This window comes from Dyadobacter sp. 676, assembly GCF_040448675.1.
Lineage (GTDB): Bacteria > Bacteroidota > Bacteroidia > Cytophagales > Spirosomataceae > Dyadobacter.
Genome location: NZ_CP159289.1, coordinates 2,303,745 through 2,361,415, shown reverse-complemented (window position 1 = coordinate 2,361,415; position 57,671 = coordinate 2,303,745). Strand labels below are relative to the sequence as shown.

54 protein-coding genes and 1 pseudogene (1 of these 55 only partly in view) are annotated in these 57,671 nt (G+C 50.6%); 35 read left to right on the top strand and 20 right to left on the bottom strand.

Features of this window, described 5'->3' with window-relative positions:
• Positions 1-102: 102 nt before the first annotated feature.
• From ABV298_RS10525 to ABV298_RS10455, 15 genes are all read left to right on the top strand, one after another.
• Positions 103-438 (top strand): YkvA family protein, encoded by a 336-nt coding sequence (locus ABV298_RS10525; protein ID WP_353722077.1) that lies wholly within the window; start codon positions 103-105, stop codon positions 436-438.
• Between the two features lie 70 nt (positions 439-508).
• On the top strand, positions 509-709 hold the full coding sequence (locus tag ABV298_RS10520; protein ID WP_015813903.1) for a twin-arginine translocase TatA/TatE family subunit: 201 nt from the start codon (positions 509-511) through the stop codon (positions 707-709).
• A 92-nt stretch (positions 710-801) separates the two neighbouring features.
• Entirely contained in the window at positions 802-2,259 is a 1,458-nt protein-coding gene (gatA, locus tag ABV298_RS10515; protein ID WP_353722076.1) for an Asp-tRNA(Asn)/Glu-tRNA(Gln) amidotransferase subunit GatA, read from the top strand.
• A 272-nt stretch (positions 2,260-2,531) separates the two neighbouring features.
• Positions 2,532-4,094: a LysM peptidoglycan-binding domain-containing protein gene (locus tag ABV298_RS10510; RefSeq protein ID WP_353722075.1), complete on the top strand. Its 1,563-nt coding sequence runs from the start codon at positions 2,532-2,534 to the stop codon at positions 4,092-4,094.
• 33 nt (positions 4,095-4,127) lie between these two features.
• Entirely contained in the window at positions 4,128-4,718 is a 591-nt protein-coding gene (gene ruvA / locus ABV298_RS10505; protein WP_353722074.1) for a Holliday junction branch migration protein RuvA, read from the top strand.
• A 99-nt stretch (positions 4,719-4,817) separates the two neighbouring features.
• Entirely contained in the window at positions 4,818-6,443 is a 1,626-nt protein-coding gene (sprA, locus tag ABV298_RS10500) for a cell surface protein SprA (RefSeq protein ID WP_353722073.1), read from the top strand.
• Positions 6,424-12,048 (top strand): cell surface protein SprA, encoded by a 5,625-nt coding sequence (gene sprA, locus ABV298_RS10495; protein WP_353723169.1) that lies wholly within the window; start codon positions 6,424-6,426, stop codon positions 12,046-12,048. The genes sprA (ABV298_RS10500) and sprA (ABV298_RS10495) overlap by 20 nt, the downstream gene beginning before the upstream one ends.
• A gap of 76 nt (positions 12,049-12,124) precedes the next feature.
• Positions 12,125-12,505 carry a glycine cleavage system protein GcvH gene (gcvH, locus tag ABV298_RS10490; RefSeq protein ID WP_353722072.1) on the top strand — a complete coding sequence of 127 codons (381 nt, stop codon included), beginning with the start codon at positions 12,125-12,127 and terminating at the stop codon, positions 12,503-12,505.
• Positions 12,506-12,586: 81 nt separating this feature from the next.
• Complete coding sequence (locus ABV298_RS10485; RefSeq protein WP_353722071.1) at positions 12,587-13,870, top strand: dihydroorotase; 1,284 nt, start codon at positions 12,587-12,589, stop codon at positions 13,868-13,870.
• Complete coding sequence (locus ABV298_RS10480) at positions 13,867-14,430, top strand: DUF4199 domain-containing protein (RefSeq protein WP_353722070.1); 564 nt, start codon at positions 13,867-13,869, stop codon at positions 14,428-14,430. The genes ABV298_RS10485 and ABV298_RS10480 overlap by 4 nt, the downstream gene beginning before the upstream one ends.
• Positions 14,431-14,434: 4 nt before the next feature.
• Positions 14,435-14,950, top strand: coding sequence for a DUF4199 domain-containing protein (locus ABV298_RS10475; RefSeq protein ID WP_353722069.1), 516 nt, complete (start codon positions 14,435-14,437; stop codon positions 14,948-14,950).
• Between the two features lie 36 nt (positions 14,951-14,986).
• Positions 14,987-15,715, top strand: a complete 729-nt coding sequence (gene gldF, locus ABV298_RS10470; protein ID WP_353722068.1) for a gliding motility-associated ABC transporter permease subunit GldF — start codon at positions 14,987-14,989, stop codon at positions 15,713-15,715.
• A gap of 239 nt (positions 15,716-15,954) precedes the next feature.
• Positions 15,955-16,494 (top strand): sigma-70 family RNA polymerase sigma factor, encoded by a 540-nt coding sequence (locus tag ABV298_RS10465; protein ID WP_353722067.1) that lies wholly within the window; start codon positions 15,955-15,957, stop codon positions 16,492-16,494.
• On the top strand, positions 16,491-17,375 hold the full coding sequence (locus ABV298_RS10460) for an anti-sigma factor (protein WP_353722066.1): 885 nt from the start codon (positions 16,491-16,493) through the stop codon (positions 17,373-17,375). The genes ABV298_RS10465 and ABV298_RS10460 overlap by 4 nt, the downstream gene beginning before the upstream one ends.
• 94 nt (positions 17,376-17,469) lie before the next feature.
• The gene (locus ABV298_RS10455; protein WP_353722065.1) at positions 17,470-19,179 is read left to right on the top strand and encodes an FAD-dependent oxidoreductase; all 1,710 of its coding nucleotides are present in this window, start codon (positions 17,470-17,472) and stop codon (positions 19,177-19,179) included.
• Between the two features lie 432 nt (positions 19,180-19,611).
• Here the strand turns inward: ABV298_RS10455 and ABV298_RS10450 are convergent, their stop codons facing one another.
• The 3 genes and pseudogenes from ABV298_RS10450 to ABV298_RS10440 all read right to left on the bottom strand — a co-directional run bounded on the left by ABV298_RS10450 (position 19,612) and on the right by ABV298_RS10440 (position 22,428).
• Positions 19,612-21,459: an AIPR family protein gene (locus ABV298_RS10450; protein ID WP_353722064.1), complete on the bottom strand. Its 1,848-nt coding sequence runs from the start codon at positions 21,457-21,459 to the stop codon at positions 19,612-19,614.
• 239 nt (positions 21,460-21,698) lie between these two features.
• Positions 21,699-22,001 carry a nucleotidyltransferase domain-containing protein gene (locus tag ABV298_RS10445; protein WP_353722063.1) on the bottom strand — a complete coding sequence of 101 codons (303 nt, stop codon included), beginning with the start codon at positions 21,999-22,001 and terminating at the stop codon, positions 21,699-21,701.
• A gap of 9 nt (positions 22,002-22,010) precedes the next feature.
• Positions 22,011-22,428 (bottom strand): annotated as a pseudogene (locus ABV298_RS10440) (helix-turn-helix transcriptional regulator).
• Between the two features lie 177 nt (positions 22,429-22,605).
• Here ABV298_RS10440 and ABV298_RS10435 point away from each other — a divergent pair.
• Positions 22,606-22,869: a hypothetical protein gene (locus ABV298_RS10435; RefSeq protein ID WP_353722062.1), complete on the top strand. Its 264-nt coding sequence runs from the start codon at positions 22,606-22,608 to the stop codon at positions 22,867-22,869.
• Here the strand turns inward: ABV298_RS10435 and ABV298_RS10430 are convergent.
• Positions 22,856-23,008 carry a hypothetical protein gene (locus tag ABV298_RS10430; protein WP_353722061.1) on the bottom strand — a complete coding sequence of 51 codons (153 nt, stop codon included), beginning with the start codon at positions 23,006-23,008 and terminating at the stop codon, positions 22,856-22,858. The genes ABV298_RS10435 and ABV298_RS10430 overlap by 14 nt on opposite strands.
• Positions 22,995-23,579, bottom strand: coding sequence for a zeta toxin (locus ABV298_RS10425; protein WP_353722060.1), 585 nt, complete (start codon positions 23,577-23,579; stop codon positions 22,995-22,997). Before ABV298_RS10425 ends, ABV298_RS10430 begins: the two co-directional genes overlap by 14 nt.
• Before the next feature lie 98 nt (positions 23,580-23,677).
• Here ABV298_RS10425 and ABV298_RS10420 point away from each other — a divergent pair, with 98 nt between their 5' ends.
• Both ABV298_RS10420 and ABV298_RS10415 read left to right on the top strand, forming a co-directional pair.
• Positions 23,678-24,265, top strand: a complete 588-nt coding sequence (locus ABV298_RS10420; protein ID WP_353722059.1) for a 2'-5' RNA ligase family protein — start codon at positions 23,678-23,680, stop codon at positions 24,263-24,265.
• Between the two features lie 15 nt (positions 24,266-24,280).
• Positions 24,281-24,739: a hypothetical protein gene (locus tag ABV298_RS10415; protein WP_353722058.1), complete on the top strand. Its 459-nt coding sequence runs from the start codon at positions 24,281-24,283 to the stop codon at positions 24,737-24,739.
• A gap of 112 nt (positions 24,740-24,851) precedes the next feature.
• Here ABV298_RS10415 and ABV298_RS10410 read toward each other — a convergent pair whose 3' ends face one another.
• From ABV298_RS10410 to ABV298_RS10360, 11 genes are all read right to left on the bottom strand, one after another.
• Positions 24,852-26,237, bottom strand: coding sequence for a putative oxidoreductase C-terminal domain-containing protein (locus ABV298_RS10410; RefSeq protein WP_353722057.1), 1,386 nt, complete (start codon positions 26,235-26,237; stop codon positions 24,852-24,854).
• A 46-nt stretch (positions 26,238-26,283) separates the two neighbouring features.
• Positions 26,284-27,060, bottom strand: coding sequence for a glucosamine-6-phosphate deaminase (locus ABV298_RS10405; protein ID WP_353722056.1), 777 nt, complete (start codon positions 27,058-27,060; stop codon positions 26,284-26,286).
• Between the two features lie 12 nt (positions 27,061-27,072).
• A complete protein-coding gene (gene nagA, locus ABV298_RS10400) occupies positions 27,073-28,263 on the bottom strand; it encodes an N-acetylglucosamine-6-phosphate deacetylase (protein ID WP_353722055.1) in 1,191 nt (396 codons plus the stop codon).
• 161 nt (positions 28,264-28,424) lie between these two features.
• Positions 28,425-29,747, bottom strand: coding sequence for a sugar MFS transporter (locus ABV298_RS10395; RefSeq protein WP_353722054.1), 1,323 nt, complete (start codon positions 29,745-29,747; stop codon positions 28,425-28,427).
• 312 nt (positions 29,748-30,059) lie between these two features.
• Positions 30,060-31,457 carry a Gfo/Idh/MocA family oxidoreductase gene (locus ABV298_RS10390; RefSeq protein ID WP_353722053.1) on the bottom strand — a complete coding sequence of 466 codons (1,398 nt, stop codon included), beginning with the start codon at positions 31,455-31,457 and terminating at the stop codon, positions 30,060-30,062.
• Positions 31,458-31,484: 27 nt separating this feature from the next.
• The gene (locus ABV298_RS10385) at positions 31,485-32,804 is read right to left on the bottom strand and encodes a hypothetical protein (protein WP_353722052.1); all 1,320 of its coding nucleotides are present in this window, start codon (positions 32,802-32,804) and stop codon (positions 31,485-31,487) included.
• A 26-nt stretch (positions 32,805-32,830) separates the two neighbouring features.
• Complete coding sequence (locus ABV298_RS10380; protein WP_353722051.1) at positions 32,831-34,198, bottom strand: neutral/alkaline non-lysosomal ceramidase N-terminal domain-containing protein; 1,368 nt, start codon at positions 34,196-34,198, stop codon at positions 32,831-32,833.
• The gene (locus ABV298_RS10375; protein ID WP_353722050.1) at positions 34,195-35,586 is read right to left on the bottom strand and encodes a DegT/DnrJ/EryC1/StrS family aminotransferase; all 1,392 of its coding nucleotides are present in this window, start codon (positions 35,584-35,586) and stop codon (positions 34,195-34,197) included. Before ABV298_RS10375 ends, ABV298_RS10380 begins: the two co-directional genes overlap by 4 nt.
• Positions 35,587-35,619: 33 nt before the next feature.
• On the bottom strand, positions 35,620-36,624 hold the full coding sequence (locus ABV298_RS10370) for a Gfo/Idh/MocA family oxidoreductase (protein ID WP_353722049.1): 1,005 nt from the start codon (positions 36,622-36,624) through the stop codon (positions 35,620-35,622).
• A 419-nt stretch (positions 36,625-37,043) separates the two neighbouring features.
• Positions 37,044-37,592, bottom strand: coding sequence for a substrate-binding domain-containing protein (locus tag ABV298_RS10365; protein ID WP_353723168.1), 549 nt, complete (start codon positions 37,590-37,592; stop codon positions 37,044-37,046).
• The gene (locus ABV298_RS10360; protein WP_353722048.1) at positions 37,532-38,101 is read right to left on the bottom strand and encodes a LacI family DNA-binding transcriptional regulator; all 570 of its coding nucleotides are present in this window, start codon (positions 38,099-38,101) and stop codon (positions 37,532-37,534) included. The genes ABV298_RS10365 and ABV298_RS10360 overlap by 61 nt, the downstream gene beginning before the upstream one ends.
• Before the next feature lie 188 nt (positions 38,102-38,289).
• Between ABV298_RS10360 and ABV298_RS10355 the strand changes: the two genes are divergently transcribed.
• From ABV298_RS10355 to ABV298_RS10305, 11 genes are all read left to right on the top strand, one after another.
• A complete protein-coding gene (locus ABV298_RS10355; RefSeq protein ID WP_353722047.1) occupies positions 38,290-39,498 on the top strand; it encodes a sterol desaturase family protein in 1,209 nt (402 codons plus the stop codon).
• Between the two features lie 343 nt (positions 39,499-39,841).
• On the top strand, positions 39,842-41,224 hold the full coding sequence (locus ABV298_RS10350; protein ID WP_353722046.1) for a SusC/RagA family TonB-linked outer membrane protein: 1,383 nt from the start codon (positions 39,842-39,844) through the stop codon (positions 41,222-41,224).
• The gene (locus tag ABV298_RS10345; RefSeq protein ID WP_353722045.1) at positions 41,163-42,938 is read left to right on the top strand and encodes a SusC/RagA family TonB-linked outer membrane protein; all 1,776 of its coding nucleotides are present in this window, start codon (positions 41,163-41,165) and stop codon (positions 42,936-42,938) included. The genes ABV298_RS10350 and ABV298_RS10345 overlap by 62 nt, the downstream gene beginning before the upstream one ends.
• Positions 42,939-42,946: 8 nt before the next feature.
• Entirely contained in the window at positions 42,947-44,542 is a 1,596-nt protein-coding gene (locus ABV298_RS10340; RefSeq protein ID WP_353722044.1) for a RagB/SusD family nutrient uptake outer membrane protein, read from the top strand.
• Between the two features lie 139 nt (positions 44,543-44,681).
• Complete coding sequence (locus tag ABV298_RS10335; protein WP_353723167.1) at positions 44,682-46,070, top strand: sulfatase; 1,389 nt, start codon at positions 44,682-44,684, stop codon at positions 46,068-46,070.
• A gap of 79 nt (positions 46,071-46,149) precedes the next feature.
• A complete protein-coding gene (locus tag ABV298_RS10330; RefSeq protein ID WP_353722043.1) occupies positions 46,150-46,446 on the top strand; it encodes a type II toxin-antitoxin system RelE/ParE family toxin in 297 nt (98 codons plus the stop codon).
• On the top strand, positions 46,391-46,735 hold the full coding sequence (locus ABV298_RS10325) for a HigA family addiction module antitoxin (RefSeq protein WP_353723166.1): 345 nt from the start codon (positions 46,391-46,393) through the stop codon (positions 46,733-46,735). Before ABV298_RS10330 ends, ABV298_RS10325 begins: the two co-directional genes overlap by 56 nt.
• Positions 46,736-46,797: 62 nt before the next feature.
• Positions 46,798-47,046 (top strand): hypothetical protein, encoded by a 249-nt coding sequence (locus ABV298_RS10320; protein WP_353722042.1) that lies wholly within the window; start codon positions 46,798-46,800, stop codon positions 47,044-47,046.
• Entirely contained in the window at positions 47,043-47,300 is a 258-nt protein-coding gene (locus ABV298_RS10315; protein ID WP_353722041.1) for a type II toxin-antitoxin system VapC family toxin, read from the top strand. Before ABV298_RS10320 ends, ABV298_RS10315 begins: the two co-directional genes overlap by 4 nt.
• Positions 47,301-47,725: 425 nt before the next feature.
• Positions 47,726-48,157 (top strand): sulfatase-like hydrolase/transferase, encoded by a 432-nt coding sequence (locus ABV298_RS10310; RefSeq protein ID WP_353722040.1) that lies wholly within the window; start codon positions 47,726-47,728, stop codon positions 48,155-48,157.
• Entirely contained in the window at positions 48,141-49,172 is a 1,032-nt protein-coding gene (locus ABV298_RS10305) for a sulfatase-like hydrolase/transferase (RefSeq protein WP_353722039.1), read from the top strand. Before ABV298_RS10310 ends, ABV298_RS10305 begins: the two co-directional genes overlap by 17 nt.
• A 139-nt stretch (positions 49,173-49,311) precedes the next feature.
• Here the strand turns inward: ABV298_RS10305 and ABV298_RS10300 are convergent, their stop codons facing one another.
• Complete coding sequence (locus ABV298_RS10300; RefSeq protein ID WP_353722038.1) at positions 49,312-49,929, bottom strand: response regulator transcription factor; 618 nt, start codon at positions 49,927-49,929, stop codon at positions 49,312-49,314.
• A 50-nt stretch (positions 49,930-49,979) separates the two neighbouring features.
• Positions 49,980-51,899 (bottom strand): sensor histidine kinase, encoded by a 1,920-nt coding sequence (locus ABV298_RS10295; RefSeq protein ID WP_353722037.1) that lies wholly within the window; start codon positions 51,897-51,899, stop codon positions 49,980-49,982.
• Between the two features lie 214 nt (positions 51,900-52,113).
• On the opposite strand from ABV298_RS10295, the gene ABV298_RS10290 reads away from it, so the two are divergent.
• The 4 genes from ABV298_RS10290 to ABV298_RS10275 all read left to right on the top strand — a co-directional run bounded on the left by ABV298_RS10290 (position 52,114) and on the right by ABV298_RS10275 (position 55,195).
• Entirely contained in the window at positions 52,114-52,533 is a 420-nt protein-coding gene (locus ABV298_RS10290) for a hypothetical protein (protein WP_353722036.1), read from the top strand.
• A gap of 29 nt (positions 52,534-52,562) precedes the next feature.
• Positions 52,563-53,468, top strand: a complete 906-nt coding sequence (locus ABV298_RS10285) for a hypothetical protein (protein ID WP_353722035.1) — start codon at positions 52,563-52,565, stop codon at positions 53,466-53,468.
• Between the two features lie 500 nt (positions 53,469-53,968).
• Entirely contained in the window at positions 53,969-54,091 is a 123-nt protein-coding gene (locus tag ABV298_RS10280) for a hypothetical protein (RefSeq protein WP_353722034.1), read from the top strand.
• A 33-nt stretch (positions 54,092-54,124) separates the two neighbouring features.
• The gene (locus tag ABV298_RS10275) at positions 54,125-55,195 is read left to right on the top strand and encodes a sterol desaturase family protein (protein ID WP_353722033.1); all 1,071 of its coding nucleotides are present in this window, start codon (positions 54,125-54,127) and stop codon (positions 55,193-55,195) included.
• A gap of 62 nt (positions 55,196-55,257) precedes the next feature.
• Here the strand turns inward: ABV298_RS10275 and ABV298_RS10270 are convergent, their stop codons facing one another.
• Complete coding sequence (locus tag ABV298_RS10270; protein ID WP_353722032.1) at positions 55,258-56,430, bottom strand: M23 family metallopeptidase; 1,173 nt, start codon at positions 56,428-56,430, stop codon at positions 55,258-55,260.
• Positions 56,431-56,928: 498 nt separating this feature from the next.
• Between ABV298_RS10270 and ABV298_RS10265 the strand changes: the two genes are divergently transcribed.
• Together ABV298_RS10265 and ABV298_RS10260 are read left to right on the top strand one after the other, a co-directional pair.
• Positions 56,929-57,189 (top strand): DUF1016 N-terminal domain-containing protein, encoded by a 261-nt coding sequence (locus tag ABV298_RS10265; RefSeq protein ID WP_353722031.1) that lies wholly within the window; start codon positions 56,929-56,931, stop codon positions 57,187-57,189.
• Complete coding sequence (locus ABV298_RS10260; protein ID WP_353723291.1) at positions 57,122-57,268, top strand: hypothetical protein; 147 nt, start codon at positions 57,122-57,124, stop codon at positions 57,266-57,268. The genes ABV298_RS10265 and ABV298_RS10260 overlap by 68 nt, the downstream gene beginning before the upstream one ends.
• On the opposite strand, the gene ABV298_RS10255 is transcribed toward ABV298_RS10260, so the two are convergent.
• Positions 57,269-57,671, bottom strand: the 3' portion of a protein-coding gene (locus ABV298_RS10255; RefSeq protein ID WP_353722030.1) for a DUF1579 domain-containing protein. 95 nt of this gene lie beyond the right edge of the window; the window shows 403 of its 498 coding nt (coding positions 96-498); its start codon lies off the right edge, out of view; it ends in the stop codon at positions 57,269-57,271. It abuts the gene before it with no gap.

Here is a 57,671-nt window from a genome sequence, read left to right as displayed (position 1 = left end):
TGTACGATGAATGACGAGTCAATGATTTCGCGGATTTTACAGTCGATTTTTTTTAGAAATGCCAAAGGGAAAGCAGGACGTTACGCCAAAAATTCAGCCAGTTTGTTTGAGCTCCTCCGGCAGGTGGTCGGCAAGCTGCAGACCGTCGGCGTGAAGGAAAACCTCGCCGAATTTCAGACGAGCGTCCAGCTGCTGATCCGGATGGTGAAGGCCTACGCTTCCGGCGAATATAAACAGCTTCCGTGGAAAAGTCTGGTATCGATAGTCGCTGTGCTCATTTATTTCGTATCTCCCATAGACCTTATTCCTGACTTCCTGCCGGTTATCGGAATTTCCGACGACGTGGCACTGGTGGTATGGCTCATCAAGACGTTGGGCGACGATATCCGGAAGTTCGCGGATTGGGAGAAGGCTACCAGGACAATTAATATCGGATAAAAGTGGCGGGAGGTCTGGTTGTTGTAAAAAAGAATAGTTATTTTTGTAAACATTAATAAAAGAAACAGATATGGAATCAATAACCGTTTTGGGAATTATGGGGTTGGGCGGACAGGAGATCTTCCTGGTTGCTCTGTTCGTGTTGCTTTTCTTCGGAGCAAAGAAAATCCCAGAACTTATGCGCGGTTTGGGGCAAGGTATCAATGAGTTCAAGAACGCTACTAAAGACGTTAAGGAAAATATTGAAAAAAGCATGGAAGACCCCAAATAACGCTTCCATCTTATCGAAGGTTTGATCCAGAGCCATTAAGCTACCACTTAACGGCTCTGATTCTTTATTTACAACCCCACAAAAAAATTGCCTTGAAAGAGTATCTGACGCTGGCCGAAATTCAGAGAGATTTACGTGAAGAAGGTTTGACGTGCGTCAAGTTGGTTGACCACTATTTGGAAAAAATAGAGGCTAACAAGCATCTCAATGCTTTCGTTGAAGTTTATGCCGAGGAAGCGAGAAAGGCGGCCCTGGCCGTAGATGCGAAGATCGCCAATGGCACTGCCGGAAAGCTGGCAGGCATGGTGATCGGTCTTAAAGATGTGCTTTCACTGACCGGCCACGGCTTGCAGGCCGGAAGCCGGATCCTTCAAAATTATAAGGCACCATACACCGCAACCGCCGTACAGCGGCTCATCGATGAGGACGCGATCATCATCGGGCGGCAAAACTGCGACGAGTTTGCGATGGGTTCTTCGAATGAAAACTCGTCATTCGGGCCGGTGCTGAACGCGATTAACAATTCCAAAGTCCCGGGCGGGTCGTCAGGTGGTTCGGCGGTGGCCGTTCAGGCCGGGCTGTGCCATGCTTCTTTGGGAAGCGATACCGGTGGTTCGGTGCGCCAGCCGGCCGCATTCTGCGGTGTGATCGGCGTGAAGCCTTCCTATGGCCGTGTTTCGCGCTACGGGCTCATCGCCTATGCTTCGTCTTTCGACTGCATCGGACCTATTACCAAAAGTGTGGCCGATGCCGCATTGATTCTGGAAGTAATGTCGGGTGCCGACGAATTCGATAGTACCGTTTCCGAAAGGGCGGTGCCTGCTTATTCGGAGAAACTGGAGTGGAACGGTAAGGCCAAAATCGGTTATATCCGCAGCGCGGTGGAGAACGAAGCGATCGCGCCTGAAATCCGCAGGCAGACTTCGGACCTGCTCAGCCGCCTGCGTGCGGAAGGTCATGAGGTAACAGGCATAGACATGCCGCTGCTGGATTCGCTTTTGCCTACCTATTATATTCTTACGACCGCCGAAGCGAGCTCGAACCTGTCGCGTTTCGACGGTGTCCGGTACGGCTACCGCAGCCCCGAATCGGCCGATCTGGAAAGCATGTACAAGAAGACACGCACGGAAGGTTTTGGCGACGAGGTAAGGAGAAGAATACTATTGGGTACTTTCGTATTAAGCGCAAATTATTACGACGCATACTATACCAAGGCGCAACGCGTTAGAAGATTGGTGCGGGAGGAAACGAACCGGTTCTTCGAGCAGTTCGATTTCCTGATTTCCCCGGTAACACCTACCACAGCTTTTACAATTGGCGAAAAGACGGAAGATCCGTTACAAATGTATCTTGCGGATATTTTCACTGTGCAGGCGAATGTCGTAGGTAATCCTGCGGTGTCCATTCCCAACGGGCTGGACGATCAGGGAATGCCTATCGGGATCCAAATTATGGCCCCTTATTTCGGCGAGGAAAAAATGCTGGCATTTGCCAATTATCTCACCGAGTTGAGCAAGGAAGGGGCCGTAGCATACAACCAGAGTCATTAGGCGCAAAAAGAGCATTTTTCTTTTTGACCCGTTTGTAAAGACAAAGGTTGTATTTACAACCCACGTTTTGAAGAAAAATATTATGCCAGAATAACAGGCAATCAGGTTTAGTTATTCTGAATGAGGAACTTGTATGAGTATTTGAGAATGTATTAGAGATTATTCTGATTCATCAGGGCTAAAAAGGACCTTTTTATCTGTCAGTAGGGATCATCAACAGGTATAAGCCAATGAAAACCGTGAATTGATTAACCTTCAAAAAACATTTATTAATGAGGATTTCGAAAAGAGTATTGTGGCTCGGAGCCATGTGTGCAGGGTTATGGACTATGCCCGTCGGGGCAATGGTTCCACAGGAGAGTTTGACATCCGGGCAGGATACAGTTGAGAGTATTGCTCAGGAAGAAGATGATTTGATGCCGTCACTTCCGGAAGTAGAAGAAATCGGGCCGAATCCCGCGGTTCCCGAAGAACTTTTAAAAGAAAGGTTCGCGAAGCTTGAAAAGTCGATCCCGCTTACTTACCACAAATCGTCCCACGAATTTGTAGAATATTTTATCTACAAAAAGGCCAAGTTCACCCAGACGATGATGGAGCGTATGCCGCTCTATTTCCCGCTTTTCGAGAAAACCCTCGCCAAGCACGGGCTACCTACCGAACTGAAATACCTGTCCATGATCGAATCGGGGCTGAATCCGACCGTGATATCACACGCCCGTGCGGGAGGCCTCTGGCAATTCATGCCGGCTACGGGCCGGGAATTCGGTCTCTATCAGGACAAATATATCGACGAACGCTTCGAGCCGGTAAAGGCAACCGAGGCGGCCTGCCTTTATCTTAAACAGCTTTACAACATTTTCGGCGACTGGGAGCTGGCATTGGCTTCGTATAACACGGGCCCCGGCAATGTGAAACGCGCGATGCGCCGCTCGCGCGGGACTACCTTCTGGACGATATACAATGTCCTTCCCCGCGAAACCCGTTCATACGTGCCGCAATATGTGGCCATGAACTACATGATGAACTATGGTTACGACCACGGCATTTTCCCCGAAAACACAGAATTCCAGATTCCGAACGATACCATTCACGTCAACGGTTATATCGACCTGACGGCATTTTGCAACAACGCAAGCATCGATTTCGAGGTCCTCAAAAAGCTCAATCCGCATATTACCAAGACGATCCTTCCCGAACAAACGCGCGACTTCGTTTTGAAAGTGCCGAGCGTCCGGTTCACCTATCTGATGAGCAACCGCGCATCGATCATGGATTCGTGCACAAGAAGATACCTTTCTTCCGGTGTAATGGTGGCCAGAGCCGACAGCACCCAGACCGATTCACTGTCCGGAAACGGCGCATTCCCTTATGTGCTGGCATCGAATGTGTCGGACGACGAAGGTTATGATGAAGATAGCGGCGAGGAAACGGTTCAGCGTACCCGCACCAAACGCGTATCCTACACGGTCAGGCGCGGCGATAACGTAGCGGGCATCGCGCGGAAGTATGGCGTTTCGGTAGCGTCGCTCCGTAAATGGAACCGCATCCGCCGCAACAATATCCGCAGGGGGCAGCGTCTGGTGATCTACAAAGAGGTGAAGGAAATTGTACCCGCAACCCGCATTGCAGCCAAAGCAAGGCCACAGCAGGAGGAAGAAGAGCAGGTGGCGAAACAGCAGCGTCATACCCGGAAACGTTATCATACCGTACAAAAAGGAGATACATTATGGATTATTTCGCAGCGCTACGGTCTGGAAATCGGTCAGTTGAAAAAACGGAACAAGATCAGGGGCAACTCGATCAAGCCCGGCCAAAAGTTGATTATTTCTACCTAGGAATTAACGCTTCAACATACACATACTATTTTTATGATTGCCTACGTTAACGGGATTGTAACCTATAAAGACCCAGCGTACGCTATTATCGATGTCAACGGAGTGGGTTACGAGGTCAGGATTTCATTACAGACCTATACTTCGCTCCCCGACATTGGTGCCCGGTGCAAGCTGGTAACGTTTCTCAATATACGGGAAGATGCCCACGTCCTGTACGGATTTTGGGGGAATGATGAGAAAAAGCTTTTCCTGGACCTGACAAGCATTTCTGGGATCGGGCCGTCGACAGCGCTCGTGATGCTTTCCTCTCTTTCCTCCTCGGAAATCCGGCAAGGAATTATTGATGAAGACCTGCGCCTGATCCAGTCGATCAAAGGCATAGGGTCCAAGACTGCTCAGCGCGTAATCCTCGAACTAAGAGACAAAATTCGTAAGGAAGAGCTCGTTTCGACAGGCACCCGGTCGGCCGAAACGTCGTCAAGCACTCTCCGGAGTGAAGCGTTGGCTGCGCTCGTTACTTTGGGTATTCCCAAGGCCACGGCGGAGAAAAGTCTGGATGCCATCATCAAACGTGAGGGGCAGTCTATTAGCGTTGAAAATCTGATCAAACTGGCGTTACGATAACCGGAACCGCAATGATATTTGGTGAAAAATTTTACGATGTTAAAATCGTGTTGACAGATTTGTTTGTAAATACAACCTTCTCTAAATAAGTATATTACCTTGTCATCAACGATTTACTCTTATCTTTTTAAGGTACTAAGCATTTCGGCCGGAGCGGTGTTCCTCGTAAACGTTTCGGGCGGCAAGGGCGAACCATATTCGGAACAGGCGGAAGAATGGGCCATACTTGCGGATACGCTTAGAGAAGATACCGTTAAGAAAAATATCGACAGGTCGGGCTCCCAGTTGATCATGCGATGGAAAGATTATTATTCCAACCGCATCTCGGAACCCCGGCCGCGGTCGCCGTTCTACCTTCGCGAGCCGAACAATATCTCCACCAACGTCATTCTCGACAGCGCCGGTAAAATTACGGTGACCGAGAAAATTCAAACGCCGGGCGTTTCCACGCCGGGCGTCACTACGCCGGGCGTCGCCGCGCCGGGCGTTTCCACGCCGGGCGGTGGATTAAACTACCGCTTACCTGAGCGGATGGATCTCGAAACTTACGACAAGATCCAGGAAGACAGGGCATTCAGAAGCCTCCTGCGCGAGTACGCCAGCAGACAGGATGGCAACAGTGCTCTCGGTGCGCGTGGCTTGCTGCCGAAACTTGATTTGCCGCCGGGCCTGTCGAAGCTGCTGGGTGATAACTTTGTAAACTTCAAACCGACCGGTTTTGTATCGCTGGACCTGGGTTTAATGCATCAGTTCCTCGACAATCCGGCAATTCCGATCCGGCAGCGCCGGAATACGCAATTTATCTTCAACGAGCAGATCAATATCAATTTCGATGCGAAACTGGGCGACATGCTGGGCTTCCAGACGAATTTCGACACGAAGGCCAACTTCAATTTCGAGAATGCGATCAAACTGAATTACAAGAATCCCGAAGAAAGTTTTATACGGAAGATCGAAGCCGGTAACATTAACTGGGCCATTAACAGTCAGCTGATCCCGGGCGTTCAGAATCTGTTCGGTTTGAAAACAGATTTTCAGTTCGGCCGTCTGAGCGCCACTTTCGTCGCTTCCCAGCAAAAATCAAGCAAGGAACGGATCACCCTGCGCGGGGGCGCGCAAAGCCGGGACTTCGAATTGCGGGCGGATACTTATGACGAAAATCGTAACTTTTTCCTTTCCCAGTATTTCCGGAATATCTACGAAAGCTCGCTGCAAAACACGCCGACCATTACCTCGGGCGTAACCGTAACGCGGCTTGAAGTGTATGTAACCAACCGCACGACCACCACCGAGTCGCTTCGTAACGTAGTCGGTTTCGCCGATCTGGGCGAGCCTGCACCTTACCGGGCGGGGAATCCCAATTTGCAACCTGTACGTTCGACCTCGCCCGCCGGCAACGAGGCGAACGGCCTTTATCAGACCTTGTCCAAGAACAACGCTTTCCGGCAGGTCGACAATGCCAATACCGCCATTACCGGCCTGGGACTCGAGAAAACGGTTGATTACGAGTTGCTGCGTGGCGCCAAGCGTCTTATCGTAGACCGTGATTATACTTTCCATCCCCAATTAGGGTATATCTCGCTTACCAATGCGCTCCGTAACGACGAAGTCCTGGCGGTTTCCTATGAATATACATTGAACGGACGGGCTTACAAGGTAGGGGGAGTTAACGGAGGATTATCAGGCGAGACAGGACAACGAAGTTATCGCGCTGAAACTCCTTAAATCTTCAACTATCCGTAACAATACCAAGCTGCCGATGTGGGACTTGATGATGAAGAACATCTATTCTCTCGGTACCAGCCAGATCGACAAGCAAGGGTTTCAATTGAGGGTTATTTATAAGGATGACCAGACAGGTATCGACAACCCGAACTTGCAGGAAAGTAGCATTGCTAACGTGCCGTTAATCCGCCTTTCGGGCCTAGACCGTTTGAATCCGGTGAACGACCTTCAACCCGATGGTAACTTCGACTTTGTGGAAGGCATTACTGTGGACAGTAAAACCGGCCGTATTATCTTTCCCGTGCTGGAACCCTTCGGTAGTAACCTTTCCCGGAAATTTGGCCCCGGCGAGGACGCTTACCGTAACAAATACGTCTTCAACGAGCTGTATCGTACCACGATGATCGATGCGCAGCAGGTTTCAGAGCGCAATAAATTTTTCATCAAAGGAGCGTACCAGTCGAGTGGCGGTGCGGAAGTACAGCTGCCATTTGGCGTACTCGAAACTTCGGTAACCGTAACTTCCGGAGGCGTGCCGCTCGCGCCGGGCTCGGATTATATTGTGGAAGCGCAGATTGGCCGCGTGCGGATTTTGAACACCAGCGTGCTCAACTCGGGACGTGAAATCGTGATCGAATACGAGCGCCCGGATATGTTCCAGAACCAGATCAGGACATTGGTAGGAACCCGCCTCGATTATGTTGCAAACCGGAACCTGAGTGTGGGTTTAACGGCCATAAAGTACAGGGAGCGGACGGCCGGTTTCTTGTCGCGGGTATCCATCGGTAACGAGCCGGTGAACAACACGATGCTCGGATTCGACGTGAATTTCCGTAAGGATGCACCATTCCTGACCAAATGGCTGGACGCCTTGCCGCTCATCCAAACGAAGGAAATGTCGACGATCCAGTTCAAGGGCGAGTTTGCCAAGTTATTCCCCGGTGTTTCAAAGGATGTGAATAACCGCTCGCTGGTGGATGACTTTGAAGCTGCCCGTACCATTTATGATCTTTCCCGCCAGCCGCAAAAATGGCGTTTGGGCGCAGTACCCACAAAGTTCAGGGATGGTTTTGATGGCAAAGACCTTAAATACGGATATAGACGTGCCAAGATTTCAGCTTATACGGTCGATAACATTTTCGGTGGCGACCAGGGTCTTGGCGGAGGTTACCAGCCGCCGGCCAATATAACCGAGGCCGATCGCAATAACTATTACGAGCGGCTTTACCTCCCCAGCCACATTTTTCCTAACCGACCCATCGCGGGGTTGGTGACTTATCCGCAGCAGATTCTTGACATTGCGTATTTTCCGAGCGAACGGGGAATGTACAACTATAATACGGATCTGAACCCGGACGGCCGCATGAAGAACCCGAGAAACAATTTCGGGGCGTTGAGCCGGGCTATTACTTCGGATAACGATTTTGACAACGCCAATATCGAAAGCATTGAATTCTGGATGCTGGATCCGTTTATTAATGATGGCACCGAAAAAAGCAAGATCAGAGATGGGTTTTCCAATACATCTAATACCACCGGCGGAAAACTGGTGTTCAACCTCGGTGATATTTCGGAAGATGTTATTCCCGACGAGCGTTACAACTTTGAGAATGGCTTGCCGTTGGTAGCGAAACAGGTGGGTGTGAATGTGGACTCGACGGCATGGGGTTATGCTACGAAATCGCAATACCTGATTAATGCATTCAGTAATGAAAATGGTGCGCGGCAGAAGCAGGACGTCGGTCTGGATGGTTTGTCGAATGAAGAAGAACGTGTTTTCTTTAAAAATTTCCTCGACCGCCTTCCGGCAAACCTGACTCCCGACGCACGCGCGAGAATCCTGGAAGACCCTTCCGGTGATGATTTCCAGTTCTTCCTCGGGGCCTCACTCGACAGCGCAGACATAAAAGTGCTGCAACGTTACAAGAACTACCTGGGGATGGAGAACAACTCTCCTGAAAGTCAGGGAAGGTCCGTGGATGTAACGCCGGCGTCGACCAACGTTCCGGATGCCGAGGACATGAACGTCGACAATACCATCAACGACAATGAATCTTATTATGAATATGAGATTGACCTGAAACCCGGCCAGCTTGAAGTAGGGAAGGGTTATGTTGTCGATAAAACCGTGAATACAAAGGACGGTCAGAGCTGGTACCTGTTCAGGGTTCCTATTAAAGAGTTTTCGGGGGTAGTAGGAAATATGAACGGTTTTAAATCGATCCGTTTCATGCGAATGTACCTGACCGACTTCCAGCAACCGGTGGTGCTCCGTTTTGCCCAGCTGCAAATGGTGGGCCAGCAATACCGGAAATACACTTATAACCTCGATGCGCCGGGCTTGCAGGAAGTTCCCGAACCTTACGATGCGAAATTTACAGTCGGAACGGTAAGCATTGAAGAGAACAGCCAGAATAACCAGAGCGCCAACAAATATGTGTATACCATCCCTCCCGGCTGGATACGCGACCAGGACAATACCCAACGTCCGCCGTTGCAGCTGAACGAACAGTCGATGAGCCTTTGCGTTACCGACCTGCGCGACGGCGATTCACGGGCTGTGTTTAAAAACGTAAACCTCGACCTGCTTTTCCGCAAGCGCCTCCGTATGTATGTACACATGCAGAACGAGCAAAACGAGGACAACATGGTAGGGACCTTCATGCGCATCGGTACCGACCTTACCCAGAACTACTACGAGATCGACCTTTCGGCATTGAAAGCAACCCGGCCCGGTGAGAGCCAGGACATCCAGGTTTGGCCGGAAAGTAACGAGATCAATATTGCGCTTGCCGACCTGATCGAGGCGAAAGCCCAGCGGAACCGGCAGATCGATAAAAACCTGAGCGTACCTTACACCATTACCACCGCCGACGGACGCTACAAACTTACCGTCGTCGGAAACCCGGACCTGAGTGCCGTGAAAGTACTTATGATCGGTATGAGGAATCCGAAATCGGCGGATGAACGGTCGAAGTCATTCTGTATCTGGGTAGATGAAATGCATGTGGAAGGATTCGACGACACGGGCGGTGTAGCGGCTATTGCGCAGCTGAATGCGAAGTTGGCTGATTTCGCGACATTGACTGCTTCGGGACGGATCGAAACATTCGGTTTCGGTTCTGTGCAACAGCGTATCGGAGAGCGTTCCCGCAACTTTACGGCCGAATACGGGTTTTCTTCCAATATCGCGTTGGACAAACTGCTTCCGGCTAACTGGGGCTTTCAGATCCCGCTGTTTGTGAGCTACGACCGGCGGAATGTAAAACCGCATTTCGACCCCCTCGATCCCGACACGCCGTTAAGCACGTCGCTGGCGAACCTCCAGACGGACGAAGAAAGGGACGGTTACAGGCGGATGGTGGAAGAGAATGCAGTTAAACGAGGGTTTAATTTCTCGAATGTCCGAAAGGTCAAGACCAAGCCGGGAGCCAGAAACCATTTTTACGACTTTGAAAACTTCTCGTTCACCTATGCATTCAGCGACGACAAGCGACGGAATATCCTGACGCAGGAATATAACCAGCGAATGTACAAAGCCGGTATTTCCTACATGTATGCGAGCCAGCCGAAGGCGATCGAGCCATTCAAGAAATGGAAGGCGACAGGCCGTTGGGCGGAGTTTATCAAGGAATTCAATGTGACGCTCCTGCCGAATATGGTTTCGCTGCGGACAGACGTAGACCGCCGGTTCCTGAAAACCCAGCTCCGTAACGCGGACCTGACTACCGACGGCATGCAGCCCTTGTATGAGAAATATTTCTGGTTCAACCGTTACTACGACTTTGGCTGGAACCTGACGCGCAATATGACGCTGACCTATTCCGCGACGGCCAACTCGATCGTCGATGAACCGGAAGGGGATATCAATACAGGAGAGAAGAAAGATTCGCTGTGGAACAATTTCAAAAAACTGGGCCGTATCAAAAATTTCGACCAGAAAATTGACCTGACTTACCGCCTGCCGCTCGACAAGATACCGGTTCTGGACTGGATGTCGGCAGATTACAAGCATTCCATCGGCTACAACTATCAGGCCAATGCATTGGGTTTGAAAGACACGACAGGCCTGCCGTTCGGGGACATTATCCGTAACAGCCGTGAGCGGGGCGTTACCGGGAAGGTGGATTTTGTGTTGCTTTACAACAAGCTCCGCTATCTGAAATTTGCCAATACGCCGTCGGCCGCCAGGAAGAACTTTGCACGCAGCCCCGGTGACATCGAGGAGATCGATATGCGCACGACCGACATTGTAAAAAATCTCACGAGGGCCCTGATGACCGTGCGCGGTATCAATTTCAGCTATTCGGTTTTGGAAACTACCGCATTACCCGGCTATTTGAGGGCTCCCAAGTATTTCGGGCTCGATAACGCCAACGCGCCGGGGCTCGGTTTCGTGCTGGGGCAGCAGGACAGGAATTTCCAGGTGAAGGCGGCCGAAAAGGGCTGGATCACGAAGAGTCAGCAGCAGAATATGCCATTCCAGCAGACCATCGCCAAGAACTTCTCGGCCAATACCACACTGGAACCTTTCAAGGATTTCAGGCTGATTATCGAGGCGCGCATGACGCGGCAGGACGCTTATCAGGAATTCTACCGGCCGGATTCGTCGGGGAATTTCGTATCTCAAAGCCCGCTTCGGAATGGTCAGTTCAGTATGTCGTTCATGTCGTTCCGGACGGCTTTTGCCAAAATGCGGCGTGACAATTCCTCGCCGGTATTCGACAAGTTCCGCGCCTACCGGGCCATCCTGCGCGATCGCCTGAATGCAGAGAATAAGAGCGGCGGCGAGTACAACGAAACATCGCAGGACGTATTGATTGCCGCGTTCTTTGCGGCATATACCGGCAAAGACCCGAAAACCGTCCGTACCAACCCGTTCCTGAAATTCCCGATGCCTAACTGGGATCTCAGCTATTCCGGTCTTTCACAGATACCGGCGTTCAAGCGGTTGTTCAGTTCGTTTACATTGCGGCATAAGTATATGTCCAATTACAGCGTAGGTAACTTTACGTCCTCGCTCGATTACGAAGCGCTTTATGTGAACCTGGCCGTGACGGGCTATCCGTTGTCGTCGAGGCTGAATGACCTTGGCCAGTATGTGCCGGTATTTGCGATGAGCACCATTACACTTTCGGAGAAGTTCCAGCCGCTGGTGGGCGTGGAGATGCGTACGCAGAGCCGTGTGACCGCGCGCGTAGAGTACAACCGCGACCGCACCATTGCATTGAACCTTTCCAACTCGCAGGTGGCGGAGCTCTTTAACCAGGATATTACGGTTAACATTGGCTTTACCAAAAACAATGTGCCGCTGCCGTTCAAGATCAACGGGGTGAAGAAGAAGCTGAAAAACGATATGACAATGCAGCTCGCGATGACGTTCCGCGACACGCGGTCGATCCAGCGGAAGTTCGATGGCGAGAATATCCCGATCGCCGGAAATATCAACTTCCAGCTTCGTCCGACGGTCAATTACATGGTCAATAACCGTTTGAGCGTACAATTCTATTTCGACCGGACGTTCAACGACCCGCTCGTTTCGAACTCATTCTACCGCGCCAGCACCGCCGGAGGAGTACAGCTCAAGTTCAATTTGGCTGAATAACATTTTGATTTGGAAAATACAGCTTACATCGTGTAATTTGCGCTCCAAAGATGTTCACAACTTACCTGATTTTATCATGAATTTTCCATCAGAACTGAAATACACAGAAGATCACGAATGGATTCGTATTGAAGGAGATACGGCAACTATCGGCATTACCGACCATGCCCAGAATGAATTAGGTGATATTGTGTATGTGGACATTAACACGGTAGGCGAAGCACTTGGCAAAGGCGATGTTTTCGGATCGGTAGAAGCTGTGAAAACGGTTTCCGACCTTTTCCTCCCCGTAGCCGGAACGGTGCTCGAAGTAAACCCCGACCTCGACGGCGAACCCGAACTCGTCAACACCGATCCTTACGGTCGCGGATGGATGGTAAAGATCAGTCTGGCGAATCCCGGTGAGGAAGACGGCCTGCTTTCCGCAGAAAAGTACCAGGAATTAATAGGTGCCTGATATTAGGTTTGAAGCTCCATCCGGAGCTTTTTTTTGAAACCGGTTCAATGCTGCATTTCCGGTGTATAGTTTGAAATGAATATGAAATTGTTAGTTAGCTCGGTTCGGGTAATTGATAAGAAATCGCCTTTCAATGGCCAGGTGAAAGACATCCTGATCGAAGGCGGGAAAATCAGGCAAATTGGGGACAACCTCGACGCAGGCGATGCGCGGGTGATCGACGGCAACGGCTTGCACGTGTCGGCAGGCTGGGTGGACATGCGCGTGCAGGGGCGCGACCCGGGTTTCGAGCATAAGGAAGATTTGCGGTCCGTACGCGAAGCCGCCGCGCATGGCGGGTTTACGGAAATCGTATTGCTCCCGAATACCCAGCCGGTGGTGGATACCAAGGATACGCTCAATTATATTCGGCACAGCGGTTTCGGTGGTCTGGTTACATTGCATCCCGCAGCCGCGGTAACGAAGAAGGCGGAGGGTGTCGATTTTACCGAAATGATGGATTTGCACCAGGCGGGTGCCATTGCATTTACGGACGGCGAAAATCCCGTGCAGAATGCGGACCTGCTTTTGAAAACCATCCTGTACCTGCGCCCGCTGAATGCATTGCTTATCAACCGCCCGGAAGACCGCCAGCTGACGCTTTACGGGCAAATGCACGAGGGCGTCGCGAGCACGCTGGTGGGCATGAAAGGAATGCCCGCGCTGGCCGAGGAAATGATGCTTATCCGCGACCTGAAACTGCTCGAATATGCATTGGAAAAAAATACTTACGACACGTCCGCTCCGGTATTGCACGTTTCGCTGCTATCGACGGTGCGGGGCGTTGAGCTGATCCGCGAAGCGAAGGCGAAAGGGCTGCCGGTTTCGGCCGACATCGCCGCGCACCAGCTGGCATTTGAGGATAAGGATCTCATTGGTTTCGACACCAACCTGAAAGTGAACCCGCCGTTCCGGTCGGCTGAGGATAATGCGGCATTACGGGAAGGTTTGGCGGATGGCACCATCGATGCCATCGTTTCGGACCATAACCCGCACGACGAGGAGAGCAAAAACCTCGAATTCGACCACGCCGATTTTGGTATTACCGGTTTGGAAACGGCATTTGCGCTGTCGGTCATGCATAGCGGCCTGGTGCTGGAAGATGTGATCGAAAAACTGACCGTTCAACCCAGAAGGATTTTGAGATTACCGGCGGCAAGCGTGGAAGAAGGCGCGGTAGCCAACCTGACGTTCTTCGATCCGCACGCCGAATGGGTGTTTGGTAAAACCTACTCCAAATCCAGGAATACGCCGTTCCTGGGACAGACGCTGAGAGGGAAGGTAAGAGGGGTGATCAACAATGGTAAACAGGAGTGGTTCAAATGAATTCGATTTTAGCCTATTTTAATAAACCTATTCTAAAACTGTCGCTACTCTTCGGGCTGGCGTTGGGCATATTGGTCTTTGCGTTTTTTCTGGGACTGTATACGATGGACATCGTGCCGCTGGGTAACAACAAGGTGCTTGATTTTGGCATCCACATCATCCTGATCGCCGGTGCCTGCTGGTATTACCGCAAGAAAGTAGGGAAGGGACTTTTGCATTTGTGGGAAGCGCTCACAATCGGCTATGTTGTCAATACGGTCGGTGCGTTGATTGCCGGCTGGCTGATCTATTTTTTTGTAACTTACATCGATCCGTCTGTTTTTACAGCATACATTGCCCAGATGAAGGAGCTGATGATGCAAGGCAAAGCCGAGCTCGTCAAGAATATCGGGGAAGCCGAGTTTCAGAAGATGTATAAAGGTGTGGGAGAAATGGCTACCTCGGAGATCATCATGGATGAAGTAGGTAAAAAGACAGTCATGGCGATCATTCCGATCCTGGTTATCTCGCTTATTTTGAGAAAACAGGATTACAGCATTCTCCAAAACAACAAATCTTAAACCCATGGAAGAAAAAACCTCTACCGCCCGCGTCGCCCTGAAATACGGCCTCCTGGTTGCCGTTGTCACGATGGTGTATTCGACGATCCTGTACGTCGCCGGGCTCGGCGGCAATCGCATACTCGCGTCGCTCTCGTACGCTTTCCTGATCGTCGCGATTGTACTGGCGATGAAAGAGTTTCGCGAAAAGAACGGAGGGTTTATCAGCTATGGCGAAGGACTTGGACTGGGTTCCCTTACTTCGGCGGTGCTGGGACTGCTAAGTTCGGCATTTACGATTTTTTACATTCAATTTATCGACCCCAACCTGCTTACCCAGGGAATCGACCAGATGCGCGAGGAGCTGGAAAGAAAGGGCATGGACGACGCGCAGATCGAACAGGCCCTGGAAGTATCGCAAAAATTCATGTCGCCGGGCATTATGTTCGTTTCCGTGATTTTCGGGTACCTGATCATGGGCTTCATTTTTTCGCTGATTATCGCCGCAATCATGCGCAAGGAAAAGCCGGTCTTCGAATAGTGTATTCCTGAAAAGGACTTAATCATCATCCGAATAGTGTTAGCAATCTTCCGAAAAGAGGTAGCCAGTTTTTTCAACTCGTTGATCGCCTACATTGTCATGGCGGTCTTCCTGACGGCCATCGGCCTGATCGTTTGGGTTTTTCCTGATTCCAATATCCTCGATTACGGCTACGCCGACCTCGGCTCGTTTTTCGGCCTGGCGCCTTATGTGCTGATTTTCCTCATTCCGGCCATTACCATGCGTTCGCTGGCCGAAGAGTCGCGTAACGGCACGCTGGAACTGCTTCTTACGAAGCCGATACGCAATATCGACCTGGTGCTCGGCAAATTCTTCGCCAACTGGGTGCTCGTGGTGCTCACGTTGCTGCCGACGCTCATCTACTATTACAGTGTTTATCAACTCGGCAACCCGGTGGGCGATGTCGATTCGGCCGCTGTGGCCGGGTCGTACCTTGGTCTGCTGTTGCTCAGCGGTGTGCTGGTGGCAATGGGGCTATGGGCCTCCTCTTTGAACGACAACCAGATCGTCGCATTCATCGTCGGCGTGTTTCTTGCATTTATCTGGTATGTTGGCTTCAATGCGGTTTCCGGCATGTTCGGGGATGGTTTCGCAGCCAGCCTGCTGTCCGGTATAGCCCTGGACGTTCAATATCAGGCGTTGGGCAAGGGGCTTGTCGACTCCCGCAATGTGATCTACCTGCTCAGCCTGATTACCTTCTTCATCTTCCTGACACTCTGGCGCGTGGAGAGCCTTCGCAAATAACGGCCCGTCCCATAAACGCGGCGTTGCGATCCGACACGGTGTATTTGCTCGTATATGGTCAGAAACACACTGCCATGACCAGTTCGGACAGGCGGCCGGCAACGCCCTTCGCACCTTCTTCCCGGGTAATATGGCCCCCACGCGTGCCCAGGCCGATAATTTGCGACGGCCCGGCCAGGCATACGGGAAATTTTGCTAGATTGCCAGTAAGTAATTCGCAATTAAATGTTAAGCGACTCTTGGCGACCAGCAAGGTAAAATACTCGGAAGAGGAATTGGTGTCGGCTCTGAAAAGAAACGAGCGAAACGCCTTCGAATTCCTGTACGACCATTACTCGGGAGCTTTGTTTAATATCATTTCCAAAACGCTGAGGGACGAGGAGAAAGCCGCAGATGTGTTGCAGGAATGCTTTCTGAAGATATGGAAGAATATCGATTCCTATAATCCTGAGAAAGGACGATTGTTTACATGGATCATGAACATCGCGCGCAATGGCGCGATAGACGCAGTGAGAGCGGAGGGCCGGAAGCCGGTAATGGATGATATCGACAGCGCGGTGGCCCTACATGAGCAGTACGAGGATTCACAGACTGTCAGTTCGGAGATGAAGGCGATTGTAGACATGCTCCGACCGGAACGGAAAATACTCATCGACATGGCCTATTTTCAGGGGTACACGCATGAGGAGATTTCCGAGAAGCTGAGCATACCGCTGGGCACCGTGAAATCGCGGATCCGGACCGCATTACAAGAGTTAAAACAATACTTTGCAGTATGAATATCCAAGCCTATATAGAGTCCGGTATATTGGAGGAATATGTATTGGGCACTGTTACTCCCCAGGAGAAGCAGGAGGTGGAGTGTATGTCGCATATTTACCCGGAGATCAAGGAAGAGCTGTTGCGTACCGAAAGCGCGTTGGAAGAATATGCGCTGAAACACCAGGCAACGCCGCCACCTGCCTTGAAAGAGTCTATTTTTGGGCAAATGAATTTTGAAGCCCCGGCCGAAGAACCAAAAACGGAGGATGCGGCAGAACGGCATACTGTAAGCCAAACCGACGTCGCCGCGCCCGTACGTACGGGAGGGCGTGTGATCGATCAGGCATTCGACCGCGTGGAAACGCGGGTAGTGACACCGACCTGGGCCAAGCTGGCCGTGGCGGCTGCGGTATTGCTTGCGCTGTTTGCAGGATGGTCGGCCATGCAAATGACCGATATGAAGCGCGGCAACAACGAAATGACCGCGAAAGTGGAAACGATGCAGGCGGATATGGCCGCCATGAAAAGCCGGGACGAATACAACCAGGCGCTTGCCGCATTGTTCCGCAGTCCTTCGTACAGGCATGTCCGCCTGGCCGGTATGAAAAAATCGCCCGGAAGTGCGGTTTCGGCATTCTGGAACCCGCAGACGAACGAGGTGCTGATCGACGTACAGAACCTGCCGGCGCCGCCCCGGGGCAGGCAATACCAGCTGTGGAGCATCGTAAACGGCGTTCCGGTGGATATCGGCATGCTGGATAATGCATTTACCGGCAAAGTCCTTAAAATGAAAAATACCAAACCGGGCACGGCCATGTTCGCCATTACCCTTGAAAAGGAAGGCGGCAACCCGACCCCGACCATGGAGGAAATGTACGTGATGGGCAAAGTGGTTTAGCGCATTGACTGATAGCCTGATACGCGCTCATTGTGAGGCTACGGCCTGACAGTGAGCGTTCTTTTTATTACTTACCTAAATACCTTTTAACCTTATGAAACGCCGTAATTTTTTAGGAAGTGTCGCATTCGGTAGCAGCTTGCTGGCAGGAACTTCCGAAAAACCGGAAGCCGGGAACGCAATCTCCGGCAAAGAAACCCATGCAAAAGCCACATTAAACGCCGACCTCGTGATCGCCGGCGGTGGCCTCGGCGGTTGCGCGGCCGCATTGGCCGCATTGCGCAATGGCCTCTCGGTAATCCTCACCGAAGAAACCGACTGGATCGGCGGCCAGCTCTCGCAGCAAGGCGTGCCGCCCGACGAGCACCAGTGGATCGAGACACACGGCGCCACCAGGGCCTACCGGCAATTCCGCACCGCCGTGCGCGAATATTATAAGAAAAATTATCCGCTCACCGCCGAGGCCAGAAGCCGCGAAAACCTCAACCCGGGCGACGGATCGGTATCCCGGCTCTGCCACGAACCGCGTGTAGCCGTAGCCGTGCTCACCGACATGCTGAACCCATACCTCAGCTCCGGCAAGCTCACATTGCTTTTGGAACATAAAATCGTGGCCGCCGACGTAAAAGGCAACAAAGTACAATCGCTAACCGCCCTTAACCGCCGTAACAAAACGCAGCTGACCCTCACCGCGCCCTATTTCGCGGACGCTACCGAGCTCGGCGACCTGCTGCCCATGACCGGCACCGAATACGTCACCGGCGCCGAATCCAAAGCCGAAACCGGCGAACTCCACGCCCCCGAAAAAGCCGACCCGAACAATGTGCAGGCATTCACCGTCTGCTTCGCGATCGACTACCGCCCGGGCGAAAACCACGTGATCGAAAAGCCGCGGGAATACGAGTTTTGGAAGAATTATGTACCCAAAATGATCAAACCCTGGTCGGGCAGGCTGCTGGACCTCTCGTACTCCAATCCCAAAACCCTCGAACCGAAACAGCTCGGCTTCCACCCGGAAGGCATCCCGACCGGCAATAACCTCAACCTCTGGCTCTATCGCCGTATTATCAACAAGGCCAACTTCGCCCCCGGCACCTACGCCGGCGACATTACCATCGTAAACTGGCCGCAAAACGACTACACCCTCGGCAACCTCATCGGCGCCAGTGAAAAGGACTTCGACAAGCATTTCGAACGCGGCAAGCAGCTCAGCCTCTCGCTCCTGTACTGGCTCCAAACCGAGGCCCCACGCCCCGACGGCGGCAAAGGCTGGCCCGGCATCCGCCTCCGCAAAGACATCATGGGCACCGAAGACGGCCTCGCCAAATACCCCTACGTCCGCGAATCGCGGCGCATCAAAGCCCTCTTCACCATCAAAGAAGAACACGTAGGCGCCGAGCAACGGGCCTCCATCACCGGGCAATCGACGGGCGTGAAGGCCGCTGCTTTTGAAGATAGCGTCGGGATTGGTTATTACCATATTGACTTGCATCCGAGTACCGGTGGGGATAATTACATTGATTTTGGGTCACTGCCGTTTCAGATTCCCCTCGGGGCGCTGCTGCCGGTGAGGATGGAGAATATTTTGCCTGCCAATAAGAATATTGGGACTACGCATATTACGAATGGGTGTTACCGGCTGCATCCGGTGGAGTGGAGTATTGGGGAGGCTGTGGGGTTGTTGGTGAAGTATGCTGGTTCTCGGAATGTGCTTCCGCGGAAGGTTAGGGAGGATAAGGGATTGTTGGCGGGGTTTCAGGGGTTTGTTAGGGGGGAGGGGATTGAGTTGGAGTGGAAGGGGTGAGGTATTAATTGATTGATTTTTGGAAAATGCGTTGCGTGAATTCTTACGGTGCGCTGCACCTTTGAAAATCTTTGCGAACGCATTTTCTACAAATCTTACGGTGCTCAGCACCTATCTCGGAAAAGGTGCGGAGCACCGCAAGATTTGTAGAACCGGGTTATATAATCGACAATGTGAGGTGCAGCGCACCGTAAGATTGGATTTTGATAAATTTCAGAAATTGAGGCAACGGATATTGCAAATAGGTGTTATCGTCGGCTTCGTCCATTGAAGTGGAGCATTGAGGAGCCTGTGGAACTCTTGCAGGTTTCAATAGTGTTGCGAGGCTGGGATCTAAGCTGAATAGAGGTAAGACAGGCAGAATTAATGCATAACGTTTTAGCGCAGAAGTAGATCTAACGAAGATATACCTCTGCATTGTTATAGATTGAACTATACTGATAACAGCTCTTCCGGGTTTTCAGTTAGGTATTGATCGATCGCCGGGCGTAAATACTCCCTATCAAAATTTCTGTATTTAAATAAGCTGTTGGTAGACCTTCCCATGCTTTGAGTATAGGAGCTAGCGGCACTTTCAAATATTACTTTTGCCGTCTTATAGTAATTTTCGACCACTGAGTCATCTTCCAGCATTTTAAAAAGTGAATCTTTCCTTTTTGTGAAATCATTTTTTCTTGATGAGGTATCGATAAGAAAATTTGATATTTTGTTGTTTTTTACTTCTTCTCCGTCTTTAAATTTAGCATAAGACATCATAAGCGAACTCATAGTATGAAGGAAGATAAATCCTCCCTTAGAAATCAAATCTTTTTCTTGAAGATGATATACATTGGTTCGCAAGTCTGAATTCTTCAACGTCCAGATTTTTTGATAAAGAATTGTTGAAAACTTGTAGAGATCAAAATCAGCTCTGTCGCTAAATATCGTATTGTATTTTGTCTCGGTATCAAAAAGTGTTGTAGTCTCATTAACTGCAATTACAGCTTCTTTGTTAATAACTGTGTGAGCAATTTGGGCCATTTTTAACAAGCCAATTACTTTATTGCCAGTATAACCCTGTCGTTTGTAATAGTTATCTCGCCTTTCGTAAAAAATTCCCGCCTCTCTTAAATGTGTTTCTATGTTCCTTTGAATATTATCATTCGCTTTCAGACTTGCAGAACGAACAGGGTTTTGTGAATTGGTCGCACTGATAATATCGGTCTGAGTATCTGGATTTTCTGTTTTGACAATTTTGACGAATACCTTCAACGTTTGTGGTAGTTCAAATGCGTCGTCCTTGGCGAAAGCGTGGTATAGACAATGTATGGTTTGACAGCCATTTACAATTTGGGGATTTGATATGCTGTATCCCTTTGAGTCTAGTGGAGCTATGCTATCACCAATTATTGTTAATCCATTATTCATCGCCCAAAAGTTGGCAGCTTTTACTTCATCTAGTGCGGTATCAATTATCGATGAATTGATTTTTTTGTCTTCTCCTAGAAAATATCGCACATTTCCTTCGGTTAGATGGCTTTTGAATTTTTTATCAGTGTCAATCATCGACTTCAAAAGCTCATTCCCATTAACAAAACCGGCATAACCAGTTGTGTCGATATCCTTCTCTGAGATGTTTAATGGCTGAGACTCAAATTTGATTTCTATCTGCTCGTCAACCTTTTTATTTAAATCTAGTAGTTTCTGAGATCCCCAATATTCGAAATCGAACGGTATTTCCATTGAATTTTCACGGAGTTCTGATTCCAAATGTTTGATTTTTTTCGATATTCTGATTTCTGACGATGAGGTGATATAATAAACTTCAACAGAGAATTTGGCTCTCTCTACTCGGCTTCTTCTGAATATCTTACGTATTAGATCGGCTATTTCAATGATATCTTTATTGGCCCCAATCGATGTCAACTTATCCAGATCGATGTCAAGATTGAAAATTTCTTCGATTCCTTCTTTAAATTTTCTAAACCCGTCTGTCGAAAAACCCTCCTCTTTTTTTACTTGAAAAAATTTTACCTTGACATTGCTGTCTTTTGTAATTGGGTGGTTATCATCTTTTACAAGTGTCCCATTACAGTATACGTAGCACAAATCTATTCCTTCGTCACCTCCCTCGCCCATAATTCCGTCGATCAAATCGTCGAATTCGATACCATTTAGGTATTTTAGGTTTACAAACGAAGCGACAGCCACCTCAAATTGGTTCCGTGGTACCTTTGCTAGTTCAGGATTGTCTTTAAATAGTTTGTTGATTTGATCTTCTAGGAGGATTTTTAAGCTCATAGTAAATGATAGTTATTTATTTGCTAAATGTTCAAAGTGAACCACGGCAAAATATACTGTATTGGGTGCTAGCATTTTAATCCGAGTATATGGAGGGAGAGGATGGTAAAGTTATTTAATCCAAGGAGATGGCTGTCATTTGCCTCACATTGTGATTAGCTAAATGTGACTTAGTGTGTGAGAACGGACTGATTCATTAGTATGATTTCTAAGCGAGTCTGACAAGAATTTTCTAGCTCTTAGTCGCAAAAGATATACCGCCTCTGTTTATTTATTTTGTGTTGGAAGTAAGGATTTTTAGTAGCTTTTTCTTCCAGCAGATCAATCGGTCGCTTAAAAAGTTCTTGCAACGAGAATTTGAAGTCAAAATAGTTATCCGCATAATCCTCAACCTCCATACTATCGAAATCAACGATCAGATCAATATCGCTTTCCGTATTAAAATTATCGCTCAAAACAGACCCGAATGCATACAAGCTCTTCACTTTGTGGGCTTTACAAAGTTTTACAATGGCAGCATGGTATTTTTGCAGTCTGTCCATGTTTCTCACCTATTTGTTTCCAATCAACCGCTCCAACCGCCCCATCATCTCATCCTTCTCCCTCAACATCCGCTCGTACAGAGCAATCTTCTCCTCATGAAGCTGCATAAGCTTATCGATAGGATGGAAGGTCGGGTTGTTATTAAAAAACGGCTGCATTGTCGTTGAAGGTACTTGAAATCACATTCACCGCCCTTTCTTCATCAAAATTCCGAATCGCTTCCACAGGTATTTTCAGTATCGCTGCTACTTGTTCCAAAATGTCGGAATCGATCTTTTCGCGCTGTTCGAGCGTGGAGATTCTTTGCTGGTTCCAATCGCTGCCGAGCTCGAAGGCGAGCATGTCCTGTTTGATTCCGAGCATTTCGCGGAACCGTTTCACGTTGCGGCCTTCGTGGATCTTCGGGTTGGAGGTAGTATGTGTCATACGGGGGCTATTTCGTTGAAAAGGCAATTTATATAAATCCTTCGGGAAGTGTTCCGGTAATTTACAGGTATTTCGGCGTAAGTTACGGGGCGCGCGGGTTGGGTACGGGTTGGAGGAATGCGTGCTTTACGGAAAACGTAAATGCACGGTTTGTCCCACACTTCTTACACCCACAACATGAACACAGAAACACACCCTATCAAACCCACGGATGCGACGTTGCAGGCCTATGGCCGCGAGGTAGGCAAGCTCCTGAGCAGCAGCAGCGCCGAATGCTGGCGCGACGAACTCTGGACGATGTTCACCGGCTACATCATCTCCCTCAAAGAACAAGGCCACGCGCCGGACCTTTGCGATACTTACTTTTCGTTTAAGGAGCTGATTGCGTTTTTTGAGAATGTGGAGCGGGTTGGGAGAGGGGAGGCCGTTACTCAGGTTTAATGTGCGTGATTTTGCCATCTCTCATGACCACGAGTACGCTGTTTTTCTGCTTCTTGTATTCGATGAGTTTTTCGTAAGCCTTGTCCAGGCCGGCAAGAAGCTTATCTCGTAGTTCCATTTGCTCTTTAACCGTGGTCATAATAGCTCTTTAATTTATTGAATTTATGATCGTTGACAACGTTCATGCCGCCGTCCACTGTCTTCTGTGCTAGTAGCTCGCGTTTTCCCCAAGAGTTATCGAATATGAACGCACCATCAACAATCGGCAGGTAAATATCGAACAAATTTCTGATTCCTTTGAAATACCGCCGTTCAATTACCTCAGACTCGATATTATGGCCGCCTTCTGACACTCTGATTCTTACACGTTCTTTGGCTAAGTCAACATTATCCAGCCAGAAAAAGATCAATGTGGCGGTGTATCCTTTCCGCTTTGCCTCTTCAATCTTGGCTTTGTAACTCCTGGTCGCCAGCGTTGTTTCAAATGCGAAGCATTGATCGCCGGCCAGCAAGTCGTTAATCCTGTTCAGCATAATTCGCCCGGCTTCGAAGGCCACTTTTTCAGGTTGAAATGGGGATACACCTTTTGCGATCTCATCAGCATTGACGAACTCTTTACATTCAATAATTTCGGGCAAAATGGTGAAGGAGGCGGTAGTTTTACCTGCGCCATTGCAACCGGCTATGATGTAAAGGTTCTTGTTTGGCATAAGCGTTTCACGACCATCAGTGGGAGCGTAAATAATCACTTTTCACGAAAACAGTCAATAAATAATTACTTTTCACAATAAATAAGTGTTTTTAACAAATGAACCAGCCAATCCGCTATATCATCGCCATCCGCCCACCCGTAGACATCATCGCGGAGGTCAAAGAAATGAAGCAGGCCTTGAAGAAGGCCATTGGCGGATTCTACAATAGCGTCAATTCAGAAGCGCATATCACGCTTTTTGAATTTTATGCTTATGATGAGCATTATCCGGTAATGGTTAAAGAATTAACGAGGGCGGTAGGAATGCTGGATCCTTTCGAGCTGGAATTTCATGGCTTTAATCACTTCTTAGCGAGCGGAGCATTTTACGTGCATCTGACCAGCCATTCGTCAAGATCAATTATCGAGCGGTGTATCCGGTTCCGGCAGGTACTGAGTCCCGAGATTTTAAGTATCCACATAGAAGGATGGACAGAGATGTTCGATACCCCACATATGACCATCGGCAGGCGGCTGCAACCGCATTGGATCGATATAGCTTACTCGCTTTTTAAAGATTTTAACGCCAAGTTTTGGTGCGACTCACTCGCCATTCGGAAATTCAACGACGATAGAAAGCAGTTTGATGTCGTTGTTGAGCTCCCAATGCTGGGAGCGGGCTTCAAATCCGGGCCAACCTCCTAGATGAAATATACAATCATGAAGCCAGACTACTTTCTTTATGGGCGCAGGGTAATTCTCGTTGAATACGATACTGCCATGAATTGGTCGAGCAGTCTTCCCAATGCCAACTGGCTGTGCATATTAGTCAGCGACGACTGCGAGCGACGGTATCTGGACGAGGTAATCAGTAAGATCATCGGAAAGGACGTGGGCTGGGTCGCAACCATTGGAAATCAGTGTGAATTAGTACATGACCTGATTGACGAGGAGATTGCCTTTCGCCAAGTGGATATTGAGCCGTTGTATTTACCGAAGCATGATATTATGACTACTTTTCATCATGATTTCGCTGATGGAATTTGGTTTTCAATAGTAGCTGCACACGACGATGATTTTGAAATTGAAACGGTCGTCATTTTGGATTTGACGAGAGGGGCGAGGAACGACGAGATTCAAGCAGCGTTGAAGAGCATTAGCGACGAGGAAGCGCATTGACAGTGGCTTCGTAATTGCTTTCGCAGGCTAAAAAACAAAAAAGGACGAGCAGCAAAGCACCACTCGTCCCCAAAAATCTATTGCCGTCGTCTTTAAGACGACGGCAATAGATTTATTTTTTCTCCTTCGCCTGCTTCAAAGCCGACGTCGTCAACCAATACTTCGCAATCATATTCGGCACCTCCCATTCGGGCAGCTTGCCTGCTTTGAGATAGCCCATATAGGCATTAGCCACCTGCGCGAAGTGCGATTCGTGACCGGTATCGTATTTCGCCGGGATTACTACTTCCCAGCCGGCGGCGATTTTTTTCAGCTCTACGCCGGGGTATTTGTCTTGTACGGTTTTGAATGCAGTCGCCACGGCGTCTTCATAAGCCTTGCTCTTGTCCGTAGTTTCAATGTAAAGCACAGGCTTGTACTTCTGCTCTTTGCCCTGGCGGACGATCAGGTTCGATTTCGAGCCCTTCATGATCGAGTAATGCGTGTCGCCGGTGCCTTCGGGAGCCTGGAAGTTCCAGATCACGGATACTTTCGCGTGTACGCCTTTCAGGGTGTAGTTTAGTTCGCCATTGGAATACACGTTCAGCAAAGTGTCCTTAATGTCCTTTTTGAGGAAGTCAGGGTAGGTTTCGCTTTTGGTCACGAGCTTGAACTGCGACGGCGTAAGCTGGGTAGCGGTGCGCTTGGTCGAAAGGAGTTGAATGTCCTTTTGATAATCGAGGGATACATTCGGGAAACAGCTCCATTGTACGAGGTCCACGAGGTGGGTCGTCACGTCCACCATGCCTTCGCCTTGCTGGTTTACGTCGAAGAACCAGGTAGGGCGTACGAGCGGCTCGCCGGAAATGTATTTGAAGAAGTGGTGAACGCTTTCTTTCGATACCGCGGGGTTTTCAGGCGTTCCTTTTTGGAGTTCGCCGAAGATCTCGGGCAGCGATGCAAGTTCGCGTTGCAGGGTGTTGGTGATCTCGTAACGCTCCGTCATGATGTCGTAGAGCAGCACCTTGTTCTTTTCGGCGCTGGCGAATGCTTCTTTCAGCTTGTCGAAGCCCGCCGCGTCGATCGCCATCGGTTTGTCGGCGAGCACGTTCAGGCCTGCGTCGACGGATTTTTTGATGAAATCGGTCTTTTTCTGGTTATTTCCGGCCAGTACCACCACGTTACCTTTCTTTTCGGAAAGCATTTTTTCGAGGAAATCGGGGCCGGTGTAAACCTCCTCTTTCCAATGCGTCGGGTCTTCGGCGCGGGTGTTGTACTTCTCCACCTTGTCGAGGTAAGCCTTCACATCCGGGCCTTCGGACGCGTATACGTGCACGACCGAATCCACATCGTCATACATCGATTTCTGCACCAGCGCCGCATGGAAGTGGCCGGGTTCCACCACGATCAGGCTCAGCGGTTTCTTCTCCTCGTTCTTCGCCTCCTCCTTCTTCGAATTACATCCCTGATTGAATACCATTGCGCTCAATAAAGCGATTGTCAAGAGTTCTTTTCTCATTTGAATGGGTTGAGGTAATACATTGCAAGATAGCTCCGGTGCGGAACTATGCCTGCGAGTATGACGAAATTTCTTTCAGCTTCCCTGAACTCGCCCGGTCGATGAACAAGATCGCGTGCGGGTGCTTGCGGAGGATGGTCGACGGGTAGGCTTCCTGGATGTCCTCGGCCAAGGTGTGGTAAATGGCCTGCGCCTTTTTCTCACCGGGCACGATGCAGAAGGCATATTTGGCCTTCATGAGGGTCGGAATAGTGAGGGTCAATGCGGTTTGCGGCACTTCGTCGAACGTGTCGAAGCACTCGTCGTTCACCTGCTGCTGGCGACAGGCATCGTCGAGCTCCACCACTTTCACTTCCAATGGATCATCGAAAAACGCCACATGCGGGTCGTTGAACGCCAGATGCCCATTCTCGCCGATGCCGAGGCACACAATGTCGATCGGGTTCTCGCGGAGCAGCTTCGCATAGCGGTCGCATTCCTGTTGCGGATCGGTAGCGTTACCGTCGAGGTATGAGACCGAACGCACCGGCACATGATCGAACAGCCGTACTTTCAGGAAATACCCGAAACTCTGCGGCGCATCGGCGGCGATGCCGATGTATTCGTCCATATGAAATGCATTGATTTTTTCCCATTGAATGCCCGGCTCGTCTTTCAACGTCGCCAGGAACTCGTTCTGTGAAGGCGCCGAGGCGAAGATGATGTTCACAAATTCCTGGGTATCCTGAATATCGCGGATTTGAGCGGCCACGGCCCTGGCCGCACGTTCGCCCATTTGCTGGCGGTTTTCGGAGATATTGATTTCCAGTTGGTCGACTTTCATTTTTTGTGTTGGTTAAATTTGGGGTATAGCGTTATGGTAAATGGTTTTTCCCTTGATAATGGTCCTCTGAATGCGGATGTCCTCATCGAAAATGACGATATCGGCGTCCTTGCCGGCCACTAATGTGCCCTTGCGCTCGTGTACGCCCATAATGCGTGCGGGCGTGGCGGTAGCCATGCGAACGGCGTCGAGCAGCGACACGTCGGCCATATTCACCATCGTGCGCACGAGCCGGTCGGCCGTGGAAACGCTTCCGGCGAATGAAGTGCGGTCGGGCAGTTTCGCTACGCCATCCTCGACGATCACTTTCAGCCCGTTTTTCAACGAGCCGAGCGTACTTTCGCCCTCGGGCATTCCGGCGGCACGCATGGCATCGGTAATCAACGCAATGCGGTCCGGACCTTTGATTTTATAAATGAGTTTCAACAGCGGCGCGGGCAAATGCACGCCGTCGGCGATGATTTCCACATCCATATCCAGCAAAAACGCGCTTTCGATCGTGCCTGCATACCTGAACGCATTCCTGCGCGTCACGCCCGACATGGCCGAGTACAGGTGCGTCGCGAGCGTGTAGCCATTCTCGAACGCTTCCAGCACATCTTCATAAATAGCATCCGTATGCGCCACCGCGGCCAGAATGCCTTTTTGTTTTAACCTTTTACCAAAATCAATAGCCCCCGGCAGCTCCGGCGCGGCGCTCCAACGGATGATGGATTTGGAATATGCCAAAATTGACTCATACTCGGCAGGATCGGGATTGCGGATGTACCGCGGGTCCTGCGCACCCCGCTGACTCAATGCGAAATAGGGCCCTTCCAAATGCATTCCGAGGAATTGGGCGCCGTTTACATTCGCTGCATTCGCCTTTTCATAGCAATCCAACGTTTCGAGCAAATCCTCTTTTTCGGCCGTCAAGGTAGTCGGTACCATCGCCGTAGTACCATATTGCGCATGTGTTTCAGCAATTTTCAAAAACGCCTCCATGCTGCCATCCATGAAATCATACCCACCGCCGCCGTGGATATGCAGGTCGATAAAGCCCGGCGCGACGTAATGTCCTCCCGCGTCAATCACCTCCGCATCCGGAAATTCCACATCCCGCATTTCAATCCCAACAATCACCCCATTTTCAACCAAAACCGTCCCGTTACGAATGTAGCGGTAGGGGGTGATTATCGTGCCGTTTACAATTTTTAATCGCATTTCGTTACAATTATTGCGGTTAACAAATCAACAAATCTACAAGTCTTACGGTGCTCCGCACCTTACCGATGAAGGTGCAGAGCACCACAAGATTTGTAGAGTGCAGAGCACCGTAAGATTTGTAGACCATCGATTATGATTAATTAATGGATGGCGCATTTTTAAAAGCCCCATTTGCGCAGTTTGTGCCCCTTCACCGCATAAAAAACCAAATACAAATAGCAAGGGAACAATACCCAGTAAGCCTCGCGCACATTCACCGTATCCGCAAAATGCCCGTAGAAAAGCGGCATAATCGCATTCCCACAAAGGCCCATGATCATCACCGACGCGCCCAGCTTGGTGAAGCGGCCCAGATCATCCAGCGCCAGCGGCCATATGCCTGCCCACACCAGTGAGTTGGCGAGGCCGAGCAGCACGACGAACCAAATGGAAATATCGGCAGTATGCCCCAGGAAGTTGACCTCCCCCTTCGCGAAGATGATGAGCAATGTAAAAACGGTCCCCAAAATCGTGCAGATCCGCAGCGCATTTACCTGACTGATGAATTTCGGGATCAATGCAATGCCGATCAGATACCCGCAAATGGTGCAGAACAGCGTATAGGAGGGAAATACCTTCGCTTCCAGCAGGTCTATGCCCATCGAATTGGCGTAACCGATAATGGTATCGATCGCGATCACCTGCGTGCCTACGTGCAGGAAGATCGCCAGCGCACCGAGAATGAGGTGTGGAAAATCGAAAATGCTCTTTTTGCCGGCATTGGCCGACGCGATTTCCTGGCTTTCATGTTCGGTGTCGATTTCGGGTAGCGGCGATTTGAATACCAGGTAACCCAATACAAACAGGAATGTGCCGAGGCCAATATAAGGGTTGATCACCCGACGGATGAGCTCGTCCAGCGCGGCGGCGCGTTCGGCGTCACTCATCGTGCCGAGCTGGGCGAAAAGATCGGTGTCGGTGGGCTTCAATATCACCGCCGCAAAGACGATCGGCGAGAGGATGCCGGCGGCTTTGTTGCAAATGCCCATCATGCTGATCCGCTGCGCCGCACGTTCCTTGGCGCCTAGGATGGTAATGTAAGGGTTAGCGGCCGTTTGGAGAATGGCAAGACCGATTCCAATCGTGAAAAGGCCGGCGAGGAATATCTCGTAAGTCCGCGACATGGCAGCCGGCACGAATATGAATGCCCCCAAAGCCATCGCCCAGAAGCCGATCATCATACCTTTTTTGAACCCAACAGCCTTTAACAAATACGAAGAAGGCACCGACATCACGAAGTAGGCAATGTAAAACGCAAATGCAACGAGGTATGCCTGAAAGCTTGTCAGTTCGCAGGCGATTTTGAAATAGGGGATCAAAATAGAGTTGACCCACGACACAAAACCGAAAATAAAGAACATCAGGCCGATCAGGAAAATCGAGATCGTCGTTTCCCGCTTCGTCAGGTTTTCTACTTTGATGGCAATGGCTTCGCTTTTCATTGAGCTTTCAGGGTTTGGCTAAGGCCAGGGGTTTCAACCCCTGGTGGAAAGAGTTTAGTCTCTAATTAGTCTTTCCGTCAGATTTATCTGACGGTATTAGATTTTAATTGGCCGGAAACGGGTCGCGTCCAGCTACTGTAACCTATTACCGTCGACTTTAGTCGACGGAAGGCCGGGAAGTTGAAACTGGCCTGGGTCGAAGTCGCGAGAAAGTTAAGACTCACCGGGCCGGAGCTACGGAACTAGCTGTTTCTCGCTACGGTAGTCTATTCCCGTTGACGTGAGTGGACGGAAAGCCGATAATTGCTCCATTTAAACCGTCGGTTCCCAGCCCTTTTGATACTCCCGCTTCCAGAATTTTTCGGCGGCTTTGCTGCCTTTGATATGCCCGTTCGTCGGATCGATATTGAGCGTTTCGCCGGAGCGGATCGCGATATTGCCGAGTTGCGCCAGTAATGTACTCTGGTGCCCGCCTACGATCTCCGCCGCTACGGTCGTGCCTTTCTTGATGCCTTCAAAGAAATTCTGGATATGTAATGCATCCAGCCCCTGCGATGGGTTCATTTTATTGAGCGGGTCGATTTTGAAATCGTTTTTGACATCCTTCACGAGCTTGTTGTCGAGGTCGTAGATCTTGTAGGTATTGCCCTCGCCGATTTGCAAAGAGCCTTTCTCTCCGTAAAATATCACGCCTACACTGGCGCCTTCGATCGTACGGCCATTGCAGCTCCGGCCTTCCCAGGTCATGGCGGTATTGTTCGCAAATTCAAGGTTGATGACTTGCGTATCGGGTGTTTCCCAGTCGTCTTTGTAGCGGAACCGGCCGCCCGACGACGTTACGCGGGTGGGGTAGTCGACCTGCAAGCCCCAGCGCATGAGGTCGAGCATGTGCGTTCCGTTGTTGAGCGCCTCGCCCGTGCCCCAGTTCCAGAACCAGTGCCAGTTGTAATGCACCAGATTATCCTTGAATGGGCGGCGCGGCGCAGGGCCTTGCCACAATTCGTAGTCGAGCCAGGACGGCACGGCGGTTTCTTTACCTATTCCAATGGATGCGCGGTTATTGGTATACCAGCCTTTGGCAAAATATGCCCGACCGATGGCACCGTCATGCACTTCCTTGATGCCCGCGGCTACATTCGGCCAGGAACGGCGCTGGTTGCCCATCTGGATCACATTCTTATATTTTTTCGCGACAGCCACGAGCAGTTCGCCTTCGTGCGGGTTGTGGCTGCAAGGTTTTTCGAGATATACGTGCTTACCTGCTTTGGAAGCCAGAATAGCCGCCGGCGCATGCCAGTGATCTGGTGCGGCCACTACGAGGGCATCCATATCCTTGTTTTCGAGCGCCTTGCGGAAATCGGGGATGTTCGCGGGTTTGGATTTCTGGGTGTCGTTCACCACACTAATGCATTTTTCGGCAGCGCGGGTATCGACGTCGGAAATGGATACGACCTCGCAGTTCGGCTGCAAAGCATAGTTAGTCGCCAATGCAAGGCCGCGGCTGTTGACGCCCATGATGCCCACGCGCACTTTTTCGTTTGCGCCGAGGATTTTGGCGTAGCTTTTCGGACTGAAACCGGGCAATACGCCGCCAAAACCAAGCAATGCGCTTCCGGCGAGTGATTTTTTAAGGAAGTCGCGGCGGTCGTCACCGCGGCGGTCGTTATCGCGGCGGTCGTTGTTGGAATTATTGGGGTTTAGATTTTCCATTGAGAAAAAAGGTTAATATCTGGTTGATTATTGAAACGGGTTCGGTATCCTGACCAGGTCCTGGATAATATTGCCCTCATGCTCGAAGCGGGCCAATGTATAAACAGTTCCGTCGGCGCCGACGGCAATCGAGTTGACGTACGTAGGGCGCCCGCCGTCTTCATAAAAGACCGGTCCGTGGTCTTTATATGTATGAGTTGGTAAATGAAATGTAATTAAATGCAGATTTTCCAGTCCGCGCGCGGCTCCTTTGGCGATCTGATCTTCCCCTTTGACCCGCTTGCCATCCTCGTAAATGGGCCCGCCGGTGAGGTAATAGATCGTTTCGCCGTCCGGCCCGAGCTGGAAGCCGAGGTAACCATAGCTGAACTGGTCGAACATCCCGCTTTTTCGCGAAGGTTCCGACGTAATGCGCTCCACGAGTTCGATTTTCTCCTGGCGGGGATCAAAACGGAACAGATAACCCGAATTGCCATGCACGCCATAAGCCACCTGCTCTTTGGGATGCCAGAAAATTTTCCGCCAGTTATAGCACATGCTGCCGGGACGTGTGGGATCATATTTACCGAAATAGTCCAGGCGCAAATCCACATTTTCGAGCTTGTGCAGGATTCGGGTTTCAGGATTGTAGGTAAAAATATCGCCGTCGGCCACCGAAAAATACACATCGCCTAGTTCGGCATCCACAAACAGCGACCGGCAAAGCGAACGGAAATCGGTGCCGGGTGTGCCCGCCTCGCCTTTGTGCGAAACGGGCCCGAGGTCCCGGAGCTGTCTTTTTTCGGTATCATAATGGATAAAATTGCCGTATGGCCAGGTAATGCCGTACAAATGCCCGCGGTCGCGGTCCATAGTCATCGATACCATTCCTTCGCCATTCGGAACGACGGCCAGGTCTTCAAATACGCCGGTTTGAAGGTCGTAGGAAAGGAAATGCCCGCCGGGGTACAATGCGTAACCCTCGGGCGCCTGCTCGGGAAGGCGGTCCGTGCCGTCGATAAGCTGGTAGTAGCCGATGTGCGTGGAGAAATACAGCTTTCCGTTTCTTTCGTAAAAGCGCACGTGGCTTTTGCCTTGCGGAATGGCCTTCAGATCCTGTTCGCCACAGATCTCCGTTAGATCGCCCAGGAAGCGAACCGTGTCGCTCGCGGGGTCGTAGACAAACATCTGCCCGCCGATTTCATGATTGTCCGACGACAGAATGTAGTAAATCTTCCCGTCACTCGCCGCGGAGACCGCATTGTACGTGTCGTGCGCCCGCGGGAAGCCCGAATAGTAATGTTTTGCGATCAAAGGTTTCGGCCCGGCCAATGGTTCAAAGTTGATGGAATAATCGATACTGTTCACGGGTAGAGGCGCACTTGGAGTAAATATTAATTCTTGATCACCCTGGATTCCGGTTTGACGACCCCGGCCTCCTTAGCCAGTTGCACCATCCCGTTCAATATTTCAATTTCGACGTCCGACGCCCAGGTTGCCGGCAGGCCGTACACAATGGCGGCTACTTCGCCTTCATACCCGCCCTCGCGGAGGATGGTGGTGCTGGGAATGTAGGTCATCACGTCGTTGGAATAACCCATTACAAACGTATCCTGACCAAATATTTTTTTCAGATTAATCGCATAATCCACCACCAGTTCACCGCCCAGCGTCATAATGGCCTGGTCGCCGAGCTTCCATACCTGCAAGGGAAACGGGTAGGAGGTTTGGAATGGCTTCTTCGCGTCGATCTGAGCGATCATCCGCCGGGCCCATCTTTGCTGGAAACCGGTGGCTTTTTCGGCCATCGCTGACAGTTGCTCGCGCGTAGGAGCGGTCGTTAATGAAAGCGATACCTCGTTATAGGCCGTCGACAGGCGGGGCGCCAATGGCTTCATTTCCTCGCTCAATACCCGTTCGACAGCCGCGGCAAGTGTTTTGCCGTATTGAATGGCAAGTGGCACTGTATGCCGGGGTAATGGGTTCTGATCGGCGCCGGCACCCTGAAAAAACAAGGCGGTAGCGCCGGGATACAACTTTTCCAGTTCGATCTGCGCCCAGCCGGGGTAATCGCCCGACCATTGGTAACCGTCCAAAACCGTTGGATGGCATGCATAACCAAATGCGATTGCGATGATTTTGCCTTTGGCGTCCGAAACTTTCAGCACGGGTACAGCCGGGTCGCCGGGACCGGTGATTTCCGTCAACCTTTCCAAAGTCGCCGCGTCGTTGTTCCGGCGGTTCACCTGAAAGCGGGTCACACCATTCCGCGTGTCGATCGTGGCCGGTTGCAGGGCTTTTAATGCATCGCCGGTCAGGTTCACGATCCGGTCGATCAGTTTGGCCGAATACTGGTCTATTTTCTTTTGATCTCCCTCATTTAAAGGATATATATCCGACAGCGCAGCCCCCAGCACGGGCCCGGAGTGTGTGTGCGAACTGTTGAGGATAATCTGCGCTTTGGAAAGTTTGTAACGGTCATTGAGTTTTGCCCGGATCGTGTCGGACATTGCTTTCGGAAAACCCAGCAAATCTGTCGTAATGAGCACGGCCTGCTTTCCGTCGGCATCCTGAATGGCCAGTGCTTTCGCCCAGAGGTCGTGCAGTTTTCCCTCGGACGCATGCGTACGCGCCGCGAAACCGGCCATCCACATCGGTTCGGCCGGGGTAATGGCCACTTTGGCCACGCCCGCTTTCCAGCCCTGCGCACCGGCGGGGAGAACTCCCAAAAGCAATAACGACAATGCAATGGCTATCCTCATTTCTGTCCCAGCGTTTTGATCTTGTCGACGTTGTGGTGGATCTTTTCAATGGCCGAAGCAATCGCTTTCATGTCGTCCTTCGTGCCCAGGAGCATATTTTGGGTAAACCAGACAGCCTCCTCATGGCAGACTTTGTCGTTAACCGGACATTTGTTCTGTTCGTTGTAGCGGTTGATATCCAGCATTTCCTTCGGATACATTCTCCGGTAATTCTCCGATTCGAATGTGTCTTTCAGATAAGGTTGGGTATTCAGAGTCGCGTACCCGCTCGAACAGGGAACGCCTTCCGCCTGCAATGCTTTGAGAAATGCATCCCTCGAAAGCTCTTTGAAACCTTCTTTCTGATAGCGGAACGGGAATAAATGGAATGCGCCGCGTGTGACCTTGTCGTATAATTTATAGGGAACGATACCGGGAATGTCCTTGATCTGCGATTTCAGGTATTCGGCATTTTCGTTGCGTGTGGTGGTTTGTGCGTCGAGGCGTTTCAGCTGGGCAATGCCGATGGCCGCCTGGTATTCCGAAAACCGGAGCTTAGTACCCTGCATCACCGCCCCCGTACCTACCGCACCTACGGCTGTACCGTATGGATTGCCGAAGTTAGTATACGAAAAGCAAAGATCTATAAAATGGTCTTTGTTGCTCACAATCGCGCCTCCTTCGCCAATCGGCAGGTTTTTGGAGTTCTGAAAACTGAAACAGCCCGCATCGCCGATCGTACCGACTTTCTTGTTATCATATTCGGCCAAATGCGCCTGGCAGGCATCCTCGATCACGAGTAGCTTGTGCTTTCGTGCAATGGCCATAACGCGGTCCATATCCACGGGTAGCCCGAGAATGTGCACGGCGAGAATGGCTTTGGTGCGGGGCGTAATCTTCGCTTCGATTTTGGCGGGATCGAGCAGGAAAGTCTCCGCGTCGATGTCTACAAAAACGGGCATCGCGCCATTGGAAAGAATGGAAGAAACCGATGCGATGAACGTATAGGGAGGCACCAGTACCTCGTCGCCCGCCCCGATGCCAAGCTGGTGAATGGCCGTTACCAGCGCATTGGTACCGTTTACGACCGCGAGGCACCGCTTAGCGCCCAACGCCGCCGCCCATTCCTTTTCGAACTGCGCCACCACGCCGGCCCGCGACCATATTCCGCTCCGGACCACGTCCAGCAGCAGTTTTTCATCCGTTTCAGGGTTCCATTGCGGCCATACCGGCCATTTTACCTCTGCCCAGGCCGGGGGCCCGCCCAGTATCGCAGGTTCCTGTGCCGGTTTCGATCCGATCACCGGCAACGCCGTCGCCGATGAGGAAGCAAGGGCCACACCCAGCCCCGCCAGTGAATTCTGTTTGATAAACGTTCTTCGCGACAATCGGGAGCTGAATGCTTTCATGGGACAACGGGTTATGGGTTGATGTCGGGAAATCTATTTTTTGCCGGCCTTGGCGAGTACGCTTTCCAGCGTCACGCTCTTGCCGCCCTGGCGTTTGCTTTCGTCGGCAGCCTCCATGAAAGCGAAAATTTCAATCGTTTCTTCGGGTGTCACCGGTACTTCCCCGGTTTTGAAATACCTGATAATATCCACCAGAAGTGGCTCATAGCCACCGTAAGGACCTAAAACCTTGTTGCCGTCCTCGGTGAAGACGGTGCCGCCGTAGTCGTGCTTGCCCGTACGTGTGCCGCGGAACGTGCCGGTGCGGCCATCGGCCCAGATACCCACCGCGATGTCGGTATTCGGTGTGCTCACCCGCGTGACGCTCTTGCAACCGGTACCCATGACGGTGTAAAGCGTCTCCACACCGTGAATGCCGTACCAGAAGAAGTCCGGGTGTGTTTTTTCGAGAACGGCGGGGCTATACGTGTCCGCGCCGAGCACCTTTTTCTTGTCGATGCTTTCGATGCCTTTGATGTAGCGTAGCGAAGAGGCCGAGAAAACGGGGATATTGTATTTTTTGGCAGCTTCGTAAATTTTCAGAGTATCCGAAAGCGAAGCGGCGACGGGTTTATCGATAAACATTCTTTTTCCCGCTTTAAAAACTTCCAGCGCCTGTTCCAAATGCAGGCGGCCGTCGTTTGTTTCGAGTAAAATCACATCGGTTTTTCCCAATAACTCCTTGATAGAACCGACGATCTCGACGCCCATCTTCTTTACTTCCTCGATATAACCCGGAATGCGCTTGGTGCTCGACTCGATGTCTTTGCTTCCATAAGGATATGCGGCTACCACTTTATAACCGTCATAAATCGCGTCAGGCTGTTCGGCATTCAGGGCTTTTGTAAATGCGATGGCATGCGAAGTGTCCAACCCGATAATCCCGACTCTTTTGCCCTCGGCAGGCCGCGCCAGTGCCGGCAAATGATCTATCAAACCCAGAACGGCACCGGCGGCGGCCGATTGGAAAATAAACTTTCGTCTGCTAAGCGAATGCATAAAACAAAGGGAAAAGAGTTCAGGAATAGTGAGCCCGTTTTGATTTCGGGTACGTACCCGTAAATATACACACATAATTTAATTTACAAGTAATTGAGGATATTGTTTACAAGAAATTTTGCGTCGGGGATGATGCGGGGAAGTAAATATGGCGTTTGATGGAAACGTCGGTGCTGCATGGTTTGCTAACGTGTAGTTGCGCCAACATTATCGTTACACGCCTGACGGCATTGCCGGAATGCTCCTGAATGATTGTTTGCTACCAATATTACATGCCTGGCGGCATTATCTTTTCAAACTTCCAACAGCATCGGAATCGCGTAGCGATGTAATATCGGTAGAAATCGGGATAGCCATCGGGTATTCTCAATTCCGTAGGAATTTAACAATAAATCAAACGAAACCGGAGTCGGCCCCCGCTAGTTTTGATAAAACGCCTGATTCTCCTTCGTCACAATGTCGATCGGCATGAAATGCGTCTTTTCCACCGGCGCGCCGAGGACGAGCGTCTGGTAAAGGGCCATTAATCCGCGGTAGCCCTGCTCTTCGGGTTTGTGGCAAATCAGGAAGTCGATCAGCTCCTTGTTCAGGTAGGCGATATTTTCTTTCAAATAGTCATAACCGATGAGCGAAATGTCGGAACGCTTGTTCTTTTCGAGGAAAGCGGCGACGGAGAAAACGCGGGAGTTGGTGACGAAAATTGCTTCGATGTCGGCATGCTCATGCAATGCGCGCGTAAGGTCGCGGGCGACGGACAGGCTGTCGGTATCCTTGATATCGATCCGGACGATCTCGATCGGCAGGTTACGGTCTTTAAAATAACTGCGAAAACCTTCTTCGATTTGGAGGTAGTTGTAGCTGTCGGTTTCCTTCGAGATATTTACGACGGCCACTTTATGCTTTTCTTTCAAACGGTAAGTCGAAAGTTTGGCGCCCACGTAACCACTCTGGAATAAATGCGGCCCAATGTAGCAGAGGTTATCCTCGTCGGGCAGGTCGGAATCGATGAAGACGAAGGGTATTTTTTTTCCCGGCAGGCGCGGACGAATTTCCGGGACTCTTCGATAAACGAAGGGGCGAGCAATACGCCTTTGAAATGGCCGTCGAGAATGGCCGCAGCCTGCTCGTTGAATGTAGCGGGATCGTTGAGATCGAAGTAGAAGGTCGTGACCTGTACGCCATATTTTCTGATCTCCGCATCCGCGCGCGTAATGCCTTTCATGGGAGCTTCCCAAAAATCTGTTTCCTCCGAAACGCGTGGAATGAGGACGGCCAATGAAATGATTTTCTTCGAAGCGAGACGGCTGGCAAGGATATTCGGCTGGTAGTCGAGCTCCTTGATGATATCGTTGATCTTCTTTTTGGTCTTTTCCGAAACACCCGACCGGTTGTGCAGCACACGGTCGACGGTTGCGATGGAGACATTGGCACGACGGGCGATTTCTTTCACCCCGTAATAGGTATTTTCTTTTTCCATCCGGAAAAGGGAGATTTTGGTATCAGTATCAAATTCAGGCAGGCAGACGTTGCCCGCGTTGTAAAACCACGAATAAAAGGGTTTTAGATTTTATTTAATGGTTTTCAGTCAAATTTTTGGCAAATACAATCCCGCATTCAATATTTGTATATATAATCTATTAAGTAAATATAGTAAAAGAATCGGTTATGGCGCTGAATTACATGGCATTGGCCGTTCCATTGTTCCTTTTGCTGATCGGGATTGAATATTGGGTTTCAAAGCGTCTTGGACGGCAGTTGTTCAATTTCAACAGCTCCATTGCCAATATGAATGTAGGCGTGGCCGAACGGCTTACCGACATGTTTACGGCCGGTTCGTTCTTCTTTTTCTATGATTATCTCCAGAAGAATTACGGGTTGTTCGAGATCCGCCCCACATTGCTCGTATGGATCGCATTGCTGCTCGCGACCGATTTTGTTTGGTACTGGTACCATCGCGCGGGGCACAAGATCAACCTCTTCTGGGGCTTTCACGTCGTGCATCATACGAGCGAGGAGTTCAACTATACGGCGGGAACACGCATAACGATTTTTCAGGCGGTGGTGCGAACGGCCTTCTGGTCGGTGCTGCCGCTGATCGGCTTCCCGGCGCAGATGATCACGACAATGCTTATCGTGCACGGATTATATCCCTTTTTCACACATACGCAGGTGATCGGCAAGCTGGGCATTCTCGAATACATATTGGTGACACCCTCGCACCACCGCGTGCACCACGCGAGCAACGAGGCATATCTCGATAAGAATTTCGGGGACATGTTCATTATCTGGGACAAACTTTTCGGCACATTCGCGGAGGAAAAAGAGGAGCCCGTTTACGGCCTCACCAGGCAGCTCGACAGTTATAGCTTTCTATGGCAACATTTCCATTTTCTCGTTGAAATCTGGTATTACGCCCAGCAGCAAAAGGGCATTGCTGCGAAACTGAAAGTCATTTTCGGCAGTCCGGCCGATTTCGACCCGGCTGTGAGACGCATTGTCGAAAAGCGTTTTCTGTCCAAAAACAAAGTGCGCGTACGGTCACAGAAATTCAGGCGGTATGTTTTGGTGCAGTTCATCGTTACCGTGACCACGCTGTTTTTCCTGCTTCTTTTCGAGCATCAGGAAGAAACTTTTCTGCAAGTGATGGTCGCACTGGTGCTATTTGTGACACTCATCAACTGTGGCGCCATTCTCGAACAGCGCCGCTGGGTGTTTTACCTCGAATTCGCCCGCGGCGCATTGGTGTTCATTACGGCTTACCATTATTTCCCGCACCCCACGCTGCTTTTCCTTATCTGGGCGGTGCTGATCGGCGGCGTGTTGTATTTCTCGACCTTGCAAAAGCAATACCTGCAAACGATCTACGGGCGGTGAGTATAATCGCCGCCTTTGTATTTTTTACATGATTAATAGCAGTAATCTTTAAAAATCGCCCGATTTGTTCAAAATAAGTAAACCCGGGTTGCTTGTTGCAGATTCGCTATTTTACTTTGCCTATATGTTTAATAGAATTTATAGTTTATTGATTTGCCCATTGACAACCACCAACCTGAACCGCCGCATGGATCTTTCCCAATTATTCCGCTGTTGTTGCCGCTGCTAGCCGGTAACAGCCATTTCCGATTTGTTCTTCTTTAATGATTCCGGCGGCCCGCTGACCGCACTGCGTTTGCACGTACCCGATTGTCTGAACCCAGCCCCATTTTAACTAATTACTATGTTCCAAAATCTATCCAGAAACGCTCTCCTGAGCAGAGGCCTGCTGATTGCGGCTTTGCTGCTCCCTGGCCTCGGCGCCTTCGCCCAGAACATCGCCGTGAAAGGCACCGTAACGTCCGCAACCGACAATGGTTCGGTGCCAGGCGTCAATATTGTAGTCAAAAACACGCTTACCGGTACCTCCACGGACGCCGACGGTAAGTACGAAATCAATGCACCATCGAACGGTATTCTTGTTTTCTCCGGGATCGGGTACGTTACCCAGGAGGTGGCCGTGAACGGCCGCGCCACGATCGATATCAAGCTGGCTGCGGATACGAAGCAGTTGGAGGAAGTCGTAGTGGTGGGTTACGGCACCCAGAAACGGAATGCCCTCACGAACTCGGTGTCCCAGATCAGCGGTGAAGCAATTACCAAACGGCCGGTATCGAATATCCAGCAGTCGATGCAGGGACTGATGCCGGGTGTGACCGTGCTCGATCAAGGTGGTTCGCCGGGGAAGTCGAATACCAATATCCGGGTCCGGGGTATCACCACGTTCAATATCAACGGCAGCAGTACCAGCGGGTATGATCTCGGCAAAAACGATGCATTGGTGATCGTGGATGGCATCGAGCAGCGTTTGAGCGATATCAACCCGGACGATATCGAGTCGATTTCCGTTTTGAAGGATGCCTCTTCGACAGCCATTTACGGCTCCCGCGCAACCAATGGCGTCATTCTCGTCACTACGAAGCGTGCCAAAGGCGGCAAGGTACAGGTGGATTACCACGGTTATTATGCCGTTCAGAAATCCAACAACGTGCCCAAAATGATGGGGATCGAGGCTTACATGCGCGAGCAGGTGGCTGCGTACACGAATGCCGGCCTGGCTGTTCCGGCGCGTTTTACAGAGGAATCCATTCAAGCGTACGTTCATGCGACCGACCGGGAGAAATACCCGATGCCGAATACCTGGTTCGAAACGATGCTTCGCTCCGCTCCCCAGCAAAATCACACCATTTCGGTAGCCGGCGGAACTGACATGATCCGCACCCGGTTGAGCGCCCGTTTCCAGGACCAGCAGGGGGTAATTGCCGGTTATTCCAATAAAATCGGCGAATTCCGTTTGAATACCGACTACAATGTCTCGAAACGCATTCGCGTCAGCGGCGACATCAACTACCGCTATGCCCGCGCATTGAACCCCACCGTGAACAATTCCGGACAGAACCCACAACCCTTGAATCACTTCTTTCACGGCACATTGTGGGCGGTTCCCAAATATCCGGATGGTACTTATGGATTGAGCACGCAGGGGAATAACCCATTGATGTTTAATGAAATCGGGGGGGCAGTCAAGACAAGTGACGGATTACCTGGCGGGTTATGTCAAGGCTGAATTCGACATTGTGGAAGGATTGACGTTCTCCACGCAAATCGCTGGCCGGGGCACATTTACCAACCAGAAAAACTTTACCAACTCATATACTAACACCGACAAGAATACCAACGTTACCAAAACAGTCGCCATCAATTCGCTCACGGAAGTCAGGAACACGCTGCGCGAGTATACGATCAATAATTTGCTGACCTACGAAAAAAGCTTTGGCAGTCATGGTTTGAAGGCGTTGGTGGGTTACTCGCAAATCGGCAATACGCAGACTTTCCTGTCGGCCTACCGTGAGCGGTTTTATAACAATGACATCGGGTCGATCGGTCAGGGCGCGAATGACGGTACCAAAAGCAATTCCGGCAACGACGCCGAATATGGCCTGCGCTCGTATTTCGGACGGGTAAATTATGATTACAAAGAGAAATACCTGTTCGAGGCGAATGGCCGCTATGACGGTTCTTCCAAATTCACCGGCTCAAAACAATACAGTTTCTTCCCTTCATTCTCGGCGGGATGGCGCATTTCGAAGGAAAATTTCTGGCAAGGGCTGGAAAAAGCGGTTAATGACCTGAAACTCCGCGGCTCGTGGGGGATTACCGGAAACCAGTCGGTGGATTTGTATAGCTACTATTCGGCGTTGACGGCCCTCGGTTACAGCTTCGGTGGTGTGCCGGTGCAAGGCTACCGCCCTACGACGCTGGCTAATACCGGCCTGGGCTGGGAGTCTACCACGCAACTCGACCTCGGTATCGATGCGGTATTTCTGAACAAGCGGTTGGCGTTAACCGCCGATTACTATCGCAAGCTCACCGACGATATTCTTTTGAACCTCGACATCCCTGCCACGATAGGCTTGAAAGCACCGCCGCAGAATGCAGGTTCGGTAGAGAATAAAGGCTGGGAGTTTAGCCTGAACTACCGTGGCGCTGCGAGTGCGTCAGGTTTCCGGTATGGTTTGGGAGGAAATTTGAGTATTAATGAAAACAAAGTCGTGGATTTGAAAGGCACCGGTCCGTACATCACCGGTTCTGATATCGACCCGCGTTATATCATCGCCAAAGGCCTGCCGATCAACACACTGTGGGGTTATCAGACCGACGGACTTTTCCAGTCCCAGCAGGAAATTACCGAGTACAAGGCAACCTACGTCGCCAATACCAAGCCCGGCGACGTAAAATATGTGGATCGGAATGGCGACGGCAAGATCAACGCCGACGACATGACCGTGATCGGTAACTCATTCCCGAAATACACATTTGGCCTGAACGGCGATTTCTCTTTCAAGGGTTTCGACCTGAGCATATTGTTTCAGGGAGCGGCGAAAGTAGATGCACGCCTGGCCGGTGCACTCGCGGAAATGGGCAACCAGGAAGGTTTCACCCATGAGATTTACACGAATAATTACTGGACTCCCGAAAACCCCGGGGCGCGTTTCCCTCGCCCGGTGAAGTTCGACCTTCGAAATGTGGCGACTTCGGACCGGCTGGTGATCGACGGTTCTTACCTGCGCCTGAAAAACGTGCAGCTCGCGTACAATATTCCGGCGGACATCGTGAGCAAGCTTAGGGTAAGCCGCATCCGTGTTTACGCTTCGGCTACCAATCTGCTGACATTTTCCAAGCTGAATGAATGGAACCTCGACCCCGAAGTACCGTCCGGCCGTGCCGTTTATTTCCCGCAAACCGCATTGTACACATTTGGTTTGAACCTCTCATTCTGATCACATTTATGAAAACAAGTACATTTAAACATACCATTTACGCAGGAATTACGGCATTGATGCTTGGTCTGTCCTCCTGCGATTCGGGCCTGCTCGAAACCGTTCCCAACGACCGGCTTTCAGAAGATTTGTTCTGGAAAACCGAAAACGACGCCAAACTTGCCGTTAACTCCCTCTACACCGATCTGGACAGCACGACCGCCGTAACCTGGGACGGCATTACCGATCTCGCGCACACCAACCAGAGCTTCAACGTGGCCGCTTACGTTGAGGCCGGAAGTTATGACGCTACGAGTTCGGTGATATATGAAGAGTGGAAAAGGGCTTACCGGGGCATTCGCGGCGTAAATTATTTCCTTGAAAACGTCGATAAAGTGCCGGGCACTAATGCTGCATTGATCAATCAGCTCAAAGGCGAAGCAAAGGCGCTACGGGCTTACCATTATTTGAAACTCGCCGGATTGTTTGGTCCGGTGCCGCTGGTAACGTCGTCGATCAGTATCGATGAAGGCCGCGCATTGACCAACACACCGGTCGAGGAAATCTGGAATTTTGTGGAAAAAGAACTGACCGAAGCTGCTGCATTGTTGCCGGCTACTTACGGTGCCGCAGATAAAGGCCGGTTTACGAAAGGTGCCGCATTAGGCTTGCTCGCGCGTGCGGACCTGTACGCGGGACGTTACCAGAAAGCTGCCGATGCCGCCGATCAGGTGATCAAGCTCGGAGTGTATGGTTTGAATGAGTCCTATGAAAAACTGTATAGCTACGCCGCGGAGAACAACAAGGAAGTGCTTTTGGACAAACAGTATTTGAAGGATGTTTATCCGAACAACGTCTTCAACTTGCTCGCCCCGTACAGCCAGAAAAATGCGCAAAGTACCTATGTGCCGACAAAAGCATTGGTAGACACCTATGAAACACTCGAAGGCAAGAAAATCACCGATCCTTCGAGCGGCTACGATCCGGCGAAACCTTATGTCAATCGCGACCCGCGCCTGAAATTTTCGGTATTCCTCGAAGGCGACGCATTACCCAGCGGTATTACTTTCCAGCCCCGCCCGACCAGTGGCACCGCCGATGCGATCGGAAGCACTTACATCGCTTCTACCACTGGTTTTAATATTAAAAAGTATATCAATGCCGAAGATTTCGCGAATCCCGGCAATAGCGGCATCAACATTATCCTGCTACGTTACGCGGAGGTGCTGCTGACTTATGCCGAAGCGAAAATCGAGCTGGGGCAAATCGATGCGAGCGTGCTGGCGGCCATTAATCAGGTAAGAAACGGCCGTACCGATGTGAAACAGCCTTCGGTAACGACAACCGCCCAGGCTGCGTTGCGCGAAATCGTCCGGCGCGAACGGACGGTGGAACTGGCTTTCGAGGGACAGCGGTTGTATGACATCCGTCGATGGAAAATCGGGGAGCAGGTAATGAATGGTCCGGTGTTCGGCATTACTTACCCGGATGCCAGCGGCAAGCTGGTTACGGTGCAGGCTGCCTCTTCGGACCGTGTTTTTGATGCGAGCCGCCATTACCTCTGGCCGATCCCGCAAAAGGAGCGCGATTTGAACCCGAACCTGAAACAAAATCCGAACTGGTAATTAATTTTGAGCAAACAGCGCAGTACGGTACCAGGCGGGAGCTTGGCGCCATACTGCGCTGATATTACCTAAAACCAAACCTTGCAAGATGCTTAGAATACTCTCCCTGCTGCTGGTCACAACGGGCCTTTGCCTTCTGATGGCCTTTCAATCCGGCAAACCGGCGGCGAAAACACCCAACATCGTCCTGTTCTTCATCGACGACCTCGGCTATGGCGACCTTTCCGTAAACGGCGCATTAGGCTATAAGACGCCTAATCTCGACAAAATGGCCATGGAGGGTACCCGGTTCACCAATTTTATGGCCGCGCAGGCGGTTTGCAGCGCCTCCCGTGCCGCATTACTTACGGGTTGTTATCCCAACCGCCTGGGCATATCAGGGGCGTTCGGGCCGAATGCGGGGCTTGGGCTTAACCCCAAAGAAGAGACCATTGCCGAACTCGTGAAGGCGCAGGGCTACGCAACCGGTATTTTCGGTAAATGGCATCTGGGCAGCGACCAGGAATTTTTACCGCTCCAACAGGGCTTCGACGAATATTACGGCGTGCCTTATTCGCATGACATGTGGCCGTTGCACCCGTGGCAGGAGCGCGCAAAATATCCGCCGCTTCACTGGATCGACGGTAACAAGCAGGTAAAAGAGATCAAAAACCTGGAAGATGCCAGTGAACTGACGCCCGTAATCACCGAAAAGGCCATCTCGTTTATCAAAAGAAACAAAAGCAAACCCTTCTTCCTGTACGTGCCGCATCCGCTCCCACATGTGCCCCTGGCCGCGTCCGCGAAGTTCCGCGGTAAAAGCGAAAGAGGTATTTTCGGCGATGTGATGATGGAACTCGACTGGTCGGTAGGGGAGATCATGAAGGAGTTGAAGGCGCAGGGCCTGGATAATAACACCCTTGTAATTTTTACCAGCGACAACGGTCCGTGGTTGAATTACGGCGACCATGCCGGTTCTGCCGGAGGTTTCCGCGAAGGTAAAGGAACCTCCTTCGAAGGCGGGCAACGGGAACCTTGCATTATGCGCTGGCCGGGCGTTATTCCGGCCGGAAGGGTTTCCAACAAGCTTTTGTCCACACTCGACGTCCTCCCGACGATCGTCAAACTCACCGGCGCGAAATTACCGAAAGAAAAAATCGACGGCGTCGATTTCAGCGCATTGCTCAAAGGCGACGAAAGCCAGACGCCGCGGGAAACCTTTTTGTATTACTACCGCAAAAACAGCCTCGAAGCTGTTCGGAAAGGCAATTGGAAACTCGTGTTCGCGCATCCCGGCCGCACGTACGAGGGGTCATTGCCGGGTAAAAACGGTCAGCCCGGCCCGGCGCCGGAAGATCATCAATACCCGAAGGCATTATACAACCTCGCCCGCGATCCGTCCGAGCGGTATGACGTGCTGGAACAGAACCCGGAAATAGTGGCGGAACTCGAAAAGATCGCCGATGCAGCCCGTGAAGACATGGGTGATGATTTGCAGCATAAGACAGGGAAGAACGTTCGGGAGATAGGGCGTGCCGTTCGGAAATAGAAGATGGAATTTATCAGCAACAACGATCATATTGCTGTTGATAAATTTGTAACCTTCGAGGTTACGTACTATCTTTAATATGATTAAGACTTTCAACCACAAAGGGCTCAGGCTGCTTTGGGAAAAGGACGATGCATCGAAGTTGCCACCTGAGCAAATCGAGAAGCTCAAACGTATCCTCTCGGTTTTAAACACGGCCAAAAACCTTGAACCTGTCAGAGCCATTCCCGGATATCGATTGCATTCACTTTCAGGTAGGTTGGAAGGCTTTTGGTCAGTTTGGATCACCGGGAATTATCGGGTGCTGTTCAGGTTTGAAGATGGTAATGTATACAAATCGACTACGTCGATTATCATTGAACGTTATGGAAAGTGAAATGAAACCTGTGCACCCGGGCGCGGTGTTGCGCGAGGATATATTAAAAGAAATGAAGATTTCGGTAACCCGCGCCGCAAAGGAATTGAATGTTAGCCGCAAGCAGCTCTCCGAAGTGGTCAATGAGGTGGCGGGCATATCGGCCGAGATGGCGGTCAGGTTGGAGAAAGGGTTTGGTGTGAGTGCCGAATTTTGGCTGGATATGCAGAAAAAATATGACATTTGGAAAGTAAGGGCCAGCGGACGTGTGCAAAACATCGGCAAGATTACCGCCTTTCCGAGTCGCTAAAAAGTGATGTTGTATTTCAGGGATACTTATCTTAAATTTACTCATATGTAAATTCAAAAGCCATGGGTACTCCTGTTATTTCTCAAAAAGATTTCGACGCATTGAAGAGGGAAAACGAATTGCTTAAAAAGCAATTGGAAGCCTTGCACGACAAGGATTTCAAGGATAAGCTGGAATGGGCCTATCACCTGTTTCAGGAGTCTTCGAATGCAGCGAAACTTGAATTGAAAAGAGGCTCAGGCAAAGGCATTATATCTCGCGTTCCCGATAACTTCACGGATGAACTAACGGATTTTAATGCGCTCGAATGAGAATACTTCTTGACACTCACATCCTTCTTTGGTTTCTGACTGACGACGAAAGGCTTAGCCAAACGCAAATCGACCTGATCGAAAACAAGCAAAACGAGCTGTTTTTCAGTATGGGTTCACTTTGGGAAATCGCCATTAAAGCTGGCTTACTGAAACTTACTATTCCCAATCCCATTGATCGTCTGGTGCCAGCGGAAGTTCAACTGATCGATATCAAAATCCCGCATTGGGTGTGTATCAGCAGCTTCCATTGATTCATAAAGAACCTTTCGACAGTTGCTGATTGCGCAATCACAAGTGGAAGATTTGTGGTTGCTGACCGACGACGGGAAATTTGACAATTATTCTGTCAGACTGCTAAAATAGTCTCAGAAATCACCGGTAAAATCGCAAATTCTTTCTATTAGCATTTGCTTGTTCAAAGTATTTATCTTTACTTTGTCTATCAAACAAGTAGATTACGTCGATCTCCCGATTAGCAATATTCAGAAACATATCTGCTTTCCGATACCCTAAGAGACAGTCCAGGCGCGACTTGCCGGAATTTTCGGTGGTTGTCAATTCATGCCGGTCGTCCGGGCTGTCGTAGGGTATCGGAAACAAAGATACAGCTACCAAGTTAAATCCAAGTATTCCCGGGATTGCAATGTCTTTCTGAAGTGTATTAATCTACTCCATAATGAAAAAGTACTTTTTGCTGGTTGCCCTCTTTGCCACGTCGTTTCTTTGCCATCATTCCCCAGCCCAAACACCTAAACCGGCACGTCCGAATATCGTATTTATCCTGGCCGACGACCTCGGCTATGGCGATGTCGGTTTTAACGGGCAAAAACTTATTAAAACACCCAACATCGATCGTCTCGCGCGGGAAGGGATGATTTTCAGTCAATTCTATGCGGGTACCTCCGTATGCGCGCCTTCGCGGTCGTCGCTGCTGACGGGCCAGCACACGGGGCATACCTACATTCGCGGCAACAAAAGTGTGGAACCGGAAGGCCAGCAACCCATTGCCGATTCGGTGATCACATTGGCGGAAATACTAAAAAAAGTCGGGATATACAACGGCCGCTTTCGGGAAGTGGGGATTGGGCCCGGTGGGTTCGGAGGGTGACCCGAACAAGCAGGGATTCGACCGTTTTTTTGGTTATAACTGCCAGAGCCTGGCACATCGCTATTATCCCGAACACCTTTGGGATAACAGCAAAAAAATACTCTTGGAAGGAAATAAAGGGCTGATCAACAACAAGGAATACGCCCCCGACCTGATCCAGAAAAAGGCGATCGCTTTTCTGGAGGCACAGGACGGAAAGCAGCCGTTCTTCTTGTTCCTGCCCTACATTCTGCCGCACGCAGAGCTGGTTGTGCCGGACGACAGCCTTTTCAGGTTCTATAAAGGTAAATTCGGAGAAAAGCCATACAAGGGTGCCGACTATGGCCCCGGGGCTACCGGTGGCGGTTATGCATCGCAGGAATTTCCTCACGCCACTTTTGCGGCCATGGTGGCACGCCTGGACCTGTACGTGGGGCAGGTGATGGATAAATTGAAGGAAAAAGGACTGGATAAGAATACGCTGGTCATTTTCACCAGCGACAATGGCCCGCACATCGAAGGAGGGGCGGACCCGAATTTTTTCGACAGCAGTGCCGGCTTCCGCGGCGTGAAGCGCGATTTGTATGAGGGTGGTATTCGTGAACCATTCGCCGCTCGTTGGCCCGCTGTCATCAAGCCGGGTTCCAAAAGCGATTACATCGGCGCCTTCTGGGACATTCTGCCCACTTTCGCAGAGCTGGCAAATGCGTCCGCGCCCCGCAATATCGACGGCATTTCATTTACCGACGCATTGAAGGGCAAGCCAACCCAGAAAAAGCATGATTATCTGTACTGGGAATTCCACGAGCAAGGCGGCAGGCAGGCGGTGCGCCAGGGCAACTGGAAGGCGGTCCGGTTGAAAGCCGCCGGTAATCCGGATGCGCTGGTTGAGCTCTATGATCTCTCAAAAGACCCGCAGGAAAAAAATAATCTGACCCCGCAATTCCCAGAAAAGGCCAGAGAATTAGGTCAGATTATGAACCGGGCGCATGTCTCCTCGGCTATTTTCCCGTTTGGAAGCCTGGCAACGAACTGATTTTAAACAAGCCCCGATCCATCCGCGGAGGATCGGGGCAGGATGCTTTCGGACGCTGTCAAAAAGACCGAAGACGGCAACACCCGAAAATCCGGTCCCGATGACATTCGGACATTGCGTTCACTCACAAGCGGCATTGTCAGATCAACCCCAGGCCGGCAGCCAGCTTGATGAGCGAAGCCGTATTCGATACCTCGAACTTGATGAGCAAGTTCTGGCGATGGCTGTTCACCGTTGTTACGCTTACGAATAACTGTTCGGCAATCTGCGGGTTGGTAAGTCCTTCCGCGATTAATAAGAGCACTTCTTTTTCCCGCCTTGTCAAAAAAGGAACGGTTTTCGGCGCCGTGGCCGGCGTTACCTGATCGAACTGCACATTCATAAAATACCCGCCGGCCTGCACCTGTGCGATGGCTTCGAGGATGTCTTCCTTGCCGGAACTCTTGATCAAATAGCCTGAGGCGCCATTTTGGATCATGCGCGATACGTAGGCGCGTTCGTTGAATGTGCTTAATGCGAGCGTTTTGACCTCCGGGAACTGGTCTTTTACTTTTTTGCAAAGGTCGATGCCGCTGATGTCGGGAAGGTTGATGTCGAGGAATGCGATGTCCACTTCATTGTTTTTCAGGAATGCAATGGCCTCGATGGCATTGGTGGCCGTTCCTACGACCTGTACGCCTTCCGCGTCGGCGAGCAGCGACTTCAGTCCTTCCAATACCAGCGGGTGATCGTCGACGATGAGGATTCTGACACTCATAAGTTCTTTTTTATTGGGATTAAAGCCATTTCTGGCGTTGGGAGCGATAATTAAAGTACGACTTCAACCAGTACCGAGGTTCCTTCGCCCGGCTTCGACTGGATGTCGAGCGTACCGTTCAGATAGTCCACGCGGGCCTGGACGTTGCGGAGGCCGGCACCCTTGTTTTGTTCGAGGTTTTTGACGTCGAAGCCCTTTCCATTGTCTTCTACGGTTACACTCACGTGGTTTTCAACCCAAGTAAGCTGCACCTGCGCTTCGGTGGCTTCGGCGTATTTGAGCACATTGTTGAGCAGCTCCTGGATGATCCGGTAAAGGACGACTTCCACCTGCGAATCGAGGCGTTTGTCTTCAAAGCCGAAGGCCTGCATATTTACTTTCAACCGGCCGGAAGCGCTGATGCCGTCGCAAAAATCGCTCAGCGCGTCGATTAATCCGAACCGCACAAGCGATTCGGGCATCATGCTGTGGGCTACGCGGCGCATTTCGCTGATGGCGCCATCGAGTTGCGTCAGGGCCCTGGTAAACGTCATAGCGCTTTCTTCGGGCAGGATTACATTTCCTTTCACGGAATTCAGAGTTAGTTTGATACCAGATAATAATCCGCCCAGGCCGTCGTGCAGGTCGCGGGCCACGCGGGTACGTTCTTCTTCCTGCCCTTTCAGAATGGAATTGGTGGCGACCAATTGTTTTTCCTGCTGCAAACGCAGTACTTCCTGTTCGGCCACGCGTTTGCGAAATGCGATGTTGCGGTAAACCAATATCGCGATTACGAGCAGGCCAACGAGCCCGGCAATGAGGCCATATATCAGGGTGTTGCGGGTTTGTTTCTCTTTTTCAAGCGTTACGATCTGCTTTTCCTTCTGCGCGGTCAGGTATTTGGTGTCGAGCTCCTGTAATTGCTTTTGCACGTCTATTCCCTGGATGGAGTCGTTCAGGATCGAATATTTCATCAGGTAATCGTAAGCACCCTTATAATTATTCTGCCGGGCGAGGTCGGTCGCGTAATCTTCATAAAGTTCTACCAGGTGGTCGGTCATGTTGTTCGCCTCGGCGATGGTGAGCGCTTCTTTCGTGTATTTGGCCGATAAATCGATTTTCTTGCTGTCCTCCGCGAGGAACATCAAAGCACGCAGACAGTCGAGTTCGAGAAAAACATTGCCGGTTTTCCGGGCAAGGTCAAGCCCCTTCCGGCCGTATTCCCATGCTGCGTCGAGGTTCTTCAAGAGGCGGTTTGTGCGGCAGAGGCCGGCGTAAGCCTGGGTGACGAAGATGTCGGAACGGATATTTTCAGCCACTTTCAGACCTTCCTTGAAATGCGCGAGGGCATCGTTGTACCTTTTCAGATTGAAATAGCAACCGCCGATGTTCGTCAGGATATCCGCAAGTTGCAGGCTATCCTTCATCGGTCGCGCGAGCTGCAATGCTTTCTGCTTGTATACCAATGATTTGTTGAAAAGATTGGCATGCTCGAATGCCGTTCCAATGCTGATGTAAAGCCTTGGAAGGAACTCCTTCATCCCCAGCTTGTCGAACTGACTGGCCGATTGCTGGTAGTATTTGATAGCCTCGGTGAAGTTCCCCATATAGGTGTAACTCGCGGCGATATTGGCAAGGCTCTTGCCGATATTGACCTGATGCTTCATTCTTCTGGCGATTTCCAGGCTCTCGCGGTTCAGTTTCAGTCCTTCTTCGAATTTCCCCTGCAAGTTGAGGATATAAGTGTAGTTGGAGCGGAACTTGAACCGGCCCGTGTCGTAGTTCAGCTGCTCGCTCAGGGCGTCGGCCTTGAGGTAATATTTACCGGCGCTGTCCAGGTTCTGATTCTCGAGATATTGCCCGTATTCAATGTAGGCAAGCACCCGGTTAGTGTCTTGCTTGCTGGTCTGAATGCGTTTCAGAATGGCAGCGGGATCTGGGTTTTGTGCAAATGCCGCGCTGTAAAAAAAGGTAAGTAAGAGTGCTCTCAAATATAATTTCATCGGACCCGGAGAGTAGAATGGACTGGAAAATTACAGTGGCAAAAGTCTGAAATAAAACCTTTTAATAATATCCTATAAACATATGATTTTCGAAAAATCATGCATTTATAGGATTGATCTCCCGCTCCCGGGGAGGCTACCTTTGTAAGGTCGAAAGGCAAAAATTATCTCATCCATTATCCATTTCAAATCAGATACAGCCATGAAAAAGATTACATTTTTGAGAAACATTTTCGCTCTGTTGTTGCTCAGCACATTGATGTTCGCCTGCGAAGACAAGGACAAGGACGTATCCCCGGAATTGAGCTCGAAAGTGGCGGGAAGCTATAAAGTGACGAAGCTTAAAGTTGACGGTGACGAGCGTTCGCTGGAAGACGCAACCATTATCATTCAGCTTGACAAATTTACCTCGGAAGTTGTGACGGGCAAATTGAAAGCGACGATCGATGGCGACCGCGAGCCCGACGAAGATCTCGGAACTTTGAACCTGAAGAACGCGGGAAGCTCCGGTATCGACATTTACGAGGGTACCGATAAGGTCGGCACTGTGAAGGATAACAAACTGAATATTTTCGTCGTGTTCGAGGGTGAGGAACTCGATATGATTGCCGAGAAACAATAAGCATTACCTTGATTACAATTGTGATAGCCATGAAAAATAAATTAGTACCCTTTTTCCTCTACGCCTGCTGCATTGCATTCCTCAATTTTACGTTCAGCGACGAGTTCGAAGAATACGGAATCAGCCAGAAGGACATTCAAAACCGTCTGTGGAATGGTTTACAGGCGCCGTCGGTAACCGTGCCGTATTTCGGTAGCCCGGTAAAGTCGGCCTGCCGCTCGTTGGCGCCGGAAGCGCAGGCGACCGCGATTAAAAAGGCCGGAGCGTTCGTGAAAATGTATTTCAATTCGGAAGACTTTCAGAAACGCTACACCGAATCGATAGCGAAGCGTTATCCGAAGCTGGAAACGACCGTCAGCGAGCAACGCAAGCAGGAAATCCGCGCCAACCGCCTGAAAGGGGTGCAGGGATTGCAGGCGAAGGATATGGAGCCGATTGTGGATATTCAGATCCAGTCGGCCGAGACGTTCGCGGGAATGGAAAGCATGCTCGGCAGCCTGCCGGCCGAGCAACGGGCGGATTTCAAGAAGCAGATCGAAGAGGGTAAGCGCAATGCGGCTTTCTTCAAAAAGATTAAACCGCTTTTGAAAACCGATATGGAGGAATTCAAAAAACAATACGCCGAATATCTCGCCAATGACGAAATCCGTCAATCGGAGCAGACAATGGCGCGAAATGCAAAGAGCAATGCGGATGAATACGAAAGACTGAAAGATCCCAAAAAGGTACTCGTGGCCCGCCTCACCGATTTCCTGAACCAGAGCAAAGGGGTCGATTTCGCGGCGCAGACAAAGGAAGTGAACGGACGAAAGAAGTTCGTGAATGCGGCTTACGAAGGGAAAAGCGATGTGTGGAAATTCTGTTACCGCATGGGCGCCACGCCTACCAACACAGCCCGTGCATTCGCACAGCAATGGCTTGCCGAGTTGAAATAAATTGGTTTATATAAAATCGACAGAAAGGTGTCATTGACGCCTTTTCTGTCTGATCCGTGGCCGACAGCGCGTTACTGCCGCCACGGTTTTTTATTTAAGAAAAATCGGGCAAGCTATTGTTTTTTCGAAAACATTAAATTTACTTTGTCTATCAAATAAGTATACTATTAAAAAGCGAGGCTCCTGAACCACCCTGAGCCGAGTATTAATCCAGGCATCGTTGATATGAGCGCGGTTAATTTACTTTGCAAGTCCCCATCGGGGCGAGTGGGTGGGCATACTTTCCCCCTTTGTTTCTCCCTGGTTTATTCAGGTTGCTGCTGTTGAAGCGGTGACTATCTCTGACATTTTCCGGAAATATCCCGCCCGACAGTCATGGCTGATCATCTGAGATTTTCGGTGGTTGGCGATTTCAGTTGCCAGCTGTGCTGTCCCGGGGTATTTCCGTACCGATATTCCTTTTGCGTTTATAGTAGACCGGTATTATTGCTTTTCAAGACATGATCACATTTTCGGACCTCGTGTTGCTGGCGCGCAAGATTGCGGTAGGCATTTTGTTGACCATTATTCCCTTTATCCTCATCGCCGGAGGTATTTGGCTTGCCTGGCGGCTGTTTAACTGATATCGCATTTTCACCATAAAAATCAAATCACGCATGAAATTGGACAATGCAACGGCCCGGAAAATTACCCGCGACGGCCTGCTGAGTGTACTGTTGTACATCGCACCGATTGTTTTGATGTTTGCAAGCTTCCAGATTTTCGGCTACCGGCCGTGGGAGGGAGCCAATGAATTTCCTTTCAAAGCCCCCGCATTCATTGAAAACGTATTCAAAAACCTGAGTTCCTGGGGATTGCCGGTCATTGTCCTCGTCCTGGGCGTGATCGAGTTCGCGGCAGGTTTGTATGAAAACAAATGGACGAAGAACGAGCGGACCCTCGATATAGTCTGCTTTATTGTACCCAAGCTGGTGATCCGCCCGTTCGTGGCCTATTTCGGGTTGAAATTTCTCCCGGTAGTATTGCCCGATGCTAAAAATATACTCGATTGGGTGCCCTTTTGGTGGGCGTTTCTGATTATCGCCGTGGCCGACGATCTTACACAATATTGGTACCATCGCCTGCACCACCAGCTACCGTGGCTGTGGCGTTTCCACCGGACCCACCACTCCGCGCCGTATATGGGCATGGCTATGGCCAGCCGCCAGAATGTGATTTACACATTGTTTTTCTCGCAAACTTACCTCACTGTCGCCTTGACTTACCTGGGATTGGGTTACGCAGCATTGTTTGTGAAGGTGATCAAGTCGTTCATTACGACCGGCGCGCATTCGAGCATTCCATGGGACAAGCCATTTTATGAAAAGAAATGGCTTCAACCGATCGGTTGGGTACTCGAGAGACTTATTTCGACGCCTGCCACACACCATGCACACCACGCGGATACAAGCGACGACGGGGTGGGATATTATAAAGGGAACTTCGGGAATATGTTCTTTCTTTGGGACATTATTTTCGGAACCGGCATAATCACCCGAAAATACCCGACGTCGTATGGCATCAAGCATTATCACGAGGAAGAATGGTACGCCCAGTTTATGTGGCCCATTTTCAAATCCAAAAAAGAAGGTAGTGAGCTGTCGCAGAACGGCCCGATGGTCGGCGACGCCGTCCCGAATGAGGAAACCGTTACGCTTAAACCTGATACTACTGTTGCAGTCGCTTAAATGCGCAAAAGGCCACCGGGGAAACCGGTGGTCTTTTTTGTCGCGTTCAGAATGAAACGGCGCTAATCGGCCCTGTCCATGCGGGGTGGTTCCTGACGGAACCATTGAAGCGGCACGGCAGGAATGTAGCCGTTTATGCCATCGGCCGTTTGGACCCTGTACCCCTTGGCCGTTTCGCCGACGATGCGTATGGCTGTATCGGCCGGCAGCAATCGGATAATTTGATTTCGACCGGGTTGTGGGGTGCTGTATAAATTCACTTTTTTGCGGATTATAACCGTGTCGCCTAACCACCCCGAAGTTGCCGGCAGGCCGGGTAATTTCTCGGGGCGATCGTCGACAAAGGGCAGCGGGTCTACTGCGCCGTAACTTTTTGTGTAAATACCGAAATGCAAATGCGGTGAGGTGGTGATCGCATTGCCTGTGTTACCGACAAGCCCGAGCGTGTCACCCGCTTTTACCCATTGGCCGGCCGAAACCAGCTGGCTATCCAGATGGGCATAGTAAAGCGAATAGGGGCTGTCGGGGGAAGAAAGGAAAATCACTTTCCCTCCCAGATGGTTCGTGCCAGCCTGCGTAATAATCCCGCTTTGCGCTGCAACGGCCGGTGTTCCGCGCTTTGCACGGATATCGATGCCTTCGTGCATGCGCGCACCGGCGTCCCGTGCGGCACCCCAATGACTCATTACGCTGGACATGTGATGGCCGGCCACTGGAAATCCCAACGTCGGTTCAGTGGAAAAGGAGACCGTTACGTTGAGCTGTTGAAGCAGGCCGGTCTGGAGTTTGAGCAACAATGTATCCTTTTCGTCGCTTGAATAGGTGAGAACGGCGCCTTCGTCTTCCAGGTATTTCAGTCGCTGCGGTTTTCCATTCCGCTTAACTTTAAAAAGCTCTACGAAAAGCAAGGCCGCCGAATCGGTCCGGGCGGGGGTAATTACCAACCTGCGGCCTTCCGGCACTGTAAATTTGAATGCCCGGACGGGCAATGAATCTCCTAAAAATATACGTTCCTGATATGGTACGGTCGTGAACAACGAATCCGAAAATACCTGTGTGCTCATCCGGAACCACGTTTGACCGGCCGCCGTCTTTTCCAGCCCGGCTTTCAGCAATTCCCGCTCGTAACGCTCCTGCGGCGTAACCGGAAACCAATGCGATACCGGAACCGGCTTGCAGGCCTTAAAAAGTATCATAGCTAACGCAATTACCGGCAGCTTTTTCAGGATTTTCATTGCTGATGACTTTTGCAGGCCGAAAGGTAACAAAGTCGTGCCACTGGGGAACTGGAATGGACCAGGCTGGGAAGATTGTCGGTTATTTCAGCTTTCAATTTAAAAACTTCATCAGCTATGACTGATTCCAACACGCTGGTAACGACAATTCGTGAAACCAATTTTACACTCCGGCAAAGTGCAGCAAAGGCTATAAACCGCATTTAACCATTCGCAACTGGCTGATCGGCTTTTATATCGTCGAATTTGAACAGAAGTGAGAGGACAGGGCGCGGTATGGTCAGCGACTGGTGGATGAATTAGCCCACGCATTGCATATAGCGGGGTTGAGTTCCGGAAACCTCAAATTGTTCAGGCAGTTCTATTTGGCCTATCCTCCAATTGTGCAGACGGTGTCTGCACAATTGGGAAATGTTAAAATTAAAGAGTTTGGCAACCTATCAGCGAGGCGTGTGATAGCCGCTAACACTGAGAATCCGGAAGGAGGGCCGATTTCAATTGATCCGGAAATACTACTATCTAAACTTTTCCTTTTCACATCTCACCTTATTACTTCCATTACACGAACCGGAAAAAAGGGCTTTTTACAAACGTCATTGTGTGATGAGTAACTGGAGTGTCGAGGAGTTGAAAAGGCAGATCAATACGCTATATTACGAGCGGTCGGGAATGAGCCCCGATCCGGGTGCTGGTGACCGACCAGAACCGGGCTTTGGTCGAATATGCGGTTGCGGACAGCGATATGCAATTGTTCGTTAGTAAATATGTGGTAAACCTGCCCAGCAAGGAGGAGTTGCGGGATTTTATTCAGAATGAACTCGCGCAATTGCGGCCCTGATTAGCTGATGCGCTTGTAAATAGTTTCGGTTGCTTTATCCTCCTGGCCCTGCGGAGAGATATTATAGGCTGTTATGATCAACGTATCCGGATCTTTCAGTTCGGCCACGGTGCGCCAGTTCCATGGTTCGGGATATTCCGGAACACTGTATTGGCCTAAAACCGAAAAGCCGTTTTCGGTGGGAATGCCGTTGGAGAGCATGGTACCGGTCCCCATGTGAAAACTATCGATCCACGCGCACTGGAAGTTGTTGTTCGGGATATCGAAACCGTAAATTGCAATGCCTTCGAACGGCTTGCCGTTCAGGCTACCCTGATATTCGTGGATGAGGAAGCGGCCGCCGAGAATGGATCTGATATTGCCTTTCATTTCGGACTCGTCGGCAAGAACGTTCGGCTCGAAC

What these genes read in the sequence shown, in the direction of transcription:
- ABV298_RS10520 (WP_015813903.1), top strand. Translation starts at nt 509, where the DNA reads ATGGAATCAATAACCGTTTTGGGAATTATGGGGTTGGGCGGACAGGAG.
- ABV298_RS10510 (WP_353722075.1), top strand. Translation starts at nt 2,532, where the DNA reads ATGAGGATTTCGAAAAGAGTATTGTGGCTCGGAGCCATGTGTGCAGGG.
- ruvA (WP_353722074.1), top strand. Translation starts at nt 4,128, where the DNA reads ATGATTGCCTACGTTAACGGGATTGTAACCTATAAAGACCCAGCGTAC.
- gcvH (WP_353722072.1), top strand. Translation starts at nt 12,125, where the DNA reads ATGAATTTTCCATCAGAACTGAAATACACAGAAGATCACGAATGGATT.
- ABV298_RS10485 (WP_353722071.1), top strand. Translation starts at nt 12,587, where the DNA reads ATGAAATTGTTAGTTAGCTCGGTTCGGGTAATTGATAAGAAATCGCCT.
- ABV298_RS10480 (WP_353722070.1), top strand. Translation starts at nt 13,867, where the DNA reads ATGAATTCGATTTTAGCCTATTTTAATAAACCTATTCTAAAACTGTCG.
- ABV298_RS10475 (WP_353722069.1), top strand. Translation starts at nt 14,435, where the DNA reads ATGGAAGAAAAAACCTCTACCGCCCGCGTCGCCCTGAAATACGGCCTC.
- ABV298_RS10460 (WP_353722066.1), top strand. Translation starts at nt 16,491, where the DNA reads ATGAATATCCAAGCCTATATAGAGTCCGGTATATTGGAGGAATATGTA.
- ABV298_RS10455 (WP_353722065.1), top strand. Translation starts at nt 17,470, where the DNA reads ATGAAACGCCGTAATTTTTTAGGAAGTGTCGCATTCGGTAGCAGCTTG.
- ABV298_RS10450 (WP_353722064.1), bottom strand. Translation starts at nt 21,459, where the DNA reads ATGAGCTTAAAAATCCTCCTAGAAGATCAAATCAACAAACTATTTAAA.
- ABV298_RS10445 (WP_353722063.1), bottom strand. Translation starts at nt 22,001, where the DNA reads ATGGACAGACTGCAAAAATACCATGCTGCCATTGTAAAACTTTGTAAA.
- ABV298_RS10435 (WP_353722062.1), top strand. Translation starts at nt 22,606, where the DNA reads ATGAACACAGAAACACACCCTATCAAACCCACGGATGCGACGTTGCAG.
- ABV298_RS10430 (WP_353722061.1), bottom strand. Translation starts at nt 23,008, where the DNA reads ATGACCACGGTTAAAGAGCAAATGGAACTACGAGATAAGCTTCTTGCC.
- ABV298_RS10425 (WP_353722060.1), bottom strand. Translation starts at nt 23,579, where the DNA reads ATGCCAAACAAGAACCTTTACATCATAGCCGGTTGCAATGGCGCAGGT.
- ABV298_RS10420 (WP_353722059.1), top strand. Translation starts at nt 23,678, where the DNA reads ATGAACCAGCCAATCCGCTATATCATCGCCATCCGCCCACCCGTAGAC.
- ABV298_RS10415 (WP_353722058.1), top strand. Translation starts at nt 24,281, where the DNA reads ATGAAGCCAGACTACTTTCTTTATGGGCGCAGGGTAATTCTCGTTGAA.
- ABV298_RS10410 (WP_353722057.1), bottom strand. Translation starts at nt 26,237, where the DNA reads ATGAGAAAAGAACTCTTGACAATCGCTTTATTGAGCGCAATGGTATTC.
- ABV298_RS10405 (WP_353722056.1), bottom strand. Translation starts at nt 27,060, where the DNA reads ATGAAAGTCGACCAACTGGAAATCAATATCTCCGAAAACCGCCAGCAA.
- nagA (WP_353722055.1), bottom strand. Translation starts at nt 28,263, where the DNA reads ATGCGATTAAAAATTGTAAACGGCACGATAATCACCCCCTACCGCTAC.
- ABV298_RS10395 (WP_353722054.1), bottom strand. Translation starts at nt 29,747, where the DNA reads ATGAAAAGCGAAGCCATTGCCATCAAAGTAGAAAACCTGACGAAGCGG.
- ABV298_RS10390 (WP_353722053.1), bottom strand. Translation starts at nt 31,457, where the DNA reads ATGGAAAATCTAAACCCCAATAATTCCAACAACGACCGCCGCGATAAC.
- ABV298_RS10380 (WP_353722051.1), bottom strand. Translation starts at nt 34,198, where the DNA reads ATGAGGATAGCCATTGCATTGTCGTTATTGCTTTTGGGAGTTCTCCCC.
- ABV298_RS10375 (WP_353722050.1), bottom strand. Translation starts at nt 35,586, where the DNA reads ATGAAAGCATTCAGCTCCCGATTGTCGCGAAGAACGTTTATCAAACAG.
- ABV298_RS10370 (WP_353722049.1), bottom strand. Translation starts at nt 36,624, where the DNA reads ATGCATTCGCTTAGCAGACGAAAGTTTATTTTCCAATCGGCCGCCGCC.
- ABV298_RS10360 (WP_353722048.1), bottom strand. Translation starts at nt 38,101, where the DNA reads ATGGAAAAAGAAAATACCTATTACGGGGTGAAAGAAATCGCCCGTCGT.
- ABV298_RS10355 (WP_353722047.1), top strand. Translation starts at nt 38,290, where the DNA reads ATGGCGCTGAATTACATGGCATTGGCCGTTCCATTGTTCCTTTTGCTG.
- ABV298_RS10350 (WP_353722046.1), top strand. Translation starts at nt 39,842, where the DNA reads ATGTTCCAAAATCTATCCAGAAACGCTCTCCTGAGCAGAGGCCTGCTG.
- ABV298_RS10345 (WP_353722045.1), top strand. Translation starts at nt 41,163, where the DNA reads ATGAAATCGGGGGGGCAGTCAAGACAAGTGACGGATTACCTGGCGGGT.
- ABV298_RS10340 (WP_353722044.1), top strand. Translation starts at nt 42,947, where the DNA reads ATGAAAACAAGTACATTTAAACATACCATTTACGCAGGAATTACGGCA.
- ABV298_RS10335 (WP_353723167.1), top strand. Translation starts at nt 44,682, where the DNA reads ATGGCCTTTCAATCCGGCAAACCGGCGGCGAAAACACCCAACATCGTC.
- ABV298_RS10330 (WP_353722043.1), top strand. Translation starts at nt 46,150, where the DNA reads ATGATTAAGACTTTCAACCACAAAGGGCTCAGGCTGCTTTGGGAAAAG.
- ABV298_RS10325 (WP_353723166.1), top strand. Translation starts at nt 46,391, where the DNA reads ATGGTAATGTATACAAATCGACTACGTCGATTATCATTGAACGTTATG.
- ABV298_RS10320 (WP_353722042.1), top strand. Translation starts at nt 46,798, where the DNA reads ATGGGTACTCCTGTTATTTCTCAAAAAGATTTCGACGCATTGAAGAGG.
- ABV298_RS10315 (WP_353722041.1), top strand. Translation starts at nt 47,043, where the DNA reads ATGAGAATACTTCTTGACACTCACATCCTTCTTTGGTTTCTGACTGAC.
- ABV298_RS10310 (WP_353722040.1), top strand. Translation starts at nt 47,726, where the DNA reads ATGAAAAAGTACTTTTTGCTGGTTGCCCTCTTTGCCACGTCGTTTCTT.
- ABV298_RS10300 (WP_353722038.1), bottom strand. Translation starts at nt 49,929, where the DNA reads ATGAGTGTCAGAATCCTCATCGTCGACGATCACCCGCTGGTATTGGAA.
- ABV298_RS10290 (WP_353722036.1), top strand. Translation starts at nt 52,114, where the DNA reads ATGAAAAAGATTACATTTTTGAGAAACATTTTCGCTCTGTTGTTGCTC.
- ABV298_RS10285 (WP_353722035.1), top strand. Translation starts at nt 52,563, where the DNA reads ATGAAAAATAAATTAGTACCCTTTTTCCTCTACGCCTGCTGCATTGCA.
- ABV298_RS10280 (WP_353722034.1), top strand. Translation starts at nt 53,969, where the DNA reads ATGATCACATTTTCGGACCTCGTGTTGCTGGCGCGCAAGATTGCGGTA.
- ABV298_RS10275 (WP_353722033.1), top strand. Translation starts at nt 54,125, where the DNA reads ATGAAATTGGACAATGCAACGGCCCGGAAAATTACCCGCGACGGCCTG.
- ABV298_RS10270 (WP_353722032.1), bottom strand. Translation starts at nt 56,430, where the DNA reads ATGAAAATCCTGAAAAAGCTGCCGGTAATTGCGTTAGCTATGATACTT.